General features: G+C 62.8%; 41 protein-coding genes and 1 tRNA gene. 25 read left to right on the top strand and 17 right to left on the bottom strand.

The window, feature by feature from the left end; all coding sequences use genetic code 11:
* Positions 1-15 precede the first annotated feature (15 nt).
* The 8 genes from lspA to gpmA form a co-directional block, all read right to left on the bottom strand.
* Entirely contained in the window at positions 16-534 is a 519-nt protein-coding gene (lspA, locus tag RMO89_RS11760) for a signal peptidase II (RefSeq protein WP_310533289.1), read from the bottom strand.
* Between the two features lie 184 nt (positions 535-718).
* A complete protein-coding gene (gene ileS, locus RMO89_RS11765; RefSeq protein ID WP_310533290.1) occupies positions 719-3,736 on the bottom strand; it encodes an isoleucine--tRNA ligase in 3,018 nt (1,005 codons plus the stop codon).
* A 241-nt stretch (positions 3,737-3,977) separates the two neighbouring features.
* Positions 3,978-5,081: a glycerophosphodiester phosphodiesterase family protein gene (locus RMO89_RS11770; protein ID WP_310533291.1), complete on the bottom strand. Its 1,104-nt coding sequence runs from the start codon at positions 5,079-5,081 to the stop codon at positions 3,978-3,980.
* A complete protein-coding gene (locus tag RMO89_RS11775; RefSeq protein ID WP_310533292.1) occupies positions 5,078-5,998 on the bottom strand; it encodes a bifunctional riboflavin kinase/FAD synthetase in 921 nt (306 codons plus the stop codon). The genes RMO89_RS11770 and RMO89_RS11775 overlap by 4 nt, the downstream gene beginning before the upstream one ends.
* A 7-nt stretch (positions 5,999-6,005) precedes the next feature.
* The gene (locus tag RMO89_RS11780) at positions 6,006-6,491 is read right to left on the bottom strand and encodes a dihydrofolate reductase (RefSeq protein WP_310533340.1); all 486 of its coding nucleotides are present in this window, start codon (positions 6,489-6,491) and stop codon (positions 6,006-6,008) included.
* A 151-nt stretch (positions 6,492-6,642) separates the two neighbouring features.
* Positions 6,643-7,695 carry a 5-(carboxyamino)imidazole ribonucleotide synthase gene (locus tag RMO89_RS11785; protein ID WP_310533293.1) on the bottom strand — a complete coding sequence of 351 codons (1,053 nt, stop codon included), beginning with the start codon at positions 7,693-7,695 and terminating at the stop codon, positions 6,643-6,645.
* A gap of 5 nt (positions 7,696-7,700) precedes the next feature.
* The gene (gene purE, locus RMO89_RS11790) at positions 7,701-8,180 is read right to left on the bottom strand and encodes a 5-(carboxyamino)imidazole ribonucleotide mutase (RefSeq protein WP_310533295.1); all 480 of its coding nucleotides are present in this window, start codon (positions 8,178-8,180) and stop codon (positions 7,701-7,703) included.
* Between the two features lies 1 nt (position 8,181).
* A complete protein-coding gene (gene gpmA, locus RMO89_RS11795) occupies positions 8,182-8,868 on the bottom strand; it encodes a 2,3-diphosphoglycerate-dependent phosphoglycerate mutase (RefSeq protein ID WP_310533297.1) in 687 nt (228 codons plus the stop codon).
* A gap of 308 nt (positions 8,869-9,176) precedes the next feature.
* Here gpmA and RMO89_RS11800 point away from each other — a divergent pair.
* Positions 9,177-9,251 (top strand) — tRNA-Thr (locus tag RMO89_RS11800).
* A gap of 212 nt (positions 9,252-9,463) precedes the next feature.
* Here the strand turns inward: RMO89_RS11800 and RMO89_RS11805 are convergent.
* From RMO89_RS11805 to RMO89_RS11820, 4 genes are all read right to left on the bottom strand, one after another.
* Positions 9,464-11,095: a recombinase family protein gene (locus RMO89_RS11805; RefSeq protein WP_310533299.1), complete on the bottom strand. Its 1,632-nt coding sequence runs from the start codon at positions 11,093-11,095 to the stop codon at positions 9,464-9,466.
* Positions 11,092-11,517 (bottom strand): DUF2924 domain-containing protein, encoded by a 426-nt coding sequence (locus RMO89_RS11810; RefSeq protein WP_310533301.1) that lies wholly within the window; start codon positions 11,515-11,517, stop codon positions 11,092-11,094. Before RMO89_RS11810 ends, RMO89_RS11805 begins: the two co-directional genes overlap by 4 nt.
* Positions 11,517-11,810 (bottom strand): DUF3489 domain-containing protein, encoded by a 294-nt coding sequence (locus tag RMO89_RS11815; RefSeq protein WP_310533302.1) that lies wholly within the window; start codon positions 11,808-11,810, stop codon positions 11,517-11,519. Before RMO89_RS11815 ends, RMO89_RS11810 begins: the two co-directional genes overlap by 1 nt.
* A 402-nt stretch (positions 11,811-12,212) precedes the next feature.
* Positions 12,213-12,842, bottom strand: coding sequence for a hypothetical protein (locus RMO89_RS11820; RefSeq protein WP_310533304.1), 630 nt, complete (start codon positions 12,840-12,842; stop codon positions 12,213-12,215).
* A 34-nt stretch (positions 12,843-12,876) separates the two neighbouring features.
* On the opposite strand from RMO89_RS11820, the gene RMO89_RS11825 reads away from it, so the two are divergent.
* From RMO89_RS11825 to RMO89_RS11855, 7 genes are all read left to right on the top strand, one after another.
* The gene (locus RMO89_RS11825) at positions 12,877-13,581 is read left to right on the top strand and encodes a helix-turn-helix domain-containing protein (RefSeq protein WP_310533305.1); all 705 of its coding nucleotides are present in this window, start codon (positions 12,877-12,879) and stop codon (positions 13,579-13,581) included.
* A gap of 400 nt (positions 13,582-13,981) precedes the next feature.
* Positions 13,982-16,228 (top strand): CocE/NonD family hydrolase, encoded by a 2,247-nt coding sequence (locus RMO89_RS11830; protein WP_310533306.1) that lies wholly within the window; start codon positions 13,982-13,984, stop codon positions 16,226-16,228.
* A gap of 23 nt (positions 16,229-16,251) precedes the next feature.
* Positions 16,252-17,520, top strand: coding sequence for an acyl-CoA dehydrogenase family protein (locus RMO89_RS11835; protein ID WP_310533307.1), 1,269 nt, complete (start codon positions 16,252-16,254; stop codon positions 17,518-17,520).
* Positions 17,521-17,550: 30 nt separating this feature from the next.
* Positions 17,551-19,215, top strand: a complete 1,665-nt coding sequence (locus RMO89_RS11840; RefSeq protein ID WP_310533309.1) for a CocE/NonD family hydrolase — start codon at positions 17,551-17,553, stop codon at positions 19,213-19,215.
* A 50-nt stretch (positions 19,216-19,265) separates the two neighbouring features.
* Positions 19,266-19,859: a VOC family protein gene (locus RMO89_RS11845; RefSeq protein WP_310533310.1), complete on the top strand. Its 594-nt coding sequence runs from the start codon at positions 19,266-19,268 to the stop codon at positions 19,857-19,859.
* A gap of 111 nt (positions 19,860-19,970) precedes the next feature.
* On the top strand, positions 19,971-21,149 hold the full coding sequence (locus RMO89_RS11850) for an MFS transporter (protein WP_409035544.1): 1,179 nt from the start codon (positions 19,971-19,973) through the stop codon (positions 21,147-21,149).
* Positions 21,146-21,940, top strand: a complete 795-nt coding sequence (locus RMO89_RS11855; protein ID WP_310533312.1) for an enoyl-CoA hydratase-related protein — start codon at positions 21,146-21,148, stop codon at positions 21,938-21,940. Before RMO89_RS11850 ends, RMO89_RS11855 begins: the two co-directional genes overlap by 4 nt.
* A 14-nt stretch (positions 21,941-21,954) precedes the next feature.
* On the opposite strand, the gene RMO89_RS11860 is transcribed toward RMO89_RS11855, so the two are convergent.
* The gene (locus RMO89_RS11860; protein ID WP_310533313.1) at positions 21,955-22,593 is read right to left on the bottom strand and encodes a TetR/AcrR family transcriptional regulator; all 639 of its coding nucleotides are present in this window, start codon (positions 22,591-22,593) and stop codon (positions 21,955-21,957) included.
* 481 nt (positions 22,594-23,074) lie between these two features.
* Here RMO89_RS11860 and RMO89_RS11865 point away from each other — a divergent pair, with 481 nt between their 5' ends.
* The 9 genes from RMO89_RS11865 to RMO89_RS11905 all read left to right on the top strand — a co-directional run bounded on the left by RMO89_RS11865 (position 23,075) and on the right by RMO89_RS11905 (position 32,640).
* On the top strand, positions 23,075-25,447 hold the full coding sequence (locus tag RMO89_RS11865) for a TonB-dependent receptor (RefSeq protein ID WP_310533314.1): 2,373 nt from the start codon (positions 23,075-23,077) through the stop codon (positions 25,445-25,447).
* 69 nt (positions 25,448-25,516) lie between these two features.
* Complete coding sequence (locus RMO89_RS11870) at positions 25,517-26,047, top strand: nuclear transport factor 2 family protein (RefSeq protein WP_310533315.1); 531 nt, start codon at positions 25,517-25,519, stop codon at positions 26,045-26,047.
* Positions 26,048-26,164: 117 nt separating this feature from the next.
* The gene (locus RMO89_RS11875) at positions 26,165-27,742 is read left to right on the top strand and encodes a bifunctional 3-(3-hydroxy-phenyl)propionate/3-hydroxycinnamic acid hydroxylase (RefSeq protein ID WP_310533316.1); all 1,578 of its coding nucleotides are present in this window, start codon (positions 26,165-26,167) and stop codon (positions 27,740-27,742) included.
* Positions 27,743-27,748: 6 nt separating this feature from the next.
* Positions 27,749-28,036 carry a Dabb family protein gene (locus RMO89_RS11880; protein ID WP_310533317.1) on the top strand — a complete coding sequence of 96 codons (288 nt, stop codon included), beginning with the start codon at positions 27,749-27,751 and terminating at the stop codon, positions 28,034-28,036.
* A gap of 17 nt (positions 28,037-28,053) precedes the next feature.
* Positions 28,054-29,580 carry an AMP-binding protein gene (locus RMO89_RS11885; RefSeq protein WP_310533318.1) on the top strand — a complete coding sequence of 509 codons (1,527 nt, stop codon included), beginning with the start codon at positions 28,054-28,056 and terminating at the stop codon, positions 29,578-29,580.
* 18 nt (positions 29,581-29,598) lie between these two features.
* Positions 29,599-30,417 (top strand): fumarylacetoacetate hydrolase family protein, encoded by an 819-nt coding sequence (locus RMO89_RS11890; RefSeq protein ID WP_310533319.1) that lies wholly within the window; start codon positions 29,599-29,601, stop codon positions 30,415-30,417.
* A gap of 30 nt (positions 30,418-30,447) precedes the next feature.
* Positions 30,448-31,035, top strand: a complete 588-nt coding sequence (locus tag RMO89_RS11895) for an NADPH-dependent FMN reductase (RefSeq protein ID WP_310533321.1) — start codon at positions 30,448-30,450, stop codon at positions 31,033-31,035.
* A 14-nt stretch (positions 31,036-31,049) separates the two neighbouring features.
* Entirely contained in the window at positions 31,050-31,394 is a 345-nt protein-coding gene (locus tag RMO89_RS11900; protein ID WP_310533323.1) for a cupin domain-containing protein, read from the top strand.
* A gap of 37 nt (positions 31,395-31,431) precedes the next feature.
* Positions 31,432-32,640: an alpha/beta fold hydrolase gene (locus RMO89_RS11905; RefSeq protein WP_310533325.1), complete on the top strand. Its 1,209-nt coding sequence runs from the start codon at positions 31,432-31,434 to the stop codon at positions 32,638-32,640.
* A 193-nt stretch (positions 32,641-32,833) separates the two neighbouring features.
* Here the strand turns inward: RMO89_RS11905 and RMO89_RS11910 are convergent, their stop codons facing one another.
* Both RMO89_RS11910 and RMO89_RS11915 read right to left on the bottom strand, forming a co-directional pair.
* Positions 32,834-33,628 (bottom strand): DUF5681 domain-containing protein, encoded by a 795-nt coding sequence (locus RMO89_RS11910; protein WP_310533326.1) that lies wholly within the window; start codon positions 33,626-33,628, stop codon positions 32,834-32,836.
* Entirely contained in the window at positions 33,625-34,959 is a 1,335-nt protein-coding gene (locus RMO89_RS11915; RefSeq protein ID WP_310533327.1) for a DNA methyltransferase, read from the bottom strand. The genes RMO89_RS11910 and RMO89_RS11915 overlap by 4 nt, the downstream gene beginning before the upstream one ends.
* A gap of 690 nt (positions 34,960-35,649) precedes the next feature.
* On the opposite strand from RMO89_RS11915, the gene RMO89_RS11920 reads away from it, so the two are divergent.
* The 3 genes from RMO89_RS11920 to RMO89_RS11930 are packed head-to-tail and all read left to right on the top strand — an operon-like array spanning position 35,650 to position 38,368.
* Positions 35,650-36,423, top strand: a complete 774-nt coding sequence (locus RMO89_RS11920; RefSeq protein ID WP_310533328.1) for a sugar phosphate isomerase/epimerase family protein — start codon at positions 35,650-35,652, stop codon at positions 36,421-36,423.
* A gap of 45 nt (positions 36,424-36,468) precedes the next feature.
* Positions 36,469-37,425, top strand: coding sequence for a sugar phosphate isomerase/epimerase (locus RMO89_RS11925; protein WP_310533330.1), 957 nt, complete (start codon positions 36,469-36,471; stop codon positions 37,423-37,425).
* A gap of 19 nt (positions 37,426-37,444) precedes the next feature.
* Entirely contained in the window at positions 37,445-38,368 is a 924-nt protein-coding gene (locus tag RMO89_RS11930) for a sugar phosphate isomerase/epimerase (RefSeq protein ID WP_310533332.1), read from the top strand.
* Between the two features lie 13 nt (positions 38,369-38,381).
* Here the strand turns inward: RMO89_RS11930 and RMO89_RS11935 are convergent, their stop codons facing one another.
* The gene (locus RMO89_RS11935; protein ID WP_310533333.1) at positions 38,382-38,672 is read right to left on the bottom strand and encodes a GNAT family N-acetyltransferase; all 291 of its coding nucleotides are present in this window, start codon (positions 38,670-38,672) and stop codon (positions 38,382-38,384) included.
* A 51-nt stretch (positions 38,673-38,723) separates the two neighbouring features.
* Between RMO89_RS11935 and RMO89_RS11940 the strand changes: the two genes are divergently transcribed.
* Genes RMO89_RS11940 through RMO89_RS11950 form a run of 3 tightly spaced genes read left to right on the top strand, consistent with a single transcriptional unit; the run spans position 38,724 to position 41,879 of the window.
* Entirely contained in the window at positions 38,724-39,725 is a 1,002-nt protein-coding gene (locus tag RMO89_RS11940) for a beta-eliminating lyase-related protein (RefSeq protein ID WP_310533334.1), read from the top strand.
* Entirely contained in the window at positions 39,722-40,642 is a 921-nt protein-coding gene (locus RMO89_RS11945) for a DMT family transporter (protein ID WP_310533335.1), read from the top strand. The genes RMO89_RS11940 and RMO89_RS11945 overlap by 4 nt, the downstream gene beginning before the upstream one ends.
* A gap of 16 nt (positions 40,643-40,658) precedes the next feature.
* The gene (locus RMO89_RS11950) at positions 40,659-41,879 is read left to right on the top strand and encodes an energy transducer TonB (RefSeq protein ID WP_310533336.1); all 1,221 of its coding nucleotides are present in this window, start codon (positions 40,659-40,661) and stop codon (positions 41,877-41,879) included.
* Here RMO89_RS11950 and RMO89_RS11955 read toward each other — a convergent pair.
* The gene (locus RMO89_RS11955; RefSeq protein WP_310533337.1) at positions 41,873-42,661 is read right to left on the bottom strand and encodes an SDR family NAD(P)-dependent oxidoreductase; all 789 of its coding nucleotides are present in this window, start codon (positions 42,659-42,661) and stop codon (positions 41,873-41,875) included. The two genes, RMO89_RS11950 and RMO89_RS11955, sit on opposite strands and share 7 nt — an antisense overlap.
* Positions 42,662-42,759: 98 nt before the next feature.
* On the opposite strand from RMO89_RS11955, the gene pepN reads away from it, so the two are divergent.
* The gene (gene pepN / locus RMO89_RS11960; RefSeq protein WP_310533338.1) at positions 42,760-45,405 is read left to right on the top strand and encodes an aminopeptidase N; all 2,646 of its coding nucleotides are present in this window, start codon (positions 42,760-42,762) and stop codon (positions 45,403-45,405) included.
* Entirely contained in the window at positions 45,398-46,162 is a 765-nt protein-coding gene (gene pgeF / locus RMO89_RS11965) for a peptidoglycan editing factor PgeF (RefSeq protein ID WP_310533339.1), read from the top strand. The genes pepN and pgeF overlap by 8 nt, the downstream gene beginning before the upstream one ends.
* The last annotated feature ends 243 nt before the right edge of the window (positions 46,163-46,405 follow it).

Raw genomic sequence — 46,405 nt, forward strand, 5'->3', positions numbered from 1 at the left:
GGACTTACGCATGTATCAGCTCTCCGAGGCGGAACCCGCCGGTTGGTTATCTGCCTTTTCGCGCGAAAGCAGCGAACGGGCAAGCACTATCAAAACGCCGATGGAAATGGCCGCATCGGCAAGGTTGAAGATCATGAAGGGACGAAATTCGCCGAAATGGAGGTCGGCATAGTCGGCGACATAGCCCAGCCGCACACGGTCGACGATGTTGCCGAGCGCCCCGCCCAGCACCGCACCGAGAGCAAGGATATCCGCCTTCGCCGTCTCGCGCAGGATCCAGTAGACCACGCCGCAGGCGATCAGCGCGGTGACTGCGACGAGGATCCAGCGCCCGGTTTCTCCCTCGGCCGTGAACAGCCCGAGCGAAATACCCCGGTTCTCTGCCCAGGTCAGGCGGAAGAAAGGCAGGATATCGATCTGCTGCAGGAACCGGTCTCGCAGCGCGAGCGGGCCCATGACGAGCCACTTCAGCGCCTGATCAGCGATGAAGATGACGGCGGCGATCAGGAAGCCGAGGCGGCGGGGGCGATTCATCAAAGCCCGCCCCCGGTATCGTCATCCTGAACGTGTTTCAGGATCCATTTCGCCGCGCGCACCAAAGCGTTGTTGGGCATGTGAACGGTGCCGTTGCGCCCATTCCGAGAGTGCCGAACGCGCGGCCCGATGGATGCTGAAACAAGTTCAGCATGACGAGCTTGGCGGAGAGGCAGCGTTACCCTCATGCCGCGTCCATGCCCGCGACGACGTTATCGCAACGTGAACAGAGATCGCCGTCCTCGGCGACATCGGGCAGGTGCCGCCAGCAGCGGCCGCATTTGTGGTGGTTAGAGATGAATCCAGCAATCAAGGATCCGCCATAGGAATATGGTGTCTCTGGATCGTCAGGATTGGTGCTGATGACCGTAAATCCGTTTGTCGGTTTGCTCACTGTCACTGAAGCACACAAAAGGACTTCAGCAAGATCCACATTCTTCAAAACATCGAAGTTTTCACTCTTCGCAGGCTCGATCCGCAGATCGGCGATAAGACTTGAGCCAATTTCCTTCGACCTTCGCATCGGCTCAAGCACATTGAATGCCTGTTCTCGAACAGAGCGGATCAGTCTCCATGTCTGGAGAAGGGCATCATTATCCCAATTGGCATCAACTTCCGGCCATTCAAGTAGGTGGACGCTACCCGCATCCGGGAACCGAGTCCCCCAAACCTCTTCCGAGGTAAACACCAGCACCGGCGCAGCGTAGCGGACGAGCGCATGGAACAGCATGTCCAGCACCGTGCGATAGGCCATCCGCTTGGGATCGGTCGCCGCGTCGCAATAGAGCGAGTCCTTGCGGATATCGAAGAAGAACGCCGACAGATCCTCGTTGCAGAAGTCAGTCAGCGCGCGCACGTAAGTGTTGAAATCGAAGTCCGCCACCGCTTGCTTCAATGTCGCGTCCAGCTTGGCCAGCAGCGCCAGCACATAGCGTTCCAGCTCGGGCATGGCCTCCACGCCCACCTTCTCGGCCTCGCTGAACTCGTCCAGCGCGCCCAGCAGGTAGCGGAAGGTGTTGCGCAGCTTGCGGTACTGGTCGGCCACGCCCTTGAGGATCTCGTCACCGATGCGGTGGTCCTCGGTATAGTCGACCGACAGCGCCCACAGCCGGATGATGTCCGCGCCGTTGGTTTCCATCACCTTCAGCGGGCTGATCGTGTTGCCGAGCGACTTGGACATTTTCATGCCCTTGGCGTCCATGGTGAAGCCGTGAGTCAGCACCGCATTGTACGGCGCGCGGCCGCGCGTACCGCAGCTTTGCAGCAGGCTCGACTGGAACCAGCCGCGATGCTGGTCGCTGCCTTCAAGGTAGAGGTCGGCGGGCCATTGCATCCCCGGCCAGCGCCCGCTTTCGAGCACGAACGAATGGGTGCAGCCCGAATCGAACCACACGTCGAGAATGTCGGTGACGCGCTCGAAATCGTCGGCGATGTAATCCGCGCCGAGGTATTCCTGCGCGCGTTCCTCGGTCCAGGCATCGACGCCCGCTTCGCGCACGCCGGCGATGATCCGCGCGTTGACCGCCGGATCGCAGAGGTACTGGCCGGTCTTGCGATTGACGAACAGCGTGATCGGCACGCCCCAAGCACGCTGGCGGCTCAGCACCCAGTCCGGGCGGCCTTCGACCATCGAGCGGATGCGGTTCTCCCCCTTGGCGGGGACCCAGCGGGTGTCGGTGATGGCCTTGAGCGCGAGGTCACGCAGCGTTTCGCCTTCGCCCTGCTCGGCGCGGATGCCGGCTTCGGTGGCGCAGAGCGCAGCTTGCCGGTCGACCTTCTTGTCCATCGGCACGAACCACTGCGGGGTGCAGCGGAAGATCACCTTGGCCTTGGACCGCCACGAATGCGGGTAGCTATGCTTGTAGTCGGCCGAGGCGGCGAGCAGTCCGCCGGCTTCGCGAAGCGCGGTGCAGATCGGGCCGTCGGGCGCGTTGAACTTCGGGTTGATGACCGAACCCTCGCCGCCGAGCCATGCCCAGTCTTCGCGGTACTTGCCATCGCCCTCGACCGCGAAGACCGGCTCGATCCCGTTGGCCTTGCACAGCAGGAAGTCGTCCTCGCCGTGGTCGGGCGCCATATGGACGAGGCCGGTGCCGCTTTCGGTGGTGACGAAGTCGCCGGGCAGGAACGGACGCGGCTTGGCGAAGAAGCCGCCGAGCGCGTGCATCGGGTGGCGGGCGATGGTTCCGGCGAGGTCGGAGCCTTTGATGCGGGACTCAACGACCAATTCAAACTTCGCGTCGGGCGAACCGTACTGACCCAATTCAAGCTGCTTCAGCATTCCGTTCACGCGAGCGACGAAGCTGCTGACCAATTCTGAAGCAATCAGCACCGGGCGAACAAAGAACTCATTGAACGTGGGTGAGGTCACAATGCACTGCATCGCTTCATCGGACACGTTCACGAAAGCGGGCATGCCGAGGACGTATTCAATCTCAGGCCCATAGGCGATTGCCTGATTGACTGGGATTGTCCACGGCGTGGTTGTCCAGATCACGGCAAAGGCGCCACCAAGCTCCTCAATTGGGCTCTCATCAATCTGAAACGCCACGTCGATCTGCGTCGAGACGATATCCTCGTACTCGACCTCGGCCTCGGCCAGCGCGGTCTTTTCGACCGGCGACCACATCACCGGCTTGGCGCCGCGATAGAGCTGGCCCGACTCCGCAAACTTCATCAGTTCCGAAACGATGGTCGCCTCGGCCTGGAAATCCATGGTCAGATAGGGATTGTCCCAATCGCCATTGATGCCGAGCCGCTTGAGCTGTTCGCGCTGGGTATCGACCCAGTGCTGGGCATAGGCGCGGCATTCGGCGCGGAATTCGGCGGCCGGAACCTCGTCCTTGTTGAGCTTCTTCTTGCGGTACTGTTCCTCGACCTTCCACTCGATCGGCAGGCCGTGGCAGTCCCAGCCGGGAACATAGGGCGCGTCCTTGCCAGCCAAGCTTTGCGTGCGGACCACCATGTCTTTCAGGATATGGTTAAGCGCGTGGCCGATGTGCATGTCGCCATTGGCATAGGGCGGGCCATCATGAAGGATGAACTTTTCCCGCCCTTCGCGCGCCTCGCGAAGCTGCTGGTAAATGCCCTCGTCCTGCCAGCGCGACAGGATGCCGGGCTCCTTTTGCGGAAGGCCGGCCTTCATGGGGAAATCGGTCTTCGGCAGGAAGACGGTGTCTCTAAAGTCGCGCTTGTCAGTCATACGCGGCGGGCCTTAGCGGGCGAGGCACGGTTTCGCAATTTCTGGTTCGCGCAAAGGCCGCAAAGATCGCGAAGAAGGAAAGAAGCAAAGGGATTTCTCGCGCAGAGACCGCAAAGGGCGCAGAGAGGTTATGCGCCGAAGGCTATCGAAGCAGTCTGGCGAGAGCTTGCCTGCCTGAAGGGCGGCTTCGCCGCAAAAGCAACACTCTTTGCACTCTTTGCGGCCTTTGCGCGAACCCCTTCTACTCCCGCGCCTTGCGCCGTGCGGCGAGTGCTTCGGCCAGCGCCTGATCCTGATCGGGGCGGCGCTTGTTGTAGGCGGGGCGCAGCGCCGGGCCGATGGCGTAGATGTCATCCACCCAGACCGTGCCGACAAAGCTCGCCGGCACCTTGCCGATCTGTTCGGGCAGGTCGAGCCCGGTTCCGGCGTGCTCCTGACCATAAGGTCCGGTCAGCAGGATCCGCGCGCCCGCTTCCTTCATGCGGTTCTGCGTCTTGTTCGGCCAGCCGGCGAAGGCCCACTGGTAATTGAGCGGGACCATCAGCGTGCCGCCCTTGCAGCTTTCCGGCACCTTGGTCAGCCAGCCTTGCAGCAGGTAATCCTTGCTGCACTGTTTTGCGCCCTCGGCACTGAAGGCCCAGGCGCCGGGGAAGGCCTTGCGGAAGCGATCGACCTGCGCCGGGGCGCCCTGAAAACCGTCGCCGCGCTTCACCACGTCGCGGCCCGCATCCTTCAGCGTGGCGATCAGCAGGTCGGCTTCGGCCGGGTCCTTCGACTTGAGGTTGTAAAGCAGCGCCGTATCGGGAACGAAGGCCAGCGTATCGGTGAGCAGCGGCATCTTGCCGACGCCTTGACCGCGAAACGGGAAAGTCTTTCCGCCGTCCGCCGTATAGCCATAGCCGATGTCGAGCGCCTTCAGTTCCGCCCAGGTGTGCCCGCGCACCTCGCCTTTGCCATTGGTGCGGCAATCGAGCGTCCAGTCATGGAACAGCACGATGTAGCGATCCTTGGTGGGGGCAACATCAATGCGGATCATCTGCGCGCCGAGCCGGCCCGCCTGTGTGATGCCTTCGATCGTGTCCTCAAGGAAATCGTGCACCGGCTTTTCGATGCGGGTGGCTGTGCAGCTTTCGTCGGTGACGCCGGAATGATCGAACTGCTGCATCGTGCCGCGATGGGCGAGCAGCTTGACGTAGCCCGGCGGGCCTTTGACCATCCAGCTGGCATTGACCACGGTGAGCACCAGCAGCAGCACCGCGAGCGCGAGGCCCACGCGTTTCAGCCAGACGATGGTGCGGTTCTGCGGCGGCGGCAGGTCATCGTCCGCGTCTTCGTAGTCGCTCAAAGTTCAGCCCCCAGAACCTCTTTAGCCAGGGCGCAATCGCGCGCCATCTGGTCCTTCAGAGATTCAAGGCTGGAGAATTTTTCCTCTCCCCGCAAGAACTTGTGGAACGCGACTTCGATTTCCTGGCCATAAAGGTCTTCGGCAAAATCGAAGAAGTGCGGCTCCAGCAGCTCCTTGGGCGGATCGAAAGTCGGCCGCACACCAAGGTTCGCCGCGCCTTTCAGCACGCGGCCATCGGGCAGGTGGCCGGTGACGGCGTAGATGCCGTAGCGCGGGCGCAGGTAGTTGCCCATGTCGATATTGGCGGTGGGAAAGCCAAGCAGCCGCCCGTTCTTGTCGCCATGCTGGACCGCCCCGCGCACTGCGAAAGGCCGGGTCAGCAGCCGCGTGGCTTCTTCGCAGTTGCCAACGCGAAGGGCGGTGCGGATGCGGCTGGATGAGACCGGCCCATCGCCATCCGTCACCGCGCCGACGGTGCGCGCGGGCAGGCCATATTCGGCAAAGGTTGCGGCGGTCCCGCCGCGTCCCTGCCCGAAAGTGAAATCCTCGCCGGTGACGACTCCAGCGGCACCGAGATGACCGGCGAGCAAGCCGGCGGCAAAATCCTGCGCGGACATTCCGGCCAGCGCGCCATCGAAGTGGAACACCAGCATGGCATCGGCCCCGAACTCGGCAAAAAGCCGTTCGCGCTGGTCGAGCGTGGTCAGGCGGAAGGGCTCGGCCTGCGGGCGGAAGTAGCGCATGGGATGCGGATCGAATGTAGCGACGATGCAGGGGCGTTGCTCTGCGCGCGCCCAACGCAGCGCCTCGCCGACCACGGCCTGATGGCCAAGGTGGAACCCGTCGAAATTGCCCAGCGCCAGGATCGCGCCGCGCAGGGTTTCGGGCATGGATTCGCGGTGATCTAGCCGGATCATGGCGCGGCTATAGGCCCCGCTTGAGCGTGACGAAAGCATGGGCAGGCTTGCCATCCGCAGCGGCGTGATCCTCGCGGGCGACCTCGTGCCATTCGGCCCCAAGCGGCGGCATCACCGTGTCGCCTGCATATTCGCCTGCAATTTCCGTCAGTTCGATCCAATCGGCAAGCGGCAGGAACAGGCCGTAGATTTCCGCCCCGCCGATCACCGCGACTGCTTCATCGCCGGCCAGTTCCAGCGCCTCGCCCACCGAATGGGCCACCTCAGTCCCATGCGCCTGCCAGTTCCGGTCGCGGGTCAGCACGATGTGGCGGCGGCCGGGGAGCGGCGCGGGGAACGAATCAAAGGTCTTGCGCCCCATGATCATCGCCTTGCCCATGGTCAGCGCCTTGAAGCGTTTCAGGTCCGCAGGAAGGTGCCAGGGCAACTGGCCCTTGTTGCCGATCACGCCATTTTCGGCGCGGGCATAGATCAGGAAAACCTCTGCGCTCATCGCGGTGCGCGATTCGAACAAACCTTCGTCATTCCCGCGCAGGCGGAAACCCATCTCCTGACCTTGCGCCGATTTGCACCGGCCGGAGATGGATCCCCGCCTGCGCGGGGATGACGAATGAAAGGGTATGCGAAATGCTGATGCGACGCCATCAGAGGATCAGCCGCGTAACGTGGCCCATCTTGCGGCCGGGGCGGGCGGCGGCCTTGCCGTAAAGGTGCAGGTGGTTCGCCGGGTCAGAGAGGATCTGCGCCCAGTCGTGCACCTCGTCGCCAATCAGGTTGTTCATCACCACGCCTTTGGCGGCGAGGTGGCAATCGCCCAGCGGCAGACCGCAGATCGCGCGCACGTGATTCTCGAACTGACTGGTGATCGCGCCTTCGATGGTCCAGTGCCCCGAATTGTGCACACGCGGGGCCATCTCGTTGAAAACAGGGCCTTTTTCTGTGGCGAAGAACTCCAGCGTCAGGACGCCGACATAGCCCAGCGCCTCAGCCACCTTGGCGGCCAGAGCGCGTGCTTCATCAACTTGGTCCTGAACAAGGGCAGAGCCCGGAATGGTCGAAACCGAGAGAATGCCGCCCTTGTGGACGTTCTCGGGCGTGTCCCAGAAGCGGATATCGCCATCCGCGCCGCGGCACATCAGGACCGAGAATTCGGCGCGGAAATCGACGAAGCCTTCGTAGACCAGCGCGGCTGCCGGCAGGTCCAGTCCTTCGGCATCGGCGGGTGTCATGATCCGCCACTGGCCCTTGCCGTCATAGCCGTCGCGCCGGGTCTTGAGGATGCCGGGTGTGCCGATGCGGGCGATTGCGGCATCCAGATCAGCACGCGAATCGACCGCCGCCCACGGCGCGGGTCGTCCGCCCAGCGCCTCGACGAAAGTCTTCTCGTCCACCCGGTCCTGTGCGGTTTCCAGCGCGCGGGGATGGGCCAGCAACTTGTCCGCCAGCGGCGCAAGCGGGGCGACGGGCACGTTCTCGAACTCGTAGGTAATCACCGCGCAGTCAGCAGCAAAGCGGGCCAGCGCCTCGGCATCGTCCCAGGCTGCGCAGGTGAAACCGCCGCAGACTTCGGCGGCGATCGATTCGGGTTCGGGAGCGTAGACGTGGCAGCGGTAGCCCAGTTGTGCAGCGGCCATTGCGATCATCCGGCCCAGCTGGCCGCCGCCCAGGATGCCGATGGTTTCGCCGGGTGGGATCATCTTGCTTACGAGGGCCGCTGCGCCACGCCGTCGCTCTGCGCGGCGCGGTAGGCCTTTAGGCGTTCGGTCAGCGCCGGGTCGTTACCTGCAAGGATCGCGGCAGCGAGCAGGCCGGCGTTGGTCGCGCCCGCCTCGCCGATGGCCAGCGTGCCGACCGGGATTCCGGCGGGCATCTGGACGATCGACAGCAGGCTGTCCTGCCCGGAAAGCGCGCGGCTTTGCACCGGCACGCCCAGCACCGGCAGGTGCGTCATCGAGGCGACCATGCCCGGCAGGTGCGCCGCGCCGCCTGCGCCGGCGATGATCACCTTGAAGCCCTCGGCCTCAGCACCCTTGGCAAAGGCGACAAGCCGGTCAGGCGTGCGGTGGGCCGAGACAATGCGGACGTCGTGGGCAACGCCCAGCTTGTCCAGCGCATCGGCGGCACACTTCATCGTCGGCCAGTCGGACTGGCTGCCCATGACGATTGCGACAAGAGCGTTCATCTCAGCGATCCGCCAGATAGTAGCGCTCGGTGGCCTTCAGCTCGTCATCAAGTTCATAGACGATCGGCTGGCCAGTCGGGATTTCGAGGCTGGTGATGTCTTCATCCGAAATGCCCGAGAGGTGCTTGACCAGCGCGCGCAGGCTGTTGCCATGGGCGGAAACCAGCACGGTCGATCCGGCGCGCAGGTGCGGCACGATCGACGATTCGTAATAGGGCAGGACGCGGGCGATCGTGTCCTTCAGACTCTCAGTCGATGGAATCGCGATGCCGGCATAGCGCAGGTCACGGGCCAGATCGAACTCGCTGCCGGCTTCGAGCACAGGCGGCGGAATGTCGAACGAACGGCGCCAGATCTTGACCTGTTCATCGCCGTGCTTCGCCGCCGTCTCGGCCTTGTCGAGCCCGGTGAGGCCGCCATAATGCCGCTCGTTCAGCCGCCAGTCCTTCGTCTCCGGGATCCACAGCCGGCCCATGGCTTCGAGTGCGAAGTGCAGCGTGCGGATCGCGCGGGTCTGGAAAGACGTGAAGGCGATGTCGGGCAGCATGCCCTTTTCCGCGAGGAGCCGGCCAGCGGCGCGGGCCTCTTCCTCACCCTTTTCAGTCAGGTCGACGTCCCACCAGCCGGTGAAGCGGTTTTCCAGGTTCCACTGGCTCTGGCCGTGGCGAACGAGAATCAGGCGCGGCACCGTGCAAACTCCCTCAAAGCGCAAGGAAGCGCCGCCCCTAGCGGTTGGGGTCCGGTTTGGAAAGGGGCGGATCGCTGATGGATTCGCGGGCGCGGCCTTGCGCCTTACGCCGCCTAAGATTCTCGCGCAGTTGAGCGGCAAGGCGGTCTTCTCGGGTGCTGGGTGTCTCTTTTTCACTCATCTCTGCTGATTTCTTGCCTGAAATGCCGCGGGGCTCAAGCCGTCCTTGACATTGCCGGCCCGCGCGGACAATAGCGCCCGCCTGTCCGGCGGCCCTTGGGGCTCGCGGGACGGCGAAGAAATGGTTGGCTGCTGTAGCTCAGTGGTAGAGCGCATCCTTGGTAAGGCTGAGGTCGGGAGTTCAATCCTCCCCAGCAGCACCATTTCACTGTCTTTTGTGCGGGATTTGAGATCCCGGCACATGGCCAGTCTCAAACCCGCGCAGTTCTGCGCCTCTGCAGGCTCAAGTGATTCGGCCTCAGGACAGAGACTCCAACATCAACGCGAAATCTGGGCCTGAACTGGGCGCAGTTCTCTAATGGCCATTTTTGTGTCCTGTGGTGGTTCTACGGGCAGTAAGGTGAGTCTAGGTTGTTCAGATGAAGCCAAACATCCGCCGCTGATCGTTCCAATCGACCGGAAGCTCGCTGCAGCGCAGCAGCGTGCGGGCAGTGAGCTCGATCGGCTGACGGCCTTCGACAATCGCTATGGTGATGTCGGGTGCCAGAAAGCGGAGCCGCGCCAGGCGGACGAGATGGCTTCGCTCGACCGGGTTAGTTGACCGAGATTCGGTATTTAATTTCTTCCATGCGGCCCAACTGCGACGGATCAGATCGACGAGATGAGGGTCGCGATTGGCTGGCCGCGAATCAGGTGCCGCGTAGACCAACCTGAGTTCAATTCCCCGCCGCTTGAGTGATACCGGTGTGACCAGTACGATGGGGTCAGGATGGGGATCAGCCGGACCGTCCATCCTAATCGCAGAAGCGAGGTGGCTTCGACTGAGTTCGATCTTGAGGGCTAACGTGTCGATCGAAATCTTGGCGTCCAGCAGGTCCAGCGTTTGGCGCAAAGATGTCATGTTACCGGGACTAGGGACTAAGTGAGCTGCCTGAGATATAGCAACGTCTGTCAGGCCCATTGAACCCAGCTCGCTGCTGATGCTGACCGGATCGGTCAGGAAGCCGGACAGGGACTGTTGAACCATTGCATCAATATCGCCCGCAGGCAGGCGCCAGTCCTTGTCATTCTCTCGGGTGCTGCTGACATAGTAGCTGTAGCGCTTGCCATGCTTCTTGCCGTGGGTGCTGAAGAGGCGCTGACCTCCGGCGCCGAAGATCCGGCCAGCCAGTGGGCTTACATAACCCGTGCGAGGCCGCTTCGATGCGGTGTTCAGGCGAGCTTGAACTTCGTCCCAGAGCTGACAGTCAATGATCGGATCGTGTTCGCCGGGATGGATCTGGCCCTTGTGGCTGACTTCACCCAGATAGATGCGGTTAGCCAGGATGTGCCGCAATCCGCCGGGGCGGAATGGCGTTCCCCCAAATGCGCGACCTGTGCGGGTCATTCGCTGTTTCGAGCGAACACCCCGCTTCGCGAGATCGTCCGCAAGTGCATCAAGCGATGCGGCAACCAGGTACCGCGAAAAGATCAAACGGACCATCCCAGCCTCTTCAGCATTGATGACAAGTTTGCGGTCAACGACATCATAACCGATCGGTATCGGGCCGCCCATCCACATGCCCTTGCGTTTCGATGCAGCGATCTTGTCGCGGATGCGCTCGCCTGTAACTTCCCGTTCAAACTGCGCAAACGAGAGCAAGACATTGAGCGTCAGCCGACCCATCGAATTGGTCGTGTTGAACGCCTGCGTCACACTCACAAAGCTGGCACCCGCATCATCGAGAACTTCGACGATCTTGGCGAAATCGACCAGCCGCCGTGTCAGGCGGTCGACCTTATAGACGACGATGACGTCGACCTTGCCCTCACGCACATCTGCCAACAGTCGCTGCATCGCCGGACGATCCATGGTGCCGCCCGAGATGCCGCCATCATCATATAGGTCTGGTACCAGAGTCCAACCCTCATGTTGTTGAGACATGACATAGGCCGCGCAGGCTTCGCGCTGGGCATCGAGACTGTTGAACGCTTTTTCCAGGCCTTCTTCGGTCGATTTGCGAGTGTAGATCGCGCAGCGCACCGAGCCAGGACTGGTCCTGCTCATGCGTTGGTTGCTCGCTTGAGTCCAAAGAAGCGCGGACCCGACCATCGCGCTCCGGTGATGTGACGGGCTATCATCGACAGCGAACGCCAGGTTTTGCCGCCAAACGTGAACCCATCTGCAGTTATCAGCACGGTGTACATGGTTCCATTCCACTCACGCATCAGTCGGGTTCCCGGCTTCAGCCTCAGTGGTGGCTCCGGCATCGCAGAGGTTTCATGGGCCGCCACGGTCTCAAGCCGTTTGCGCAGCACCTGCGGTAGGCCGCCGAACTTGCGCTCCTGCCGATCATGGGCCAGCGCCCTGCGCAAAAGCGAGGTTGCCACGTCTGGCATCGGCGTAGCGAATGTGTCAGCCCACGCCGATGCCAAAGTGTCGCCATTTAGTGCAGCAATCCGTTGAAGGTCGGTTGCCAGCCAGCCCATCAGCCAGCTCCGCCTTCGATGCGATAGCGGCGAACGCCGTCAAGCTTTTCGCTTGTGACAATGTGGCCTTTCTTCTTGAGCCCCGTGAGCGCTGCCCGGGTGGTGTGTGGTTGCCAGCCAGTGCTTGCAAACAACTCATCCAGCGTTGCGCCTGCCGCACAGGTCAGCATCGTCACAATCTGGTCGATTTTGGTCGTGCGCTTCGGTTTGACGCAGACAGCATTGGCCTTTGGTTTACGTGCCATCTTGCGCGGGCGCGTGGTGGCGGGCTTTGTCTCATGAGTCGTGTCCATGGGTGGTTCTCCGGTTCGGTGCAGCAGGCATTGCTGCTCCCACCACCCAAGGCCCTGCCGATTTGCTCGGTCAGGGCAAAAGCACCGCAAGCGGACCGCAATCCGGTGACAGCACCAATGCTTGGTATTTACAGGAAGTCCAATGGAATGTCGGCTCTGTCGGACGATCCGGAATGGCGCCTTCGGCAAAGGGCGTGGCGATAAGCCGCCGTTCCAGCGGCTTATCGCCATTATGAGCTTTGCGCCCCAAATTCGGTTTTTCGAGGGATTTCGAACGAATCCCAAAAGCAGATAAGATCGCCAGTTATCGAGGCCGCCGCTGCCGCGTCACCTGCGCTCCTGCCGCGAGCAAACGCGGGATCAGCAATTTGCCCTGATTGCCATTGGCGGCAGTAACCAAAATCATGCGGCAATCCTCCGAGCCGATAGAGGTTGGTAAAGCCCCGATTCCGCTACGCGGAGCAAACTGGAATTCGGTGCGGTTGTGGAGAGGGGCAACGCTGCATCGGCATGGGTAACCTCGGCGAAGATAATCCCGCTTGCATGCCAGCCCTGTCGTTCCTGGAAGGCATCGACGAGCATCAGTTCTGTCAAGCCGAGGCCCGTCTCCTGAGACAATATATGCTGGCGCTCGGTCATCAGGGCGGCAAGGTCACTCGATGCCCCGCCGTCGAGAAACTCGATATAGAGCAAACTGCGTTCCTGCCTTGCGAGCAAACCCGGCTGTCCTTCGATCGGGCGGTAGAAAAAGGCATGCGCTGGCAGAGCGAGCGCTGTCGTTCTTGGCAGGAGGGGGGTGCCTTCTTTGCTCTTCCGATCGTCGGCAAAAGTTTGCGGATCGCGAACTTCATAGAGCGCGAGATAGGCGTAATTGCCCGGCCCCGAACCGGTGATTTTGCCGAAACGCTGAGCGGAAAGTGCGTCCTTGCAGGCCAGACAGTCATCGAGATGCTGTTCTTCATACCAGCGGTTCAGCTCGTCATCCCTACCCGGCATGGCATTGGCTTGTACGACAAAGAACGGATTGGCCATTGCGCTCCCTTTCCGTTGATTACTGCCGTCACAGGTGGTGGTGGCGCCCAGCGAGCTTGCGGTATTTTGCGCCTTGCGTCTAAGTGCAGCACGATTGGAGGGCAAGGCAGTGAGTGAACGGATCCGGCAGCCGCGGCAGAGCCGCAGCCAGGAATCGATGATCCGGATCCTCGATGCGTTCGAAAAGTTGCTCCGCAAGGACGACTACGAAGCCATCACAATCAATGACATTGCCCGGGAGTCGGCGACAGGTGCCGGCTCGATCTATGCCCGGTTCGATGGCAAGCAATCGATCCTGCTGGCGCTTCACGCGCGGGCCAGGGAACGGGCGCGGCGGTACTTCCATGCGCTCTTCAATCCTGAAGCCAAGTCCGATGAGAGCCTTGAGGCAGGTGTCGAGCGGATCGTGCGGGGCATGCTGGCCTGGCACAAACGCAACCGCAGCATCATCAAGACTTCGTTGCTGCTCAATGACGCGGATATCTACCGTGCCATTTCCAATTCTTTCCATCCATGGAACGAGCGTCTGGCGCTGCTCTTGTTGGCGAGGGATGGACGGATTGCCTCGGCGGACGCCGCGAAGGCGGCTTCGGCCATCCTGCAGATTACCACGGCGGCCTTGCAGCAATGGGTGATCTTCGGAGCCATCTCGCCCATTGGCGCTGACCTCTCGGAAGAGGATCTGGTGACGGCAATGGTGGCGGCTTGTCTGGGACAAGTGAACCCGCTCCGCAGCTGAAACACGGCGGGATCGGCGACCGAGTCGCGAGCCGCGGTTTCATGATCATCACGCAGCCGGCGACCGGCATTCGGTGAGGCGACGGCTGTCACGTTGCTGGTTTTTGCCCGTAGGAATTAATCGAAATCAGAAACTTGCGGACCTTCGCGCTCCGCATTTTCTGCGTGAGTGGCGAGGCTGAGAACGGGCCTTGACAACGGGATGCTCTCCGGGCAGATTTGTAATCAGATTACAAATAAGAAGTTTGGGAGAAGCAGCGCAAGCCCATGGCCGGCGAGTGTCCTTAGGGACGCAGGACCGGACAGGAGCGCAAGTCTGCAAAGTGTTCTCGCAAACTTTCGGTCAATCGCTGGTCTGGTTGTCATGACCGATGGCGAGGGAATGTTGCGGGGAACTGGAAATGCAGAGCGTCAATTCAGGAAGCGAAATCGCCGTCGGCATTTTTGCCGGACCGGTCCGCGGCCTGAAGTATCGCTCGCCATCACTGTGCGGCACCACCAACGAGCGGGGCGAATTTTCCTATCGTATAGGGGAGGCCGTCACCTTCTACGTCGGGGGGCTCGTGATCGGGTCGGTTGCGGGCGCGCCGCGCGTCAATCTCGCCCAACTGGTGCCCATCGTCGATGGCAAGATCGACCGCCTGCACATTCCCGTCGTCACCAATCTCGCGCGGCTGGTGCTAACGCTGGACCGGACTGGTGAGATTGAAGGCGGGGTAACGATTGCTCCCGCCGTGCAGGATCTGGTCGGGCCCGGGTTCATCAACTTCAACCAGCCGGAAGACAAGTTCGTTGCCGATCCGGCAGTGGTCAGCCTGCTTGAAAATCTGAACGCCGCGCCGGATGCCTTTGCCGCAAACCGGCCGCGCCAGCTGTGTCATGGAGCGACCGCCCGCAATGAACTGCGCCGGAATATGCGCGGCATCGTCAAGATGACCGACGTCCGCGTGCCAATGCGCGACGGCACCTACGTCTGCGCCGATGTCTTTCGTCCGGCTGAGGACGGAAACTACCCGGTGATCATGGCCAAGGGCTTTTACGGCAAGGCCTTCTACCACGAATGCATCTGCAATGATGAGGAAGCGCTTGAGAAGGAGGTGCTTGAGGATCGCTACTTCTCGGGCAACCCCGATGGCTTGCAGTACGAAAACCACGAAAGCGTCGATACTGCGGTGTGGGTGCCCAAGGGCTACATCTGCATCCGGGTCGATGCGCGCGGCGTCTGCAACAGCCCCGGCGAGCAGGCTCCGTTCAGCCGACAGGAGGCCGAGGACTATTACGACGCCATCGAATGGGCGGGAACCCAGCCATGGTCGAATGGCAATGTCGGCCTCTGGGGCATGTCCTACCTGGCGATGTCGCAGCACAATGTCGCGAGCCTCCAGCCCTCGCACCTGAAGGCGATGGTGGCACAGGGCACTGACGCCGACATCTATAACGAAGCGCTCTACGGCGGCGGTATCTTCGGCGAAGGGTTCTGGACCTGGTGGCACAAGGCCTGGTCGGGCGGAAACTTTTGCGGAGAACGCCGCGAGACTGACTGGATGGACCGCGTTCTTGCCACGCCGTTCAACGATCCGGAGGCCTACGGACCGACGGGCTCGATCTTCATGGCGCCTGAAATGGACAAGGCTACTGCACCCGTGTGGATCGTCGGTCCGCAGGCCGGTGCAGTGATCCATCAACTTGGCAGCAGCGAGACCTTCATTCGCTCGACCGCGGCAAAGGCCCGGCGGTTTGACTTCACCGACGCCTGGTTTCCGGCATCGTACAGCCAGGCCAGCATTGCCGATCACGAGCGCTGGTTCGACTATTGGCTGAAGGGCATCGACAACGGTGTAACCGACGAAGCCCCAGTCCGCATCCAGCTCCGCACCGGCGACGGCGGCTACCGCCTCGTCGAAGAACAGGAATGGCCGGTTGCGCGGACCGAGTACCGGCGTTGGTATCTCGATGCGACGAAGTCCGATTGGCAGGGTGACGGCCGGCGGACCGACCTGATGCGGATTGCTCAGGACGTGCCGACTGCAGAAGCCAGCGCGAGTTACGATGCCGCGGTTGAACTCGGCCAGCCAATGCTCTCACCGATGGGGCCGGTTGGCGGTCCGCCGCGCTGGAGCACCGGCATCTCCTTCGTCAGCGAACCGATGGCCGAGGACATGGCGCTGATCGGCTACATGAAGGCCGGCCTGTGGGTGTCGTCGACCGCGAGCGACATGGATGTATTCGTTTCGCTGCGGGTGCTCGATGAGGATGGCCGCGAAGTGCGCTTTGACGCACCGATCCACCCCTCGCACCCACTGTTCGCGGCACCAGTGGGGCATGGCTTGCTCAAGGTGTCGCACCGCAAGGTCGATAGCGCGCGCTCAACCGAATACTGGCCGGTCCACACCCATGCCGAAGCGGACCATGCGCCGCTCGCGCCGGGCGAGATTGCGGAGATCGAGCTTGGGCTCAACCCCAGCACCGCGATGATCCGCAAGGGATGCCGGCTCCGCGTCGATATCCAGCCATATGCTCCCGATGGTGCGCCGACCCGCGCATATGACGAGAGCTACCACACCGGGGCGGTGAACACCGTGCACACCGGTCCAGCCCATCCCTGCTTCATCCAGCTGCCGATCGTGCCGCTGGCCCCGCAATCGTGACTTCAAGACCGGAGATCAAGGCAATGACTGCAAACCTCGACAAGTCGCAGCGGCTGGCCGCCATCCTCGACAACGTCCGCGCCATCGGGCCGACCCTGCGCCAGCGCGCACCGGAAGCGGAGAAGGCGGGCCGTCACTCGGACGAGACCATTGCCGAACTCGACGCCGCCGGCGTGTTCAACATCGGCAGCCCCACTGAATATGGCGGTTATGAACTGTCGGTCCGCCAGCAGCTCGATGTGATCGCCGAAGTATCGAAGTGGGATGGCTCGGCCGGCTGGACTTCGTGGGTCGCTGCATCGACCAACTGGATCCCGGCCGGCTCTGGCCCGAAGGTCATCGAAGAGGTCTATGGTCCCAAGTGGGTCGGGCCGCGCGTGGCGGGCTCAAGCCATTTTCCGGCGTCGAAGGGACGCGCAAAGCGCACGGAAGGCGGCTGGATCATTTCTGGCGGTCCGTGGACGTTTGGCAGCGATTCCCTTTGGGCTCCGTACACCAACCTTGGCTGCATTGCCGATGACGGTGACGGAACGTTCCTTCTCGGCGTGCAGGTGCCGCTCGACCAGTTGAAGTTCATCGACGACTGGGACGTGGCCGGAATGTGCGCCACGGGCAGCGTTTCCATCGTGCTCCAGGCGGAAGAACTGTTCGTGCCCGAGCACCGCTGCATCGACTTCCGCGACATCACCAGCGCCCGCATCGAAAGCGGGCTGGAAGGCTCGATCTGGAAGGCCCCGGCGCTTGGCTGGGCGTTCAGCTTGATGGCCGGCATGTCGATCGGGCTTGCCGAAGGCGCACTTGATCGCTTCCTTGAGAGGTCCGGCGGCCGGCCCATTCGCGGCACGACCTACAAGGATCAGCTACAGGCGCCGTTGACTCACCTTATGCTCGCCGAAGTTCATTCCAAGATCCAGTCGGCGAAGCTGATGGCCCAGGCAAACGCTGCCGAGACTGACCGGCTTGGCGAGCTCGCTGCCGCAGGGACGCCGGCTGATGGCGAATACATGCAGAAGTTCAGCGCGCGGGTTCTTGCCGAGACCGCCTTCAGCGTGAAGTGGTGCGCCGAGGCCATCGAACTGCTCCAGCGCAATTCGGGTTCGACCGCGATCATGAAGTTTGAGCCGATCCAGCGCGCTTGGCGCGATGCGCGGGTGATCACCCTGCACGGCGCGCTCAACCTGGAAGCCCTGTCGGAGAACTGGGGCCGCCTGATGGCTGGCATTCAGCCGCACAATTTCGCCGGGATCACTACGCTGGATCGTTTTGCGCCAGCGCCGATGAAGGCCGCTTGATAGCGCAGCTCCATTAAAGGCAGGCAAGACATGGGCAAGACAATCAACGGCATCGATCAGGAAGTGATGCTGCCCGGACTGGATCCGGCCGGCCGGGGCTATCCGGGCTTCAACCCGCGGCAGGAGACGGTCGACGGACTGACGATCGATTATGATGTGGCGATCACGCTGCGCGACGGCGTGACGATCTATGCCGATGTCTTTCGTCCCGCAGGTGTGGAAGGCCCGCTGCCCTCGTTTATTCTGTGGAGCGCCTACAGCAAGCATTACCGCTGGCCCGAACCGGTGCGGCAGATTTTCACACAGGGCGCAGTCGTGTCCAAATACGCGCCGATCGAAGCGCAGGACCCGGCGGTCTGGTGCCCGCTGGGCTATGCCATCATCGTGCCCGACCCGCGCGGGATCAACAGTTCCGAAGGCGACGTGACCAGTTGGTCCCCGCAGGAAGGGCTCGACATCCATGACACCATCGAATGGATTGCACAGCAGCCATGGTCGAACGGCAAGGTCGGCATGGCGGGCGCATCCTATTTCGGCATCGTCCAATGGTTCGCCGGCGCCACGCGCCCGCCGCATCTGGCCGCGCTGATGCCCTATGACGGGATGAGCGACCTCTACCGCGAGATCGCCTTCCACGGAGGCATTCCGAACCCGGGCTTCGTGTCCTTCTGGAACAACACCGTCCGCAGCAGCCACAACCGCGCCGAGGACTGGGACAAGGCGATGGAGGTCCACCCCTTCTTCGACGACTATTGGCAGAGCAAGGTCCCGACGGTCGAAAACATCAATGTCCCGACCTACGTCATTTCCTGCTGGAGCGACCATGCTGTCCACACCCGCGGATCGCTGTCCGCTTTCAACCGGCTGGGGACGGACCAGAAGTGGCTCGATGTCCACGGCCGAAACAAGTGGGCGCACATGTACACGCCCGAAAGCCTGCGCCGCCAGATCGCCTTCTTCGACCGCTTCCTGAAGGGGGTCGAGAACGAGGTCGACAGCTGGCCCAAGGTGCGCCTGGAAGTGCGCGAAGGCATCGATGTCGGGGCCGAGCGCGTGGAAGCTGAATGGCCGCTGGCGCGCACGCAGCATGTCCCGTTCTATCTCGACGCCTCGTCCGGATCATTGAGCGCGCAGCCGGTCAGCGCCGCGTCGTCGATCTCCTACGATCCCACAGCTGGTGAGCCCGAGGCAGTGTTTGCCCACACCTTCACCGAAGAAACCGAACTGACAGGCTATTTCAAGCTCAAGCTCTGGGTCGAGGCTGAAGGTGCAGACGACATGGACCTGTTCGCCGCCGTGCAGAAATTCGATGCGGCGGGCGAACTGGTAAACTTCTACTACATCACCCGCTTCCGCTTCGGCCATGCCGCACACGGCTGGCTGCGCGTGTCGCATCGTGAGCTCGACGAGGCAAAGTCCACGCCATGGCAGCCAGTTCACGCGCACCAGCGCGAACTGCGCCTGTCACCCGGCGAGATCGTGCCCGTGGAAATCGAGATCTGGCCATCAAGCACCATGTTCCACGCCGGCGAGCAGATGCGTGTCGTGGTGATGGGCAAGGATCCGTTCCCGGCTACCGCCGATCCCGGCGTCGGCATCGCATTGCATCCGGTCACCCGCAACGCCGGACGGCACATCATCCACACCGGCGGTCAATATGACAGCCACATCCTGGTGCCGGTCATCCCGGCCTGAACGATCAACCAATGAGGCCGGCTACCGGTCAGGACTGAAGGAAGACGATCATGGCAACAACCGCCGAACCGCGCGCAACCGGCAGTGCTGGCGCCCGCGTCCGTCCCCGGCTGGCGATGGGACACAGCACGCTGGCGGCGCGCAACCTGCCTGCGCTGCGCGATTTCTATTGCGATGTGCTGGGCTTTGAAGTGACCAATGAAGGACCCGTCCCCGGACAGAACCAGGAGCTGGTGTTTCTCAGCCAGGACCCCTCCGCACATCATCAGATTGCCATGGTCGGCGGCGCCATGACGGCGGATTCCGACTTTGTCATGGTCGACCATCTCGCTTTCCGTACCGGTTCGCTCGATGATCAGCGCATCATCCACGCGAACCTGCTGGAAGCCGGAATCACCGACATCCTCTACATCGATCATGGCAATGCGTGGTCGCTCTATTTCCATGATATCGAAGGCAATGGCGTAGAAACCTACGTCGACACACCGTTCCATGTCGCGCAGCCCTATGCGAGCACCTGGGATATCACCGACAGCAACGAAGAAATCGAGGCCAAGACGCGCAGGGAGCTTGCGGACAAGCCCGAGTTCCAGTTGATGAAGGATTGGAGCGTCAATTTCTCTCGCCGCCTCGACCGGCGCTAGGGTTTACGGACCGATCTGATTGCAGCCGACCTCTGCCGACAAGGGCGGGGCGGCCACACGGGAGAATTGGGTGTGAGGCGCTGGCTCGTACTGCTTGGTTGTTTCATCGGCATGAGCCTTGCGACTCCCGCCATCCTCATGCAGCCGATGGGGCTGTTCCTCAAATCGATGACCGGCGAGTTCGGCTGGACGCGCACCGAATTCTCGAGCGTGATCTCGATCGCGGCGTTGTGCAACGCACTGGGAATGCCGATTGCCGGCTACCTGGTCGACCGTTTCGGATCGCGGCGGATCATCGCCATCGGCACTGTGCTGGGCTGTGCCAGCTACGCCAGCCAGTCCTTGGCCCGGTCTTACAGCGAATTTGTCGCCATCATGGTGGTGACGGTCTTCACCAGCAACCTCGCCAGCTACCCGGCATTCATGAGCTTGGCGCAGCGCTGGTTCGATGAGCGGCTGGGCCTTGCCCTGGCGATTACGTCCACCGGCTTGGCCGTGGGCGTCGCGGGCTTCTCGTGGCTCATCACGCAGACCATCGCGGCGGAGGGGTGGCGCAATGCCTTCGTAACGGCAGGCGCGGTCGCACTCGTGATCGGACTGGCAAATGTCGCTCTGCTGGTTCGCAATGATGGCCGGCGGCTGGAACCGGCGGGTGCGAAGGGCGGCGCGTTTGTGCCAGATGCTTCGTCCACTGTGGGCGAGGCGCTGCGGACGAGCGACTTCTGGCTTTATTCCGCCTCTTTCGCGCTGATCATCTTCGCAGTGGTGGGGTGCAATTTTCACCTGCCGGCCTTGCTTTCGGACAATGGTGCCTCTCCGGGCCAGATTGCTTCCGTGGTCGGTATCGGGGCGGCTGGATCGCTGTTCGGGAGGCTGTTCACCGGCGTCATGCTAGACCGCTTTTCGGTTCGCGGGGTTTCGTCGGTGTTTTTCCTTGGCCAGGCTGTGGGCTTCCTGATGTTGCTTGATGGCATGCGCTGGGCGCTGCCCGCCAGCTTCCTGCTGGGGGCAGTGCAGGGGGCGGAAATCGACGTCATGGGCTATGTCATGGCGCGCAGGTTTGGGCGGACGGCCTATGCCCGCATCTTCGGAATCTGCTTTGGCATCACCTTGATCGGTGCGATCTTTGGCCCGCTGGCGATGGCGACATTGTTCGACCGGACCGGATCCTATGATCAGGGGCTGTGGCTGTTGCCGCTTCTCCCTATTGCGGCGCTGGTGCTGCTGTGGCTGGCGAAGCCGATTGCGCGTCCTTCGGCGATTGTCGCAGATGTCAGGGCGCTGGCGTGACGGGCGAAGGAATGAGCGGGCTGTCGCTCCAGATCGCCGAAGGAGTGGCAACGGTGCTGTTTGACCGCAGGTCCGCCCGGAACGCCATGCTATTCGATACCTGGTGTTTGCTTCCCGACCTCATCGCTGCCGCAGACAATGATCCCGCGGTCCGAGTGATCGTCCTGCGCGGGGCCGGTGGTCATTTCGGCGCCGGAAATGACATTGCCGAGTTCGGCCGCCTGCGCGGTGACGCCGAGGGAGCGAGAAACTATGGCTGGGCGATGGCGCGCGCGATGAAAGCGGTCGAAACCGCTGACAAACCGGTGATCGCGGCCATCGAAGGCTCCTGCTACGGCGCCTCCGTGGCGCTGGCGCTGGCGGCCGATATTCGTCTGGCGACAAGCGAGGCGCGTTTTGCCATCACGCCGGCAAAGCTTGGCGCGGTCTATTTGCGGAGTGACCATCACCGGCTGGTCGCAGCGGTCGGGCCGGGGCAGGCGCGTCGGATGATCTTCACGGCCTGGCCACTTGATGCGGCGGAAGCGGCAGCGATCGGGCTGGTGGACATGGTGGTCGGCGGTGCCGACATCGAGCAGGACCTGGGCGGCATGGCCGGTGCCATCGCACGCGGCTCACCCTACACACTATCGCACAGCAAGCGCATGTTGCGGATGGCCGGTTCAGGCGAAACACCTGCTGAAACCGATGAGACAATCGGCTGGTTCGTCGATGCCATGATGGGCGCCGATTTTGCCGAGGGCGTCGCAGCCTTTCTGGCAAAGCGGGCGCCGCAATTCAAAGCGGGATAATTGCGCTCAGCAGTTTACTTGGCGCGGCGCTCGGCAATCTTGTCCGTCGCAATCCGCGCCTCGTGGGCCTCGGCTGCGCTCATGCCAAGGATCCGGAGGTGGTATTCTGCCGCGCGGGCACCGGCTTCAGGTCCAGCGCCGTCAAGCCGCGCCTCAATGCCGGTGCGCAGGATCGCCAGCAGGGCATCAATAGTGAATTCGTCAGCAGACTCGGTAAAGCACCCCTGTTCAACACCTAGCGCCACGTCGAGCCGCATATATCGCGACACGTCATCCTTGATTGCGGGATGCTCGGAGAACGCCCACATGAGCAGGCGGCCCCAGTTGGGCTCCGCCGAGGCAATCTCGATGAACTGCTGGGTGCCAAAGGCAACACGCGCAGACCCCTTGTCGAGTGACAGGCGCACGCTGCTCATCTCATTGTGCATCGCCAGCGTCACGGCCTGGCAAACGGCGGCCACGATCTCCGTCTTGTCCTTGAAGTAGAGATAGAAGGTGCCGTTGGCGAGCTCGGCCTCCGCCGCGATTTCGCTGACGGACGTGCCATTGATTCCCCGTTCGGCCATGAGGCGCAGCGCTGCCTCGGTCAGGCGTGCACGGGTGCGTGCCCGCTTGGCTTCTCGCGGTGAAAGCTGGGACTTGGGTCGGGTCATTGGTCAGGTCTGGGTTTCAACGGAGGGAGTTTGCGGTACGCCAAATGAGACATGCGTCATTTTGTGGTATGTCCGCAAGCCGCGAGTGTCAATTGCCGGTTCGATCCGGCGCAACATCATGCCCAAGCGACTCGCGCGGGAAGTGCAAGAGCGTTGCCGGGATGGTTTCTCCACTCGCATGCTCTCAGTCGCTATCTGGCTATGCACGACCAACCCGGCGCATCGCGCTCCCAATCGAGATCAATTTTTGCATTAAATCCGTAATATAGCATCCCCTGAGAGAGCGGTGCACGGGGTTGATCAGTTTGTAATGTCATTCACATTTTCGGAAATTTATCCTGCCCGCACTTATTGACGGACCTCTCATTATGCGATACCTCTCATTTTAATTGAGTACGACTCCTGATCGCGGGATGTGCGTTCACCAACGGGTGGGCGGCAGAACCGGGGCAGGAAAATAAAAACATCAATGGAGGGGAAGATGCCTAAACTTCGCACTGGTTCCGTTCGTTCGCCGCGCGACATTCTGTCCGATATTCGTCGGCGGGGCCTTGCTTCGACGGCGCTTGCCCTGGCGCTTGCCGGCGCGCTTCCCGGCACCGCCTTTGCCGCCGATGAGCAGCCGGCTCCTGCCGATGCCGCCAGTGACGAAGGCCAGATCCAGGACATCATCGTCACCGCCCGCCGCGTCGATGAACGCCTGCAGGATATTCCGGGCAGCGTCTCGGCGGTCACTTCGGAACAGGTCGCGAAGATGACCTCGCTGGCTGACCTCCAGTCGGCGGTCTCGGGCGTGACGTTCAAGCTGTATGGCCCGATCCCGGTGATCGGCATCCGCGGCTTCGGTAACCGTTCGCAGGCAGGTATTGCCACGACATCGACGGTCGGCATCTTCCAGGACGGCGTATTCGTTTCGCCGCCGCTGGTTTCGCTGATCAGCCGCATCGATACCGGCCGCATCGAAGTCGCCAAGGGTCCGCAGAGCACGCTCTACGGCCGCGCTTCGTATACCGGTGCCATCAACATTGTCTCGAACGATCCGGACAAGGAACTCTCCGGTTATGTCGAGGCCGGTTACGGGATGAGCTCGGTTCACAGCGAGAACCTGTGGTCGGTAAAGGGCGCGCTGTCTGTTCCACTTTCTGACACGCTCTCGGTCCGCTTCTTCGGCCTGCGCGAAAAGCGCGACGGCTTTACCTATGACCCGGTGACGAAGAACCGGGGCGGTGGCTATGACCGCACGGTCGGCCGCGTTCGCCTGCTTTGGGAACCCAGCGACAGCGTCACCGCGCGTCTTACCGGCACGATCATGCGCGACAACATTCCGCTCGCCCTAGTGCACAGCGGCCGCACCGACGCACCGCTCGGCCGAGGGGTGATTTTTGGCAATGCCTTGAATCCCGCAGTCAATGCTGCCTTGACCTTTGGTACCAACGTCTGGGATGCGATCTACGTCAACCCGCAGTCGGGCAAGACCCGCGGTGAGCAGGTCACGCTCGATCTGCGCTTCGATACGCCGATGGGCGAACTGGCTTCGCTGACCGACTTCCAGCACAGCAGCCAGAAGATCCTGACCAGCCTTGACCTGACCCGCCTGAGCATTGCCAACGGCAATACCCCGTTCGCCGAAAAGCGCTGGTCGCAGGAACTGCGCCTTTCGAACAAGACCGGGCGTTTCAGCTACCTGATGGGCCTCTACTATCTGCACATCGCGGCAGAGCAGGGCGGCGGCAAGGCATTCGATCTGAACACGCCATTCGCGCGCTTCAGCCCGGGCGCCTTCCTGTATGACGTCCTGCAGCGCAATGCGCTCTACCAGCCGGTCTATACCGAAACCGATGCCTACGCGGCATTCGCTCAGGTCGGGTTCGATATCACCGACGCGCTCAACCTGACTGTCGGCATCCGTCATGGACGGGACGACATTCGCGGTACTGCCGGCAGCGCTTTCGGGCTGCGCGCAGGCGGCCTGCTGACAACCCTGCCGATCACCTTCCGCAAGGCTTCGTTTGACGCCACAACCGGTAGCGCCAACCTGAGCTACAAGGTTGCGCCCGATGTGACGATCTATGGCAGCTATGCGCGCGGCAACTCGCCGGGCGGTCTGAATGGCGGCGCCTTCGCCACGACGAACTACGGCCAGCAGGATATCGAAGCCTGGGAAGTCGGCCTCAAGTCGCAGTTCCTCGACCGCAAACTGCAGCTCAACGTCGCGCTGTTCGACAACAAGTACAAGAACATCCAGATCACGCAGAACCGGGTCATCGCGGGTGCCTTCACCCCGTTCATCTCGAACGCGGGCAATGCCTCGGGCCGGGGTTTTGACATTGACGCCGTGGCGGTCCTGTCGAGCAACTTGCGCCTCGGCCTGCAGTACACTTACGCCAAGTCGAAGATCACCAAGTATAACCTCGCCAGCGGCGCGGTAGCGGTGGACTTCACGGGGCAGCCACTGGTTCGTTCGCCCGAGCATTCGCTCAACGCATCGCTGACCTACAGCCAGGATATCGGCCCCGGCAAGTTCCAGTTCACGGCTGAGGAAAGCTATTCCTCAAGCTACACGAACGACTACCAGGGTGCGCCTGCAGGTACCGCATATCCCGGCATTCCGGGCGTGATTGCCGCGGGAACGACCACCACCCAGGTGCTCGCGCTGTACCGCACGCCGGGCTATGCGATCACTAACCTGAATGCCAGCTACAGCTGGGATAACTGGCAGATCAGCGCCTATGTCCGCAACCTCACCAACAAGCAGTACATTGCTGCCGTGCTGGGCTTCGATGCGGTGAACTATCCGCAGGAAGTTCCCGGTGAGCCACGCACGATTGGCGCTTCGCTGAAATTCAGCTTCTAAGTACATGGATGCGGGTGTCTGGTTCAGATGCCCGCATCCCCGCTTACCGGAAACAGAAGGATTACGGCCGTGGCCGAGAACGACAAAGTCGAAATCATCAACATCATGAACCTCTACGGGTTCGCGCTTGATGCGCGTGCCTGGGACCTGTTCGACCTGATCTTTACCGACGATGTCGAGGCGGTATTCGGCCCGGCCGGCGCGGGGTGGAAGGGGCTCGACGAGTTCAAGGCGTCGTTCGAGATGTTCCACAAGACGCTCGACAGCCATCAGCACACGATGATGGGCCATGTGATCCATGTCGACGGCGAAACGGCCACGGCCTTCAGCTACGGCAACTGGCTGCTCGTGCGCGACGATGCGGAAGGCGGTCCCAACTGGCTGGGTACCGGCTGGTACGACGACCAACTGGTCCGGACCGACAAGGGCTGGCGGATCAAGCGCCGCGTTTGCCGTCTGCAGGGATGGACCGGCAACCCCTACGTTCCCGAACCCAATCGCGAGCATCAGCCGGACATGAAGACCAATGTGCTGAGCCAGCATTGCGAGGACGGCAAGATCGAATTCCTCAAGGCGATCCGGGCTTCGGTCTCAAAGTAGTTTTCCGGCCGCAATAGCGGCGCCGATATTAGGGAGATGTGTGCATTCGCTCGCCTTGGCGGGTTGGTGTCACTCGTCCGGACAAGGCGCGGCGGCTGCAGTTGAAAGAGAAGTGCGATGAAAGACGTCGTAATCGTGGGCGCCGGTCCCGTCGGGATGTTTACCGCCCTTCAACTTGCTCAGCGCGGCCTGACGGTCGACGTCTACGAGCGCTGGGGGACCTTCTATCCCCTGCCGCGCGCCTGCGGCGTCGACCATGAGAATATCCGCCAGTTGCAGGGCCTTGGCCTTATGGAGGAGCTCGCGCCCTTCCTTGAGCCGGTCATCGGCCCTGACATGACCTACCAGTTCAAGGATGCGGATTTCGAGACGCTGCTGCAGATTGACTGGAACCGGCCCGGTGCTTCGGGCTGGGCGCAAGTCAACCAGTTCTACCAGCCGGACTTCGAAGGCGTGATGCTTCGCCGGCTGCAAGCCACACCCAACGTCAACGTGCATTATAACCGCCAGTTGGTCGGACTTGAGCAGGACGTAAACCACGTTGCGCTGGAGTTCGTCGATCCGGAGAATCCGGGCTCCCGCTTCCGCGCCGAAGCCCGCTACGTCATCGGCGCCGACGGCGCCCGCAGCACGACGCGAGAGTTGCTCGGGCAGAAGTACATCGACCTAGGCTTCGCTTATGACTGGCTGGTTGTCGATGTGATCCCGCATGAACAGCGGGAGTGGAAGCCCTATGTCATGCAGTACCTCAATCCCGATCGCCCGACGACGCTTGTCGGCAGCGGTCCGGGGCGCAGGCGCTGGGAATTCATGCGCCTGCCCGGCGAGACGATCGAGCAGCTCAACACGGCCGAGATGGCCTGGGAACTGCTGGCGCGCTGGGACATCACTCCGGAGAGCGCTACGCTTGAACGCCACACGGTCTATACTTTCCGTGGTTCGTGGGTGGACCAGTGGAAGCATGGACGGGTCATGCTGGCAGGCGATGCTGCGCACCTCATGCCGCCATTCCTCGCGCAAGGTCTGTGCGCCGGCATGCGCGATGGCCTTGCCCTGAGCTGGCGGCTGGGCGCAGTGCTGGTCGACGGTGCGAGCGAAGATCTGCTCGAATCGTATGGCCCGGAACGCCGCGAACATGTGGTTGAAATCATCCGTCAGGCTGTCGAAGTGGGCAGGTTGATCTGCATGATCGACCCCGAAGAAGTGGCCGCGCGCGATGCCCGCATGAAGGCCGCGATGAAGGACCCGGCGCTCGGGCTGAAGCCGCCGCCGGAACCGCGCCTTGGCTATGCCGGAGCGTTCCGCCATGAAGATGCCGGTTCTGGCTGCCTGTCGTTCCAGGGCCGCGTGGGCCGAAATGGCCGGGAAGGCCTGTTCGACGATGTGGTAGGCAAGGGTTGGCAACTGCTGATGCGCGGGCAGGGAGGCGGCTCGCTCGGCCGCGCTTCGACCAGTTTCCTCGATCAACTTGGCGCGGCCGTGGCTGATTTCGGACCCGGCGGTGACACCGAAGATATGGACGGCACCTATGGTGACTGGTTCGACCGGCTGGGCGTCGATGCGGTGCTGGTGCGGCCGGACCTGTATGTCTTCGGTTCGTCATCGATTGCCGGTGTCGATGCCTTGGTCGCCGCTGCTCAAAAGGTCATGGCACTGCCGGCGCGCGAACCGGCACGTGTCGGGCAGGCAGGATAAGCGGCCATGGTCACTCATATCGTGATCTTCACCTGGATACCCGGCGTGTCCGATGAACAAGTCGCCGCGTTTGGCGAGGCTCTCGATCACCTTGCCATGCTGCGCAGCGACATCACCCAGATTCAGCATGGCCGCGATCTTTCGTTCCGTGAAGGAAACGGCGACTATGCCCTCGTCGCGACATTCAGGGACAAGGCCGGCTGGGATGAATACCAGGCCGACCCTGCGCACAAGGCTTTCGTTCGCGATTACGTCACTCCGATCCAGGCCAGCCGCCTGACAATCCAGTTCTGAGAGAAGAGAGCACGCTCATGGCTCAGCCCGAAACGTCCAACCCGAACGCCAGCGTATTTGCCCTGTTCGAAGAGTCCGCTGCTGCCCATCCGCAGCGGCCGTTCCTGATCGTGAACGGCATTGAACTCCTGACCTATGGCGAAATGCTCCAGCAGACCGGTCGGGCAGCGACCTGGCTGCGTTCGCTTGGCGTCGAAGTCGGGGACCGGGTTGTGGTTCAGGCACACAAGTCTCCGGCCTCGGTCATCCTTTATCTCGCCTGCTTGCGGGCCGGGGCGATCTTCATTCCGCTCAATACGACCTATCAGGAGAGTGAACTCGGTTATTTCCTAGGCGACGCCGAGCCCAGGCTGCTTGTCGCCAGCGCGGGACTTCCGGGCGAGACGGTGGCTTTCGGTGCAACGCGGGTCCTGCTTTCCAGCGATCTTCGCGCCGCGCCTTGGGCCGATGTTGCAGAAATCCTGCCAACTGTGCCCGCCGTCACCCAGGACCCCGCCGCGATCCTCTACACGTCGGGTACCACCGGACGGTCCAAGGGCGCGGTGCTGACTCACGGAAACCTCTCGTCAAACGTGCAGGTGCTGGCCAAATCGTGGCACTGGCAGGACAACGACGTGCTGCTTCACGCGCTGCCGATCTTTCATGCCCACGGCTTGTTCGTCGCGCTGCACCTAGCCCTGTTCGGCGCATCGCCCATCCTGTTCCATGACCGGTTCGACAATGCCGCCGTGCTGCGCGATCTGCCCCGGGCGACAGTGTTCATGGGCGTACCGACCTTTTACACGCGCCTACTGTCCGAACCAACCTTCGACAAGGAGCTGTGCGCGAAAATGCGGTTGTTCATCAGCGGCTCGGCCCCGCTGCTTGACACCACGTTCGAGGAGTTTGCGGAGCGTACAGGCCATACCATCCTCGAACGCTACGGCATGACCGAGGCGCTGATGGTCACTTCCAATCCCTATGATGGCCCGCGCATTGCCGGCAGTGTCGGACCGTCACTCCCGGGCATATCGGTGCGGATCATCGCCGATGGCGGCATGGAAGCCGCGACGGGCGAACCGGGCGTGCTGGAAATGAAGGGCCCGAACATGTTCTCGGGCTATTGGCGTAATCCGGAAAAGACCGCCGAGGACCATACGGCCGATGGCTGGTTCATCAGCGGCGACATCGCCACAAAGGACGAAGCCGGCTACATTCGCATCGTCGGTCGTTCGAAGGACCTGATCATTTCGGGTGGCTACAATGTCTATCCCAAGGAAGTCGAAATGGTCATCGACGGCATCGACGGGGTCGAGGAAAGCGCGGTTATCGGCGTGCCGCACCCGGACTTCGGTGAAGGCGTGGTAGCCGTGGTTGCCCGCGCCCCGGGGTCGAACATCACACCGGCGGATATCGCCGCCGTCGTCAGCACCGAATTGGCGGCCTTCAAGCGGCCCAAGACCTCGATCATCGTTGATGAGCTTCCGCGCAATGCGATGGGCAAGGTCCAGAAGGCCGAACTTCGCAACCTGCACAAAGACCTTTTTGCCAAGACCCCTGCCTGAGCAGCCCGGAGACCAGACATGCGCATCGTAACTTTTCGCCGCGACGGAAAAGTCCAGCATGGGGTTCGCAGCGGCCACAGCGTCACGGTCTATCCGGACGCGACATCGGCCGTCGAACTGGCCACCAGTGCAGAAGCCTTCACGCCAGGTGCCGAGGTTGCGCTGGCTGAACTGGAATTGCTGTGCCCCGTGCCGCGTCCGGGCAAGACCATCTGCATCGGCCTGAATTACCGTGCCCACGCCATAGAAGGCGGTAATGCCATTCCCGACTATCCGGCGGTGTTCATGCGCGGTCCGACTTCGCTCCTCGCTCCCGGCGGCGCGATGATCTATCCCGAATGCTCCGAACAACTGGACTATGAAGCTGAACTTGCCGTGGTTATCGGCAAGACCGCGACCAACGTCAGCGCCGCCGACGCGCTCGATCACATCGCAGGCTACAGCTGCTTCAACGACGGTTCGGTGCGCAATTACCAGCGCAAGTCGACCCAGTGGACCATGGGCAAGAACTTCGACGCGACAGGCGGGTTTGGCCCTGAACTGATCACGCCCGATGAACTGCCCGCTGGCGCTTCCGGCCTGCGCCTGATCGCCAGGCTCAATGGCCAGATCATGCAGGACAGCGATACCGCGGACATGATCTTCGATGTCGCCACCCTGATCGCGATTCTGTCAGAGGCCATGACGCTTGAGCCGGGGGATGTGATTGCCACCGGCACGCCCTCGGGCGTTGGCTACGCGCGAACACCGCCGGTTTTCATGAAGCCCGGCGATGTCTGCGAAATCGAGATCGAAGGCATTGGCACCTTGACCAACACGGTTGCACGGCGCGCCTGACTTACGGCCCCATTCAGAGGAATGCCCTTGATGCCTGTCCCCTACCGCCTGCTTGGAATCTCCGGCAGCCTGCGCGCCAATTCCTTCTCCTCGGCAATCCTTGCTGCCCTGTCCGAAGCCACGGCCTCGCAGTCGAGCTACGATTATGCCGACATCGGTGCGCTGCCGCACTTCAACCAGGACCTCTACGTGGAGCCGCTGCCGCAGCCAGTTCAACATATGCGCGATCAGATCGCGGCAGCAGACGGGCTGGTCATCGTGTCGCCCGAATACAATCATGGCGTTCCCGGCACGCTCAAAAATGCGCTCGACTGGGTTTCCCGCCCGCACAACGGCTCTCCGCTGCGCGACAAACCGGTGTTGATCGTCACATCTTCGCCTGCCGTCACCGGCGGGGTTCGCGCCCAGTACCAGCTTCGCGAGACGATCATTTCGGCGCTGGGCCGACCGCTGAACACACCGGAGATCGTCGTCGGGCAGGTCGGAAGCAAGGTCATCGACGGCAAGTTTCGAGACTCTGCTGTGATCGACTTTGCGATGGCCGGTTTTGCCGCGCTGTTCGCGGAAATCGACCGTCTCGCAGCATGTCCCGGCGCTGCTCCCCAAGCCGCCCACTAGCTGGAGAATTTCCGATGGACGTAGTCAAATTTGCCGACGCACCGTTCTACTTTCCGCCCAATCACGAAGGCGTAGCTGCCCGCAGGATGCAGGGCGATGTGGCAAGCGGCGCTGACTTCGCGTGGGTCGGCTATTCCGACTTTCCGCCCGGCGTCATCGTGCCGATGGAGGCCGGTGCGATCGGCAAGATCTACGTCGTCACCCAAGGTGCGCTTACAATCGTGCAGGCGGACGGCGTTCGCCACCGGCTGGAGCAATGGGACAGCATCTTCATTCCCGCTGGCGAGGCGCGCGCGGTGGAAAACGACAGCGGCGCGCCGGCTGCAATCATCGTGGTGACCCCGCCGCCAGCAGCATAGCGCCAGTTTCTACGCCGGAAGTTTAGGAGACCGTCTGATGCCAAGCGTGACCTTCAAGGGCTTCGGGGGCATCCGGCTTCACGCGGAAATTGCCGGTCAGGCCGACGATCCGACTATCCTCCTCGTCCATGGCGCCGGCCAGACCAGCGCTGTGTGGCAAACCGTCAGCGAGGCGCTTGTTCAAACCGGCCGCCGGGTGGTTAGCCTCGACCTGCGCGGACACGGCGCGAGCGAGTGGCCGGCGGACGGTCGTTATGATCTCGATGCCTATGCCGAGGATCTGCGCGCGGTCATGGCGCAGATGGATGCACGCCCCGTGGTCGTCGCTGCCACCGTAGGCGGGTGGATTGCGGCAAAGGCGCTGTCCTCGGATGCATCCAATCTTGCAGCGGGACTGGTGCTGGTCGACATGCCCATCAGCAACGCCGCCGAGGCTGCCAGGCAGATCAGCGAAGGCCTGTCGTTAGATCAACCCGACCTTGACCCGAAGGTCATCGGCGCCATGGATCTCGATGCGGTTGCGGACGCCGTCACGCAGGCGGCTCCGGCGCTCAATTTGCCCACCATGGTCTTGCGTGGCGGCGTTTCGTGGGTGCGGCAGTCGCCAGCCGGCAGCGCGTTCGATGCCGCCTTGCCCAATGCCGAAATCGTCGAGTTAGATGATGCCGAATTGTTGCTGGTGACCGATCGGACCGAGGCGCTGCTTGCGCACCTCCTCGATTTCCTCGAGCGGAAACAACGTCGGGCCGCCAGTGAATTTCGCGCCGGTTCGGATGCCCGCACCTTGCGCGATGCCATGGGATGTTTCGCCACCGGAATCACAATCGTCACGTCGCGTGCGGCGGATGGAACGCCGATCGGCCTCACTGCCAACAGTTTCACATCCGTCTCGCTTGATCCGCCACTGCTGCTTGTGGCGATCGCGAAAAGTGCCGGGTCTGGAGCAGCCCTGCAACAAGCGAGCCACTTTGCAGTCAACGTATTGCAGACCAGCCAGCAGCCGGCTTCGAACCGATTCGCCGGCAAGGGTGACGATCGCTTCGCAGCGACGCCGTGGCATGACGGTGAAACCGGTATGCCGCTGCTTGATGGATCGCTTGCCTCGTTCGAGTGCGCGCGTCACGCCATCCATGATGGCGGAGACCACTTCCTGCTGGTGGGCGAAGTGCTGCGCGCTCAATACGAACCCCGCCGCGACCCGCTGCTGTACTTCCGCGGCAAGTACCGCAGGCTCCATTTTGCCTGATCAAGCCGGGTTGAGTTTGTCCGGCCCGATTCGGAGATTATGGCAGATAGCCAAGTATTGCTCCTTATGACGGTCGCGGCCAAAGATAGGTTGAAGCTCCTTCCGAATGTACATCGGAGTTTGGACGAGGTTGGCGCAAATGGTGACGAATTCAGCCCCCTCCCGAACAAGTGACCGACCTGTGCTTTCCGTGCTACTGCTTCCGGTCCCGCCTGAACTCATCAAGCGCCTTGCCTTCCCGCGACGCACCCTTCGCCCATGACCGGTTCTGGAGCTTCACCTTGTAACGTTCGGGCATGCTGTCGTTGATGATGTCGAAGATGCGCTGCTCGAAGTGCCATTCGGCGAGCCAGAATACCTTCCATTTCTCGGAACGCGTTCTGCGATGTTTCTGCGCAAACCTGTTGACCAGTTCCTGCGCTTCGGTGCGGCGAGCGATGCGCTTGTCCCAGTCCTTCTTTTCGCGTTCATCGAGCGGCCCCTCGGTACGCACGTGACCAGTGCGCATATCGATTACGATGTCTTCGGGATGCGGGACCGGATCGGGGAGGTCGGTGATGCCGAGCTTGCGGCGGCGATCGAGCTCTTCAGTCCATCTCTGCTTGTATTCGAACGCGTTTTCCATGGCTGTCAGGCGTTCGCTGGACTTGCGCTCCTCGACGTTACGCACCAGCTCTGCGAGTGCGCGCTGCGACAAGCGGCTGCCCTTCATGGCGGAGATCGCCAGCGAGCGGACTGCAGCCTGGATCGCGGGAAGCTCGATGGTCTTCTCGCCCTCGCGGATGGTGACGGGGCGATAAGCCTCCTCGAGGATAAGGTTATCCGTTGGCTGCAGCGCAGGGTCCAGCGGCTTGGGCTTGTTCTTCGCACCGCGCGGCCTGCCGCCCGGATTGCCCGAGCGGCCCTTCTGAAACCGGTGTTGGACAGGCGGTCGCCCATAGCCAGTCGTCTGATCCGCGACCGGGACCGGGAGTTTCCCCTCGCTCATTCAGCCGCCTCCCGGCAATCGAGCACAACACCAAGCCGCACATCGGCAAGGTCTTCGAATGTCTCATTGGTCACCGACAACGTGGCACGTTTGCCGGTGAGGCGCTCCCAGCGCCTGACGATGGTATCGCAGTAGAGTGGATCGTACTCGATGAGCCTTGCCAAGCGCCCGGTCTTCTCGGCTGCGATCAGCGTTGAGCCCGAGCCACCGAAGCAGTCGAGCACCACCTCGCCGCGGCGCGAGCAGTCGCGGATGGCATCGGCAATCAGCGCCACCGGCTTGACCGTCGGGTGCATGGCCAGCTCTTCCGAGCGCGAACCAGAGATGCTGCTGATACCAGCGTAGTCCCACACGTTGGTGCGGTAACGCCCGGTCTCGCCGAGGCCAAAGCTGTTGGTGTGCTCGGCGGTGCCCTGCTTGAACACGAACACCAGCTCGTGCTTCGAGCGGTAGAACGCTCCCATGCCGCCATTGGTCTTGTTCCAGATCACGAGGTTCTTGAGCTCGGTGAAGCATTGCTGCCCCGCCGCGAGCAGTTCACCCATGTGGCGCCAGTCCATGCAGACGAATGCAATGGCACCGTCGCGCATCACCGATGCGGCATTGCCGAGCGTATCGGCAAGGAAGCTCGTGAACTGGCTCTGGCTCATCTCGCCAGAGGCAAAGGCGAACTCGCGGTGCTTGACCGTGCCCAGTCCGCAGACATTGCCATCGATCTTCACGTTGTAGGGCGGGTCCGTGAACACGAGGTCAGCCACCTCGCCGCCCATGAGGGCCTCGAAGTCGATGGCGCTGCGCGCGTCGCCGCAGAGCAGCCGGTGACGACCGAGCTGCCAGAGGTCGCCCTGGCGCGAGACCGCGGGGCCAGAAGCAAAGCTGACCTGGTCATCCTCACCATCGAGCTGGTCGGGATCAGCATCGCTGGCCTCGTCGAGCACAAGATCAATCTCCGCGAGGCTGAACCCGGTGAGTTCGGTATCGAACTCGAGGTCAACAAGCGCCTGCAGCTCGATCGCCAGGATCTCCTTGTCCCAACCGGCGTTGAGCGCCAGCTTGTTGTCAGCCAGCACATAGGCACGGCGCTCGGTCTCCGAGAGATGCGATAGCGCCAGTGTCGGGACCGCCTTCCAGCCCAGCGACTTGGCCGCCTCGACCCGGCCGTGTCCGGCGATGATCTCACCATTGTCCGATATCATCACCGGGTTGGTGAACCCGAACCGCACGATCGACGCGGCGATCTGCTTGATCTGTTTCTTTGAGTGGGTGCGCGCATTGCGCGAATAGGGCTTGAGCGCAGATATCGCGCGGTCAGCCACCTGGTAGGTGCTCATAGTCATTTCCTCCGTCAGCCTTCGCGGCGATGGTCCGTGAAGTATACACCAAGACGTCTCTGGAGAGAAGATCATAAAGGGAACATTCGTCGCGGCCAGAGCACGGCCTGTCTTGAAAAATGGCCCCTCATGGCTCAGACATGGCGTCGGAAACGGTCACGCACCTTGGCTGTGATCGTTGGGCCATCCGATTGGACGAGCGCCCTGTTTTCGCCAAGCATTTCGCTGTTACGCGAAATCGACTTCCCTGTTCGAGAATTACGGATTCCCTGTTCCGCGCGCAGGGAATTTGGCTTGGAAGTGGCGAATTTCTGCGGCCTAGAGACCCTCACTGGCCAATATTCGCCCTCAAATTTTCGGTATTTCCCTGTAAATTCTCAGTAAACAGGGAAAACAGGGACCGAGACGGGTCAGCACCTGACTGCGTCGCGCACCATTTCTCCGTCGTAGCTCCTCCGCGGTTTGGAGGGCATTGGGCACTCCCTCGAATACTTGGCATCGGTTCTGCGCTCCTGCGGGGGACGCGGCGATTTGGTTTCGCGACCGAGGGATCTGGTTGTCACCGGATCAAAGCGGCTTGACCTGATCGGCAAATCCAGCGATGTGACCGGCACAAAATAGCGGGGACCAACCCGCCAGGCATACGAGCGCGATCAGCGCTGCGGGGCCGTAGAATAGGTAAGGGATCCTATGTCTGCGAGCACCCAACTTTCTTCCTGTATCGAATGGCAATTCACCGAAGCGGGCGAGCTTGACGCGCGTTTGCGCAGTGCAAAGGCGGCGGGTTTTGACCTTGCCGAATTCCACCTCTGGCGCGACAAGCCGATCGATGCGCTGGCGCAGGCGCTGACCGATACCGGTATGCGGCTGACAGGGGTCTGTGTCGATCCGCGCCGCTCGATCGTCGATCCGGCCGAGCGCGAGGAAATGGTCACGGCCGTGCGCGAGACGATTGCCGCCACCGCCAAGCTGGGCAAGCCCGACCTGATCGTCGCCTCCGGTTTTCGCGTTGAGGGGATGAGCGAGGAAGAGCACTTCGCCAATGCCGTCACCGCCCTGCGCGCAGCGGCCAATGTGGCGGAAGAAGCCGGCGTGACGCTGCTGCTCGAACCGCTCAATACCCGGCAGTTCGCGATCATGTATCTGGTCAGCACCAAGCTGGGTCTCGATCTGGTCGAGGCCGTAGGCAGCCCCAACCTGCGCCTGCTCTATGATGTCTGGCACAGCGCGGTCATGGGTGAGGACATGGCCGAGGTTTTGGCCGGCCGCATCCATCTGGTCGCCCATGTGCAAGTGGCCGACATGGACGACCGTAACGAGCCCGGCACCGGCACGCTCGACTGGGCGAAGATCATGCAGACCTTGCAGGACCTGGGCTATTCCGGCGCCATCGGGCTGGAGTATTTTCCCACCCTGCCGATGGACCAGTCCTTGGCCCTGACCCGGCAGAAGCTGGGCTGCTGACGACCGCACTGGGCCTGTTGCGGCCTGACGAAATGGATGTCCGACATGAATATCGAAACGATCGCGATCAGCCTCGATCTGATCAATCGCCATTACCAGGAACCCAACCGGAACCGCTATGAAAGCCGGTATTTCTGGGAAGAGCTCTACCCGTTGATCGCAACTTCAGGGTTCTCTGCGATCGAAATCCCGTACGAGCCGGTCTGGCAGTTCGGCGGTCGCAGCGGCGTGCCGTTCAACCGGTACTGCGTGAACACCAAGTACGAAAGCGCCGCAAATTACCGGGCGCTGCTGGGTGCCAGCGGGATCGACCGGGTCACCGGCATTACCTTTGACCCCAACCTGTTCATGCGCAACGCCAACCTGGATTTCTATTTCGGTGCGTCCGGCCACTTCGCGGGCGAGGCCTTGTCCCACGCCGCCGACATGGGCGCCGACTATTTCGCCATCAGCCCATCACCCTGTTACGGCCGAATCGCGCAGTATCATCCCGATCTGGACGACAAGCTGGAGGCCTTCACGGCGCGCACCATCGAACTGCTTGCGGGCCTCGCCGCCAAGGCGGAGGAGCTTGGGGTCACCCTCGTGCTGCGCAATGAATACTGGAGCCTGTTCGGCGGGGAACGCGTGCTGCCGCTGCTCGGCGCCCTGCCGGATACGGTGAAGCTGGACGTCGATACGGCAAGCCTGTTCGTCGCCGGTATCTCGCTTACGGACTTTATCGAGGAGCAGATCGACCGGATCGGCTGCGTCCACCTGACTGATACCGATTTTGTCGACACGGCTGACGTCTGGAAGACCGCCAACCCCGAGTTTCCGGCCAACCGTGCAACGCAGGTTTTTCGCGATCCGGGGACCGGGTCAGTCGATCTGGGGGCGGTCGCGGCCCTGCTGGACAGGCTGGGCTATCGCGGGCCAGTCACCTGCAGCGCCCGCCAGACGCGGGATCCGTTCCGCGCGCTGCTGAGAACCCGCGCCCTGCTCACCCAGCTTTCGAAATAAGACGGACGGAGTCTCCGCCATGCCCAACATTCGTTACGCCAACATGTGCCACTGGAAATCGATCCCCTACCGGCAGATCGACAACTTCCGCGAGTTCTACCAGGAGGACCGGACCAACAGCGCCTATTATTCGGACTGGGACAATATCCTGAAATACCAGTCGGCGCTGGGTTTCGGCGGGATCGAGATTGCGCCTTGGGACTTGGCGGATATCCTGCCGCTGTTCGGCTCGCCCGAAAATTTCACCGCCTTTGCGAAAGATCGCGGCGTCGAAGTGATCGGCATGTTCCACGGCGCTCACGCTTCGCATGATCTGGGCCATTTCGACGAGGCCGTTCGCGCCGGGCGCGAGGCGGTCGATACGATTGTGCAGTTTGGCGGGACCTACATGAACACCTGCCCGACGCAGAACTACTTCGGCACAGGGCCGCTCAGCCGGGAAGAGGTGCAGCAATGCGCGAGGGTGATGAACGAGATCGGCCGTTACGCGACCGATCACGGGGTCAAGATCGGCCTGCACAACGAGTTCTTCTGCGCGATCAACCTGCCCAACCACCGCGAACTGATCGAAACAACTGACCCCAGGCTGGTGCACTACTGCATCGATACCGCGCAGATTTCGATCATGGGTGAGGACCTGCTGACGTTCTATTCGGACTATCATGATCGCATCAGCACCTTCCACTTGAAGGATACCGCATCGTCAAAGACGCCCGACAGCGTCCGCTATGCGCAGGACCCGGAGATCACTGACGATGGCTCGCGCTGGTTCTGGGAGCCAGGGCAGGGCGAGCTTGACCTCAAGGGCCTCTACCGCCTGCTCAAGCAGCACGAGTTCAAGGGCTGGATGTCGATCGAATACGATGGCTCGCCCGACCTGCTCGCCTCGATGGCGATGACGCGGTACTACCTCGATAACGAATTGCGGCCGATCTACGACTGAGCCAGCCGCAAGGTCAGGCTTCGATGTCGGCCCAGTCGGGGTGCTTCTCGAAGGCTTTGACGACGTAGCTGCACACCGGCTTGACCTTGAAACCCTGCGCGCGGGCGTCCTCGACCAGCGCGTCGACCAGCCGTGCCGCAATGCCCTTGCCGCCCAGTTCGGGCGGGACGAGCGTGTGTTCAGCGGCGCGGACATCGCCGTGCTGCACCCAGGTCAGGCGGCCGATCTTGTCAGTGCCGGGCACGTGGGCATGGTATTCGCCGGCATGATCGCTGCCATGACGGGTGATTGTCAGACCTTCCATTCACTCGGACTCCTTGACCAAACCGGCCTCATCGGCAAAGCCGATATGGTCATGCAATTCATGTCCGACAATGCCGCCCGGGTCCACCCGCAGGTCTGGGCAGCGATGCAGGCGGCTGATGCTCCTGATTCGCCCTATGACAATGATGCGCTTAGCCGCCGGCTGGACGAGGTGTTCTCCGACAAGTTCGGGCGTCCCTGCACCGTGCTTTGGACCGCCACCGGCACGTCGGCCAACTGCCTCGCGCTCGCACCGATGGTCCAGCCGCACGGCGGCGTGGTCTGCCACCGCGAGGCGCATATCGAGATGGACGAGGCCGGCGCTCCGGGGTTCTACCTCCACGGCGCCAAGCTCATGCTGGCCGAAGGCGAAGGCGCGAAAATCACGCCCGAGACAATCCGCGCGGTGATCGATCCGATCCGCGACGATGTCCACCAGGTGCAGCCACACGCCGTCTCGATCACGCAGGCCAGCGAATATGGCTGTTCCTATCGCCCGCATGAAGTCGCCGCGATCGGCGCGCTGGCGAAAGAGCGCGGGCTTGGCCTGCATATGGACGGTGCGCGCTTTGCCAACGCCGTCGCCTTCCTTGGTTGCACGCCTGACGAGGCCTGCGGTTCGGGCGCGGTGCAGGCGCTGTCGTTCGGCTTCGTCAAGAATGGCGGCATGGGCGCAGAAGCGATCGTCTTCTTCGAACCGGGCATGGCCGACATGGTCCGCTATCGCCGCAAGCGCGCCGGGCACCTGCAATCGAAGGGCCGCTTCCTTGCTGCGCAGATCATCGCCATGGTCGAAAACGACCTGTGGCTGTCCAACGGCCGCGCTGCCAATTCCGCCGCGCAGGAACTTGGCTCTGCCTGCGGGGATCGGCTGATGTATCCGGTCGAGGCCAACGAACTGTTCGTGACAATGACCTCAGCCGAACGCGAAGCACTGCGCGGGCAGGGCTTTTCCTTCTATGACTGGGGCGCCGATGCCGCGCGCCTTGTTACCGCGTGGTCGACCGAGCCAGCGCACGTCACCGCGCTAGCTCGCGCCATTGCTGCCCTGTGAGCGGCATCAGGGTGAGTCCCACGCCCAATGCCTCGCTCCTCAATCCGAGGATTGCCGCACCCTTCCTGCTCGTTGCGCTGATCTGGGGATCGACCTGGTGGGTGATCACCGGGCAGATCGATGGTGTGCCGGCCAGTTGGGCCGTGGTCTGGCGGTTCGTCATCGCCGCGCCGGCCATGGCGCTGATGGCGCTGGCGACGGGCTCCAGCCTGAAGATCGGCTCGAAGGGCCAGTGGCTCGCCATACTGGTCGGGCTCACCCAGTTCTGCGGCAATTACAACTTCGTCTATGAGGCGGAGCGGCACCTGACATCGGGCATCGTCGCGGTCATGCTGTCGCTGCTGTTCGTGCCGAACACCCTGCTGGGTCGCGTATTGCTTGGCCAGAAAACCAGCGCGCGCTTTGCCGTGGGTAGCCTGATCGCCATTGCCGGCATCGGACTGCTGTTCGCCAACGAGGCGCGCAGCGGCGGGGTTGGCGGCAATGTCTGGCTCGGCGTGGTGCTGGCCTTCTTCGGCATGCTCGCTGCTGCCGTGGCCAATGTGGTGCAGGCCAATGACACCGGCCGCTCGCTGCCGATGGCGAGCCTGCTGGCATGGTCGATGGCCTGGGGCGTGGTGTTCGATACGGTCTTCGCGCTGATAACCGCCGGCCCGCCGGTCGTGCCGCGCGATCCGGCGTTCTGGGCGGGGACGGCCTATCTGGCGATTGCAGGGTCGGTGGTCACCTTCCCGCTCTATTTCGGCCTCGTCCGCAATCTCGGCGCGGGCAAGGCGGCGTACAACGGCGTGCTGGTGGTGGTGCTGGCGATGTTCCTCTCGACCCTGCTCGAAGGCTATCGCTGGACCGGGCTGGCCGTGGCCGGCTGCGCGCTGGCGCTGGCCGGACTGGTGATCGCGCTTTCGGATCGAAAATAACGGGGAGGGGTGCCGAGTGGTTTCAACCATACTGTTCACGCTGGTCATGGCCGTAGCGCCGACAACGACGGGCTCCGTTCCGGTCGAGGTGGCCAAGCCGCTTCCGCTTTGTCAGGCATGGGGGCCGAAACCGCCGGCCTGTATCGAACCGCCGTTGCGTGAAACGGTTTCGATCTACAACAGCTGGCGCCAGCCCGACGGCAGCCATCCCGCTGAAGCCGTGATGATCCGCCCGCCCAGCCTGCTCAACCGTGATGCGCCGCCAGCCGGCATCGATCAGTTCCCGGCTTGGCTGCGCAGCGGCGAGGCGCGGCGCAGTGCCGAGGTGACGCTGAACCTTGTCATCGCGGCGGATGGAACGATCGTGTCATGCAAGGCGGCGCGGGTCGATGCGTATGAGCACGCGGAGCAGTTCAAGCGGACGAAGATTTCGGCCGACAGCGCACTGGGCGATCAGGCCTGCACGATGGTGCGCGCCAGCCGCAAGTTCCGGCCGGCGATCGATGCCGAGGGCAAGCGGATCGAGGCACCGATGGCGGTTGCGGTCTACTACAAGCGTGAACGCTATGACATGCTCGCCCCGCCCGCGCCGCCGCCGCCGAGCCGCTATCTCGGCACCGTGCGGTGGGGCGATACGAAGGCATGGCCGCCCAGATATTATCTCGATGCACCGGTCAGTTTCGCCGCACCCAAGTTCAAGGACTTCCTGACCGATACCAAGAACCTGCCCCAGAAAGCGATGGTCGGCGTGGTCATGGACCTGGCCAACACCGGGCAGGCAGTGCGCTGTGATGTGCGTGTGCCGTCAGGCGACAAGCAGCTGGATGATTCGACCTGCGCGGCGCTGCTCACCGTCAACGCTACACCGAACCGCTGGGGCGTGCGCGGGCTCCCGGTTGAAGTGACGTGGCAGGGCAGCAAGGCCAAGGCGCTATTGGCCGGCCCGCAGACCCTGCCGAACCTAGCCGCGACGGTGGTAATTCCGCCCGAACAGCGCCCCGCCTCGCCGCCGAGGTGGGGGATGCGCGTGCTTGTCGTGCTCGATCCGCAGGGCAAGCCGACCTCCTGCACTGTGAGTGGCACCAGCGATGACGACGCGCTCGATGCGGCCTCATGCAAGCTGGCGCGGCAGGCGCGCTATACGCCGGGCAAGGATGGGTTCGGACGGCCTGCCCCCGGCGGTGTCGACTTGCGGATCGATTGGGCAAGGGGCGAAATCGTCCCGCCGGCTTACTGACGTTCGGCTTCCAAACAGGCCGCCAACCCTTCTCGATAGGTCGGATAGCGCAGCTTCCAGCCCAGAACGCGCTTGGCCTTGCCGTTCGCCACGCGGCGGTTCTCGGCATAAAAGCCGCGCGCCATGGGGGAGAGATGGGCTTCGTCCATCGTCAGCAACGGCAGCTCGGGCTGACCCAGCAGGCGGCAGGCGTGTTCGATTACCGTGTTCTGCGAACAAGGCTCGTCGTCGGCGAGATTATAGGCCCCGCCCGGCGCGTGCAGCCCGGCGAATACCCCGCTGGCAATGTCCTCTACATGGACGCGGCTGAATACTTGCCCCGGCAGGTCGATGCGGTGCGCTTTACCCTCGCGCACCCGGTCGAGTGCTGATCGGCCCGGGCCGTAAATGCCGGGAAGCCGGAACACCCGCGCGCCGCGCGTCAGCCATTCGCGGTCGCAGTCGGCCCGCGCGGTGCGGCGTCCGGTTCCGACTGGCGCGCTTTCATCGACCCATGCCCCGCGCGCGTCGCCGTAAACTCCGGTGGAGGAAAGGTAGCCCAGCCACTTGCCGCCGAGCCGCTCCCCATAGGCTTCGAGCACCGGATCGAACCCTTCGCCCGAAGGCGGGACGGAAGACAGGACATGGCTGCTATCTGCCAGCGCCATCAGCACGTTGTCCCGGTCGTCAAAGCGCAGCGTGCCATCGCGCCCGGTCGAGACGACTTCCCAGCCCTGCGCTTCAAGGCGGCGTGCGATGCAGGCAGCGGTGTAACCGAGGCCGAAGATGAACATGCGGGGCACCAGTGTCTCCTTGGCTCCTCCCTTGCCTTCACCGCGCGTGCAAGTCGAGTGGCGGCAGCGCCCTCGACAGGCCGCCCGCCCGCGCGGTAGATGGGCGCATGGACATAGCCAGCAGACCTTCCGAACCCGCCACCAACCCCGAAACCGCCGATGCCGCCATGCCGCCGCAGGCGCCTTCGACGATTCGCCGTGAAGATTACCGGCCGCCAGCTTGGCTGGTGCCCGAAGTCGCACTCGATTTCGCGCTCGGCATTGAAGACACGCGCGTAGAATCGCGACTGGTGGTCACGCGCAATCCGGCGAGCAAAGGGGCGCAGACGCTGCGGCTGGCCGGGGACGGACTGACCGCCGAATCCGTAGCGGTTGACGGCGCGGAGAGCAATTCGTGGCGCATGGACGGCGCGGACCTGCTGATCGACCTTGGCGGCGAGCGCCACGAAGTCAGCATCGTCACCCGCATCGATCCCGCCGCCAATACCCAACTGATGGGGCTCTATGCTTCCAGCGGGATGCTCTGCACCCAGTGCGAGGCCGAAGGCTTCCGCCGGATCACCTTCTTCCCCGACCGTCCCGATGTGCTGTCGATCTACCGGGTGCGGATGAGCGGCGACAAGGCGGCGTTCCCGATCCTGCTGTCGAACGGCAATTGCGTGGCCAGCGGCGAGGGCGCGGACGGCACCCACTGGGCCGAATGGCACGATCCCTGGCCCAAGCCGAGCTACCTCTTCGCGCTGGTCGCCGGCAATCTCGTCGCCACCAGCGACAGCTTCACTACTTCTGGCGGGCGCGAAGTCACTTGCAACATCTGGGTCCGCCCGGGTGACGAGGACCGCACGCATCATGCGCTGCGCAGCCTGATCCATTCGATGAAATGGGACGAGCAGGCGTTCGGCCGCGAATACGATCTCGACCTGTTCAATGTCGTCGCCGTGTCGGATTTCAACATGGGCGCAATGGAGAACAAGGGGCTGAACGTCTTCAATACACGCTACGTCCTTGCCGATCCCGATACCGCGACCGACGCCGATTATGACGGCATCGAAGGTGTGATCGGCCACGAATACTTCCACAACTGGTCGGGCAACCGCGTCACTTGCCGCGACTGGTTCCAGCTCAGCCTCAAGGAAGGCTTCACCGTTCTGCGCGACCAGATGTTCAGCGCGGCAATGGGCAGCGAGCCGGTCAAGCGGATCGAGGACGTACGTGTGTTGCGCGCCGCCCAGTTCCCCGAGGATTCAGGGCCGCTCGCCCATTCGATCCGCCCTGATTCGTTTCAGGAAATCTCCAACTTCTACACCGCGACCGTCTATAACAAGGGTGCCGAGGTGATCCGCATGATGCGGACGATGGCAGGTGTTGAGAAGTTCCGCGCTGGCACCGACCTCTATTTTGACCGCCACGATGGCGAGGCGGCGACTTGCGAGGATTTTGTCAAGGCTATCGAGGACGGCACCGGGCTCGACCTCACGCAGTTCCGCCTGTGGTATTCGCAAGCCGGTACGCCGAAAGTCACCGCGCGGCTGGAACACGCCGGTGATATGGCCAAGTTGCACCTTTCGCAGCAGGTGCCGGAAACGCCCGGCCAGCCGGTCAAGCAGCCGATGCCGATCCCGCTGCGGGTGGCGCTGTTCGATCCGCAGACCGGCAAGCATGACGGTGAAAAGCTGGTCGTGCTGGACAAGGCCGAAGACCGGTTTGAATTCCCCGGCCACGCCACCCGACCGGTGCTTTCAATCAACCGCGGCTTCTCCGCGCCAGTGGCGATGGATGCCGGGCAGGATGCGGCTGACCTCGTGTTCCTCGCTGCACACGATGACGATCCGTTTGCCCGTTATGAAGCCTTGCAGAGCCTCGTCGTTCAACACCTCGTCGGCATGCTTGAAGGCGGGACCGGGGCTGATCAGGGCCGCGAAGCGATCGGGCAGGCGATTGCCGCCGTGCATGACGATGCCTCGCTTGATGATCTGATGCGCGGCGAATTGCTCGTCCTGCCGGGCGAGGCCTATCTGGCCGAACAGATGGCGGCGGCTGACCCGGTGGCGATCTGGCAAACGCGCGAGGCGCTCAAGGGCTGGCTCGGCAGCACGCTCCAGTCGCGGTTCGAGGCGCTGCACGACCGCGCTTCGCAGGTTCCGTTCGGCCACGATGCCAAGGCCAAGGGCGCGCGCAAGGTAAAGACGCAGGCGCTCGTCTACCTTGCCGCCGGCGCTCCGGAAGAAGCCGCGCGCCGCGCCGCCGCGCAGTATCACGCGGCCGACAACATGACCGACCGGCAAGCCGCGCTGATGACGCTCTGCGCGCTCGATACGCCGCTCCGCGATGAACGGCTGGCGAACTTCCACGCGCGCTATGCCGGCAATGCGCTGGTCATCGACAAGTGGTTCTCGCTTCAGGCGGGCTCGCTCCACCCGCAAGCGCTGGCCCATGCCGAGGCGCTAGCCAGCCACCCGGACTTCACCCTGCACAACCCCAACCGGGTGCGCGCGCTTTACATGGCGCTCGCGGCGAATGGCCATGCCTTCCACGATGCCTCGGGCAAGGGGTACCGGATGATCGCCGACGTGATCATCGCGCTCGACCCCAGCAATGCGCAGACGGCGGCGCGCTTTGTCGCTCCGCTGGGTCGCTGGCGGCGGATCGAACCGGGCCGCGCGGCCATGATGCGCGCCGAACTGGAACGGATCGCCGCCGCGCCTGCGCTGTCGCGCGATACGCTCGAGCAGGTGAGCAAGAGCCTTGGCTGATCCTGTCGAGGTCAATCGCTCGCAGGTTCTTGAAGGCATTGCCCACGGCTTTCTCGGCCGGCGCGGCGGAGTGTCCACCGGCGAGGTCGCGGGGCTCAACGCCGGCCTTGGCGCGGGCGACGATGACCGCGCGGTGGCGCAAAACCGCGCGCTCGCCGTGGCTGCGGTGCTACCGGGGGCGGAACTGGTCACGGTCTATCAGATCCATTCGCCCGATTGCGTCGTGGCGCAGGAGGCGTGGCCGATCAATCAACGCCCGCGCGCCGATGCGATTGTCACTAAAACACCCGGCCTCCTGCTCGGCATTGTCACGGCCGATTGTGCGCCGGTGCTCTTCGCCGACCGCGAGGCCGGGGTGATCGGCGCGGCCCATGCCGGCTGGAAGGGTGCGATCGGCGGGGTGACTGATCGCACCGTGGCCGCGATGGAGGAACTCGGCGCGCGGCGTGACAGAATCGCCGCCGCGATTGGCCCGTGCATCGCTCAGGCATCCTACGAGGTCGATCAGGTCTTCCGCGACCACTTCCTTGAAACCGATGCGGCTTCAGGCGATTGCTTTGCCGAAGGGCGGGCGGCGCACTGGCAGTTCGACCTTGAAGGCTATGTCGCCCTGAGGCTGGAAACGGCGGGAATCGGCGCGGTTGAGCGACTGCGCCTCGATACCTATGCGGCGGCGGAGCGGTTCTATTCCTATCGCCGTGCCACCCACCGGGGCGAGGCGAGCTATGGCCGCCAGCTCTCGCTGATCGGCCTCTAGCGCGGACCGGCACACCCTGCCGGGGGCAGTGGTGAAAAAGGCGGTTGGCAGGCCAATTTTTCGCGTCTAGAGGGGGCCGCAAGTCGGTATCGGGGCGGTGTAACAGCCGCACTCTCCCCACCGGCGGGAGGGGGCTCCGAAAGGCGCGAATTGTGGTTTCCGGCCTGTCAGCGGCGGTTCGTCGCGAAGCGGGTCGCCAAGACGGGATAAGGTCAACCATGTCACAGGAAGCGGGCACCGCCA

The organism is Novosphingobium sp. (assembly GCF_031424035.1).
GTDB lineage: Bacteria > Pseudomonadota > Alphaproteobacteria > Sphingomonadales > Sphingomonadaceae > Novosphingobium.

What these genes read in the sequence shown, in the direction of transcription:
- RMO89_RS11835 (WP_310533307.1), top strand. Translation starts at nt 16,252, where the DNA reads ATGACTGCAAACCTCGACAAGTCGCAGCGGCTGGCCGCCATCCTCGAC.
- lspA (WP_310533289.1), bottom strand. Translation starts at nt 534, where the DNA reads ATGAATCGCCCCCGCCGCCTCGGCTTCCTGATCGCCGCCGTCATCTTC.
- RMO89_RS11880 (WP_310533317.1), top strand. Translation starts at nt 27,749, where the DNA reads ATGGTCACTCATATCGTGATCTTCACCTGGATACCCGGCGTGTCCGAT.
- pepN (WP_310533338.1), top strand. Translation starts at nt 42,760, where the DNA reads ATGGACATAGCCAGCAGACCTTCCGAACCCGCCACCAACCCCGAAACC.
- RMO89_RS11940 (WP_310533334.1), top strand. Translation starts at nt 38,724, where the DNA reads ATGCAATTCATGTCCGACAATGCCGCCCGGGTCCACCCGCAGGTCTGG.
- RMO89_RS11915 (WP_310533327.1), bottom strand. Translation starts at nt 34,959, where the DNA reads ATGAGCACCTACCAGGTGGCTGACCGCGCGATATCTGCGCTCAAGCCC.
- RMO89_RS11805 (WP_310533299.1), bottom strand. Translation starts at nt 11,095, where the DNA reads ATGAGCAGGACCAGTCCTGGCTCGGTGCGCTGCGCGATCTACACTCGC.
- RMO89_RS11850 (WP_409035544.1), top strand. Translation starts at nt 19,971, where the DNA reads ATGAGCCTTGCGACTCCCGCCATCCTCATGCAGCCGATGGGGCTGTTC.
- RMO89_RS11930 (WP_310533332.1), top strand. Translation starts at nt 37,445, where the DNA reads ATGCCCAACATTCGTTACGCCAACATGTGCCACTGGAAATCGATCCCC.
- RMO89_RS11890 (WP_310533319.1), top strand. Translation starts at nt 29,599, where the DNA reads ATGCGCATCGTAACTTTTCGCCGCGACGGAAAAGTCCAGCATGGGGTT.
- RMO89_RS11910 (WP_310533326.1), bottom strand. Translation starts at nt 33,628, where the DNA reads ATGAGCGAGGGGAAACTCCCGGTCCCGGTCGCGGATCAGACGACTGGC.
- RMO89_RS11845 (WP_310533310.1), top strand. Translation starts at nt 19,266, where the DNA reads ATGGCAACAACCGCCGAACCGCGCGCAACCGGCAGTGCTGGCGCCCGC.
- RMO89_RS11785 (WP_310533293.1), bottom strand. Translation starts at nt 7,695, where the DNA reads ATGATCCCACCCGGCGAAACCATCGGCATCCTGGGCGGCGGCCAGCTG.
- RMO89_RS11780 (WP_310533340.1), bottom strand. Translation starts at nt 6,491, where the DNA reads ATGAGCGCAGAGGTTTTCCTGATCTATGCCCGCGCCGAAAATGGCGTG.
- RMO89_RS11925 (WP_310533330.1), top strand. Translation starts at nt 36,469, where the DNA reads ATGAATATCGAAACGATCGCGATCAGCCTCGATCTGATCAATCGCCAT.
- RMO89_RS11815 (WP_310533302.1), bottom strand. Translation starts at nt 11,810, where the DNA reads ATGGACACGACTCATGAGACAAAGCCCGCCACCACGCGCCCGCGCAAG.
- RMO89_RS11775 (WP_310533292.1), bottom strand. Translation starts at nt 5,998, where the DNA reads ATGATCCGGCTAGATCACCGCGAATCCATGCCCGAAACCCTGCGCGGC.
- purE (WP_310533295.1), bottom strand. Translation starts at nt 8,180, where the DNA reads ATGAACGCTCTTGTCGCAATCGTCATGGGCAGCCAGTCCGACTGGCCG.
- RMO89_RS11895 (WP_310533321.1), top strand. Translation starts at nt 30,448, where the DNA reads ATGCCTGTCCCCTACCGCCTGCTTGGAATCTCCGGCAGCCTGCGCGCC.
- RMO89_RS11900 (WP_310533323.1), top strand. Translation starts at nt 31,050, where the DNA reads ATGGACGTAGTCAAATTTGCCGACGCACCGTTCTACTTTCCGCCCAAT.
- RMO89_RS11905 (WP_310533325.1), top strand. Translation starts at nt 31,432, where the DNA reads ATGCCAAGCGTGACCTTCAAGGGCTTCGGGGGCATCCGGCTTCACGCG.
- RMO89_RS11920 (WP_310533328.1), top strand. Translation starts at nt 35,650, where the DNA reads ATGTCTGCGAGCACCCAACTTTCTTCCTGTATCGAATGGCAATTCACC.
- RMO89_RS11810 (WP_310533301.1), bottom strand. Translation starts at nt 11,517, where the DNA reads ATGGGCTGGCTGGCAACCGACCTTCAACGGATTGCTGCACTAAATGGC.
- RMO89_RS11865 (WP_310533314.1), top strand. Translation starts at nt 23,075, where the DNA reads ATGCCTAAACTTCGCACTGGTTCCGTTCGTTCGCCGCGCGACATTCTG.
- RMO89_RS11885 (WP_310533318.1), top strand. Translation starts at nt 28,054, where the DNA reads ATGGCTCAGCCCGAAACGTCCAACCCGAACGCCAGCGTATTTGCCCTG.
- RMO89_RS11935 (WP_310533333.1), bottom strand. Translation starts at nt 38,672, where the DNA reads ATGGAAGGTCTGACAATCACCCGTCATGGCAGCGATCATGCCGGCGAA.
- RMO89_RS11840 (WP_310533309.1), top strand. Translation starts at nt 17,551, where the DNA reads ATGGGCAAGACAATCAACGGCATCGATCAGGAAGTGATGCTGCCCGGA.
- ileS (WP_310533290.1), bottom strand. Translation starts at nt 3,736, where the DNA reads ATGACTGACAAGCGCGACTTTAGAGACACCGTCTTCCTGCCGAAGACC.
- RMO89_RS11820 (WP_310533304.1), bottom strand. Translation starts at nt 12,842, where the DNA reads ATGGCCAATCCGTTCTTTGTCGTACAAGCCAATGCCATGCCGGGTAGG.
- RMO89_RS11860 (WP_310533313.1), bottom strand. Translation starts at nt 22,593, where the DNA reads ATGACCCGACCCAAGTCCCAGCTTTCACCGCGAGAAGCCAAGCGGGCA.
- RMO89_RS11830 (WP_310533306.1), top strand. Translation starts at nt 13,982, where the DNA reads ATGCAGAGCGTCAATTCAGGAAGCGAAATCGCCGTCGGCATTTTTGCC.
- RMO89_RS11875 (WP_310533316.1), top strand. Translation starts at nt 26,165, where the DNA reads ATGAAAGACGTCGTAATCGTGGGCGCCGGTCCCGTCGGGATGTTTACC.